The following is a 56,989-nucleotide window of genomic DNA, read 5'->3' as shown; positions in this document are numbered from 1 at the left end:
CCGGAGGTGTCGGCGGCGCGGCGCATGGAAGTGTGGTTTCTCGGCTTGTTTCCGATCGAATCGCAGCTTTGATTTCGCTTGCCCGCGACAGACGCGGGCGGCGTGTGCCGATGGTCGTCGTCGATCGGGACGCGTTGCGCTCATTGCCGCGAACACGGTTCCGGGCGCGCAAAACGACCCGCACCCGGAACCGCACGGCTCATCGCACGATCAGCGCGCGAAATCCGACGTGCCCTGGATGAACGCGTTCAGCTTCGAGATGTTCACGCTGCCGAAGCCCGTCGTCGCGTCCCAGCCGGCCTTCGCCTTGTAGCCGTATGTACCGCTGCCGTTGTTGCCGGACGTCACGTCGTGCAGCAGCGCCGCATTGCTCGGGAAGTACTTGTAGATGCTCGACGCCGGGAAGCCGAGCGCGTTGTTGTTCGCCGATTGCAGCCGCGCCCAGATGCCGGTGAAGATCGGCGCGGCGAGGCTCGTGCCGCCTTCGTTGTTCAGGTAGCCCGAACCCCACAGCGTGTCGGACGTCTGGCCGTTCACCACGAGGATCGCACCGGTGCGCAGGTCAGCGTCGAAGCCGACGTCCGGCAGCGCGCGCTTGGTCGACCCGGTGAGGCTCGACGATTGCCACGCCGGCGCGGCTTCGTACTTGCTGTAGCCGCCGCCCGTCGACCACACGGTGCCCGGTTGCCAGCCCGGATCGTTCCATACGATTTCGCTGTTGTACGCATTGGTCGACGTGTTGGTGAACAGCGTTGTGCCGCCCACCGCGATCACGTACGGCGACGTCGCGGGCTCGCTCACGGTGTAGGTCGAGCGCGACGGCGTGCCGCTCGCGCATTCGTACGCGCCGTGGTCGCCGGCCGATACGGAGAAGGTCTGCCCCTGCGCGACGGCCTGCTTGAAGATCGTGTCGTCGGTCGCTTGCGAGCCGGTGCTGTACGAGGACGATTCGCATACGCCGAGCGACACGTTGATGACTTTCGCGACGTTGTCGCTTACCGCCTTGTTGTACGCGGCGGTGATCGCCGTGAGCGTCATCGACGGCGCCACGTAGAACACGACCTGCTTCACGCTGCCGCCGGCGGCGCCGACGATCGACTGGCTGTCGAGGTTCCATTCGACGGTGCCGGATGTATCGGTGTACGAACTGCCTGACGGACCCGTCTGCACGACGCTGCTGCTGATCGTGCCGAGACCGTTGTTCGCGGCGAACGTGTTGAGGTCGCTGACGGTCTGCGACAGATCGCCTTCGGCGATGATGCCGACCGTGGTCTGCGAGGCCGTCGGCGTGCCGTCGCCGCCGTAGAGCGGCGAGAATTCCGTCGGGTTGTGCGGTACCGCGGACGCGCCCGCGGGGATCGTCAGGTTGCTGGTGTTGCCTTGCGGCTTGCTGCCCGCGCCGGTGTGCATGAGCTCGACGTTCTGCAGGCCCAGCACCGCGCCGACGATGCCGCCGATCGCGTTCGGCACCTGCGCGGCATCGGTGTTCGCGTAGACGCTGCGGCCGTTGCGCGTGAAGCGCTTGAGCGTCGTGCGGAACGCCGACTTGACCGTTGCCGCGGAGCCGGAGGCGGACACGAGCAGGCGGTTCGGCGCGACCATGATGTTGACGAAGCCGGCCTGGCGCAGGTGCGCGACGACGGAGGCGACCTGCCGGTCGGTCGGCGCGTACTGCGCGGCGAACTGCGCCGGCGTGAGGAACTGCTTGTAGTGCGGCGAGCCGGGCGTATGCAGGTCGTGCAGGTACTGGTCGAGTTGCGCTTCGTTGCGCAGGTTCAGCCCGAGCACGATGTCGACCGATTCGCCGGGCGCCATCTCGGTGGCAGCCGCGGCAGCGGCGGCGGTGCTGGCCGCCGGCGCGCCGGCGGTACTGCTGCTTTCACCTTGCTGGACGAGCGGCAGGAAGCCCTTGGTGCGCGTTTCCGTCCAGCCGGCGGCGGGTGCGGCATGGACGGTCGCCATGCCGAACGAAGCGGCTGCCGCGGCGGCGAAGGCGAGCTTGACGATGCGGATGTGCTTTTGTTTCTTGTCTGCAACCTGATTCATGTTGAATTACCCCTCCGGTTGAACCTCGAACGGCACGAACAACAACGGTCGACAGCGGCGCGGATCGTGCGCCGCCGATATCCGCCGCGCTCGCGTGGATGGCGCGGACGCGACGGGGCCTTTCGCCCGATCCGCAAGGGTGGTGATCCTCCGGGGGCGAAATGCTGGAATGCTCGGCAATGGAGGCGCTGCGCCGCGATGCAGGGCGGCCGCGCCAGCGGGCTTGATGCAGGCGGGATGACTAGAGCAACAGTTTTGGTGTCCTGCTCATTCGGTTCGATCCTTCGGCCTGCTGCCGGACGGCAGCTGCCCAATGAAATGCATCGGGATGTTGCATGCGCCAACGGAAGAAGAGGCGGTCGGCGGCGAGAACTTCGGTGCGGCGCAAGCGCAATGCGTCGAGCGGAATCGATTGCGTGGTGGGCAATTCGTCAGATTGCTTGAATCGGACGGTATCAAGAACGAAAGTTCGGTGTCAAACTTTTTCTGATTATATGAAACAAAATTAAATTGAATAAGCTGAAATGATTTTGAAAAGTTGCGGGGTATTTTGTAATTTTCAAAGACGCTATCGGATGTAATGGCGGATCGGCGCGCCGGATAATTGACGATTCCATTCGTAATGAGCGAATGGTTGTGGAGGAAACATTCGAGCCGCAGACGCCGGCTGCTCCGGTCACGCGTCGCGCAGGGCGCTCGCCGGCGAATGCGTAACGCAATCCGGTCTGCCATTCGCACGGAAACTTCAACGGCGCTCCCGTCGCCGAAGCTCGAGCTTCGGCGTGTCGTGCCGCTCGACGGCCTGCAGGTCGTCGACGAGCCGGAACAGGCCGTCGACACAGTGCAGCAGGCGTTCGTCCGGCGCGTCGCCGCTTGCCGACGCAAGTGTCTTGATCTCGTCGAGCCGCGCTTCGAGTTCCGCAAGCGGGGCGCGCACGATGCGGTCCGCATCGGCGGGCGAGGTCGTTTCGTAGGCAGTTGCGTGCTTGAGACGAACGGTCATGGCATTGAAGTCCTCGATGAATTGCGACATGGCGCTCGGGCAACCGTCGCGGTAAACCGCGCGCACCGAAAGATCGTCGGCGACGATCCGGCCGGCAGCGTGCGCGGCCGAGTCGAGCGCTTCGAGCGCTTGGCGAATCAGCCGGCACAGGTCGGCGGCCGCCGCCAGCAGCCCGGCCAGCAGCAGCGCCGCGAGCACCGGGTACGTGAATGCGTCGTGGTGCATCGCGTCGCGTGATGGTCCGGCCGGATGGCGCAACGCGTCGCTGATCGACACGGCGGCGCCGGCCGCCAGCACGGCGACGATCGCGAGCAGCACGATCGCCCGCCCGATTTGCCGGCTCGGCGTCGCCGGCCGGTTCACGGCATGCCCCGCAACCGGTAACCGACCCCGCGCATCACGTCGGGCATGCCGCGCGCGCCGGCCTGTTCGAGCTTCCTGCGCAGCCGGCTGAGGTGGCTGTCGATCGTGCGTTCCATCGCGCTCTCGTCGGCCATGCAGGCATCGAGCAGTTCGCCGCGCGTGAACACGCGGCTCGGCGCACGTGCCATGTGCGCAAGCAGCCGGAATTCGGTGAGCGTGAGCGACACCGGCACCTCGACGGATTCCGTGCGCACGCGGACGAGATAGCTGTCGGTGTCGATCTCCAGGTCGCCGACCCGCAGCACGTGCACGGCCGACGGCGTGCGCGCGCGACGCAGGATCGCGCGCAGGCGTGCGACCACCTCGGCCGGGTCGAACGGCTTCACGATGTAGTCGTTAGCGCCGGCGTCCAGCGCCTGCCGCCTGTCGATGTCCCGGTCGAACGCGGTGACGACGACGACCGGTGTCGTACAGCGCCGTCGCAGTTCGGTCAGCACGTCCCAGCCGTTGCGGCCCGGCAGCTTGACGTCGAGCAGGATCAGGTCGGGTACCAGGTGCGGCTGCACGTCGAGCACGGCCTGCCCGTTGCCGACGCGGTAGGTGCGATAGCCGTCGTGCGTCAGGTAGGCGTCGAGGATGTCCGAGATGTCGGGTTCGTCCTCCGCAATCAGGATCAGCGCGCTCATCGTTGCTGCGCCACGTTGGTCGACGGCGCGACGTCGGTATCCGTCAGCCCGCCGCCGAGCGCCTTGTAGAGCGCGACGGCATTGGACAGTTCGCTGCGGCGCAGGTCGAGCAAGGCCTGCCGCGCCGCGTACAGCTGGCGCTGCGAATCGAGCAGCTCCAGCCGCCCCTCGACGCCCGCGCGGTAGCGCAGGTTCGACAGGTCGGTGCGGCGCTCGGCCGATGCGACCACGCGCGTCTGCGCTTCGATCTGCCGGCCGAAGGTCTCGCGTCCGGCGATGCCGTCGGCGACTTCGCGGAACGCGGTCTGGATCGAGCGCTCGTATTCGGCGACGGCGCTGGACTTGCGCACTTCCGCGAGACGCAGTTCCGAGCGCAGCCGGCCGCCCTGAAAAATCGGGACGGTGACCTGCGGCGCAAAGCTCCACACGTTCTGGCCGCCGGCGAACAGGCTGCCCATCGCGGGGCTCAGGAAGCCGATCGACGACGTGAGCGACAGCCGCGGAAAGAACGCGGCGCGCGCCGCGCCGATGTCGGCATTGGCCGCGACGAGGTTCTGCTCGGCCTGCTGGATGTCCGGCCGGCGGAACAGCAACGCCGACGGCAGGCCGGCCGGCAGTTGCGTCATGACCGGCTGCTGTTCGAGCGGCAGCGGGTCCGGCAGGTCCTTCGGCGGCTCGCTGCCGAGCAGCAGGCGCAGCGCGTTGCGCGCCTGCTCGACGGCACGCGTGCGCGCTTCGAGGTCGGCGGTCGCGTTCGCGACCTGGCCTTCGGCCTGCGCGATGTCGACGCCGCTCGCCTGGTGCGCTTCCTTCAGGCGGCGCGCGAGATCGAGCGACTGCTGCCAGTCGCCGAGGGTGCGCTCGGCGAGTGTGCGCTGCTCCTGCGCGAGGCGCTCCGCGAAGTACGCGTCCGCCACGGCGCCGACGAGCGCGATCTGCACCGCGCGGCGGCCGTGATCGGTCGCGAGGTAGCGCGCGAACGCCGCGTCTGACAGCGACTTGACGCGGCCGAACAGGTCGATCTCGAACGCGCTGATGCCGAGGTCGACGCCGTACCGGTTCTGCGTCGATTCGAGCAGCGGCGGATTCGACTGCGGGTCGGCCGCGGTGCGCTGGCGCGTGAAGCTGGCGCCGGCGTCGATCGACGGCAGGCGCGCCGAGCGCTGGATGCCGTACTGCGCTTCGGCGGCCTCGACGTTCAGCGCGGCCAGCCGCAGGTCGCGGTTGTTGCGCAGCGCAACCTCGATCAGGCGCTGCAGGCGCCGATCGCCGAACATCGTGCGCCAGCCGAGATCGGCCACGTTCGCGTGCAGGTCGGCGGCAGCGGCGGCCGTATAGGCGGTCGGCACCGGCAGCGCGGGTTTCACCAGCGCCGGCGTCAGCGAGCAGGCGGACAGCGCGAGGGCGGCGCACACCGCAGCGGAAAGAATAAGCAATCGCATGGCATCAACCTTGTTGTTCGATATGCAGCGCGTCGGGCTTGCGGCGCGCGGCGCGCCATGCTCCGATGCGTTCCTGGATGCTCATCACGAACACGAAGAACACCGGGACGAAGAAAATCGCCAGCACCGTGGCGGTCACCATGCCGCCGAATACGCCGGTGCCGATCGCGTGCTGCGTTTCGGCGCTCGCGCCGGTCGCGATCATCAGCGGCACCACGCCGAGGCCGAACGCGAGCGACGTCATCAGGATCGGGCGCAGGCGCAGCTTCGACGCTTCGACGGCCGCCTCGATCAATCCCTTGCCTTCCTCGCGCAGCTGCTTCGCGAATTCGACGATCAGGATCGCGTTCTTCGCGGACAGGCCGATCACCGTGATCATCCCGACCTTGAAGAACACGTCGTTCGGCAAGCCGCGCAGCAGCACCGCGCCGATCGCGCCGAGCAGGCCGAGCGGCACCACCAGCATCACCGACAGCGGGATCGACCAGCTTTCGTACAGCGCGGCGAGCACCAGGAACACGACGATCATCGACAGCACCATCAGCATCGGCGCCTGCGACGCCGACTGGCGTTCCTGCAGCGACTGGCCGGTCCACTCGACCGCGAAGCCCGGTGGCAGTTGCGCCGCGAGACGTTCCATCTCGGCCATGGCTGCGCCGCTCGACTGGCCCGGGGCGGCAGCGCCCGAGATCCGCGCGGACGGGTAGCCCTTGAAGCGCACCATCTGCAGCGGCGTCTCGGTCCACACGGGGCGAACCACTTCGGACAGCGGCACCATGCCGCCGGCCGCGTTGCGCACGTACAGCTTCATCACGTTGTCGAGCTGCATGCGCGCCGACGCGTCGGCCTGGATGATCACCTGCTGCATGCGTCCCGCGTTCGGGAAGTCGTTCACGTAGGTCGAGCCCATCGCGGTCGACAGCGTGTCGCTGAGCGTCGTGAACGACACGCCGAGCGCCTCCGCTTTCGCGCGGTCGATCTCGAGCCGGACACTCGTGCCGGCCGGCAGACTGTCCGGGTACACGCCGGTCACGATCTTGCTTTGCGCGGCAAGTTCGAGCAGCTTGACTTCAGCCGCCTTGAGCGCCGCGGCGCCCTGATTGGCGCGGTCTTCCAGGCGCATCGAGAAGCCCGAGCTGTTGCCGAGTTCGTCGATCGCCGGCGGCAGCAGGCTCATCACCGTGCCTTCGGTCACACCGGCCATCGCTTGCTGCGCGAGCATGCCTTCCTCCACGGTCGACGAGCCGCCGCCGTACTTCCAGTCCTTCATCACGGACCAGTTGATCGCCGCGTTCGGACCTTGCCCCGAGAAGCCGTAGCCGATCACGGAAATGCTCGACTGGATTGCCGGACGCGCAGCAAGATGCTTCTCCAGCGTCTTGACCACGTCATGCGTACGCTCGGCGGTAGCGTCTGCGGGCAGCAGAAAGCTGGTGATGAAGTAGCCCTGGTCCTCGTCCGGCAGGAACGACGACGGCAGGCTGCGGAAGCCGAGCACCAGTGCGCCCGAGATCGCGATGAACACCAGCATCACGCGGCCCGTGCGGCCGACCAGGCGGCCGACGCGCGTCTCGTACCAGTTCGTCAGGTGTTCGAAGCGGCGGTTGAACCAGCCGAAGAAGCCGCGCTTCTCGTGGTGACCCGGTTCGAGCGGCTTGAGCATGGTCGCGCACAGGGCTGGCGTGAGCGTCAGCGCGAGCAGCGCGGAGAACAGGATCGACACGGCCATCGACAGCGTGAACTGCTGGTAGATCACGCCGACCGAACCGCTCGCCATCGCCATTGGCAGGAACACGGCGGTCAGCACCAGCGTGATGCCGATGATCGCGCCGGTGATTTCCTTCATGGCCTTCGACGTCGCGTCCTTCGGCGACAGCCCTTCTTCGGCCATCAGGCGCTCGACGTTCTCGACGACGACGATCGCATCGTCGACGATGATGCCGATCGCGAGCACCATGCCGAACATCGTCAGCACGTTGATCGAGAAGCCCGTCAGCAGCATGACCGCGAACGTGCCGAGCATCGCGACCGGCGCGACGATGGCCGGGATCAGCGTATAGCGCACGTTCTGCAGGAACAGGTACATCACGAGGAACACGAGCACCATCGCCTCGAGCAGCGTCGCCAGCACCTTCTCGATCGAGATCTTCACGAACGGCGACGTGTCGAGCGGGATCGAGTAGGACATGCCGGACGGCATCGACTTGCTCAGTTCGGCCATGCGCGCACGGATCGCCTCGGCGGTCTTCACGGCATTGGCGCCCGGTGCGAGCTGTATGCCGGCGAGGGTGGCCGGCTGGTTGTTCTCGCGGCTCACGAACAGGTAGTTCTGCGAGCCGAGCTCGACGCGCGCGACGTCGCCGAGCACGACCTTCGAGCCGTCCGCGTTCGCGCGCAGTACGACCTTCGCGAACGCTTCCGGCGTCGTGAGCTGGCCTTGCGCGGTGAGCGGCACGGTCACGCGCTGGCCCGGCAGCGCGGGCAGCGCGCCGAGGCTGCCCGGCGCGATCTGCACGTTCTGCTGGCCGATCGCGCTCGTCAGGTCGCTCATCGACAGGCCGAAGTTGATCAGCTTCTGCGGATCGACCCAGACGCGCATCGCGCGTTCGGAGCCGAACTGCAGGACGCGCCCGACGCCGTCGACTCGCCGCAGCTCCTCGGAAACGCTGCGCGTCATGTAGTCGGCGAGCGCACCTTCGTCGACGCGGCCGTTGTCGGAGCGCAGGCCGATCAGCATCAGGAAGCCGGACGACGCGGATTCGACGATCAGCCCGTTCTGGCGCACGGCCGCGGGCAGGCGCGGTTCGATCGACTTGATCTTGTTCTGCACGTCGACCTGCGCCAGTTCCGGATCGGTGCCGGGCTTGAACGTCACGGTGATCTGCGCGGCGCCGGACGTATCGGCCGACGATTCGAAGTACAGCAGGTTCTTGACGCCGGACAGCTCGCGCTCGATGAGGCTCAGCACGCCGTCGTTCATCGTCTGCGGCGTGGCGCCCGGGTAGTTCGCGGTGATCGTGACGGACGGCGGCGCGACCGACGGGTAGCGCGCGACCGGCAGCTGGGGGATCGCGATCAGCCCCATCAGGATGATGAAGAGGGCGATCACCCACGCAAAGACCGGGCGGCGGATAAAGAATTCAGCCATGACTCGTGACTCCTCCCGACTCAGCGCGCGGACGCGGTGACGGCCGCGTCAGGCGACTTCCAGTCGGCCGCGGCGACAGGCGCGCCGTCGACCAGGCGCTCCATCCCTTCGACGACGATCTTCTGGCCGGCCTGCAGGCCCGACTTGATGCGATAGCTGCGGTTCGTCAGCTCGCCGACTTCGACGGCCTTCAGATGCGCGGCGCCCTTCGCGTCGAGCACCCACACCTGCGGCTTGCCGCCGGCGCGCACGACGGCCTGCTGCGGCACCGTCACCGCGTCCGCGTAGTGCGCGCGCGGAATGCGGGCGCGCACGTACATGCCCGGCAGCAACTGGCGCTTCGGGTTGTCGACCAGCACGCGCAGCAGCACGTCACCGGTGCCGGGGTCGACGTTGACGCCGGAGAACAGCATGCGGCCCCGCGCGTCGTAGCGCGTGTCGTCGTCGCGCAGCACGTCGACCGGCAGGCCGTTGCTGTCCGCCGCCCGCGGCTGTGCCGCGAGCGCGCCGCGTAGCGCGTCGAGCGACGCGGCCGGCTGGCGCACGTCCACGTAGACCTGGTCGATCTGCTGGATGAGCGCCATCGGCTGGCTATCGCCGCTCGACACCAGCGCGCCTTCGGTCACGAGCGCCTGGTCGATGCGGCCGGCGATCGGCGCTTCCACGGTCGCGAATTTCAGGTCGAGCTGGCGGCGCGCAAGCGTCGCGCGGGCCTGCGCGACGTCGGCGGCGGCCTGGTCGCGTTGCGACACGGCGTCGTCGTACACCTGGCGGCTGATCGCGTCGCCCTCGACGAGCGGCTTGAAGCGCGCCGTCTGCACCTTCGCGCGTTCCAGCGCGGCCTGCGCGCGTTGCAGCGACGCGGCGGCCGTGTCCATGTCGGCCTTGAACGGCGCGGGATTGATCTGGAACAGCGACTGGCCGGCGCGCACTTCGGTGCCTTGCTCGAACAGCCGGCGTTGCACGATGCCGCTGACCTGCGGCCGGATTTCGGCGACCCGCACGGCCGCGACGCGGCCCGGCAGATCCTCGGTCACGTCGAGGCGTGCGGCGGCCAGCGTCATCGCCGCGACCGGCGTGGCCGGCGCGGCTGCCTGCTGCTCTGCGGGTCCGCAACCCGCCAGCAGGGCCACCGTCAGCGCACTGGCGGCGCCGTAGCGGCATCGTTGTTGATTCTTCATAGCGACTCCAGGAAGCGCAGGCAGCCCACTGCCTGCTTTGACGGGCTGGAGTGTGCGGCGCTTGGTTGGCGTCTTTTATGCGGGAAGATGGAGATTCGATGGAGACGGCGAAAGAACCGGCAAGGCGGGGGAATGGGGCAGGGCGGCGCGAGGTGACTTCGTCGGACGAATCGATGCGGCTGCACGCGCTGTCGCGTCCGGTTCGTCGTTCGACACCTTGCGAGGCGGCCCGTCCACGCGATATCGGAGCGGGTTGTCAGCCCGTTATGCGCAGGGCGGTGCAGCGGGCGGCGAGCGGGATGCCGGCGCGAAGCCGGCCACGCCGGCGAACGCAGCGAAGCGCGTTCGGCGCGCGAAGAAAACCGCCGCACGTTGAGCGCGGCTATCCGTCGTTCGATGGCGCCCGCACGGCGCGACCCGCGGTGGTCGCGCCAGCGGCATCCGTACGATCAGTCCGGCTTGCGCTCCGGCGCAACGGGCGGCGGCGGTTCGGCGGCCGGCGTGCCTGCGGCGTGGTCGCTGTTCTCATCGTTCTCGGGCGCGACGGGCCGTGAGCCTTCGTCATACGCGACGAGGCTGCGCTGCGGATTCGCGATCCGGATTCCGCGTTCGCGGAACAGCACCGCGATCCGCCGATTGAATTCGCGCTGCACGCCCCAGCGTGACGAGTCCTTGCACTGGATCTGTCCTGTCAGCGCGATCGTCGCGCCGTCGACCTGGTCGATGCCCCAGTAGCTGAAGTCCGACAGGATGCCGTCCTTGTAATCCGGATCGTCGCGCAACGCGGCGCCGATCTCCTTCAGCGTCGCGATCGCGCGATCGATGTCCTGGCCATAGGCGATGCTGACCTTGACGGCCGCATTGCCGAGCCCGCGATTCGTATTGTTGACGGTCGTCACCGAGCTGAACGGGATCGTGTACAGCGATCCGTCGCCCGCGCGCAGCCGCACGGTGCGGATCGACAGATATTCGACCGTGCCCGATACGCCGGCGAGCGTGACCCAGTCGCCCACCTGCATCGCGTTCTCCATCAGCAGGAAGATCCCGGTGATGAAGTCCTGCACGAGCTTCTGCGAGCCGAAGCCGAGCGCGACGCCGAAGATGCTGGCGCCGGCGAGCAGCGGACCGATGTTCACGCCGATTTCGCTGAGGCCGGTCAGCACGACGACGAGCGCGATCATGATGAACAGCAGCGAACGCAGCATCGGCAGCAGCGTGCGCAACCGCGCCGCGCGCACGAGGTTGCCTTCGCGTGTCCATTGCTGCAGGCGGCGCTCGATCGCGATGTTCGCGGCTTCCCAGACGATCAGCGCGACGACGGCTGCAATCGCGATCGTGATCAGCGCCGACGCGAGCCGATGGCCGATCGTGCCGGTCGCGAACGCGTGGAAGATCGGCACGCCCCAGGTCTGCAGCAGCAGCACGACGGTCACGACGGCGATCGCCGCCGACACGACCTGGCGCACCAGCGGGTAGTAGCGGTACGCGTGCAGGTGGACGAGCGTGCGGTCGTCGTCGCGGCGCTGGAACACCCGCGCGAGCGCGCCGAACACGACGATCGATACGATCCGCATGCCGATCATCACGGCGATCGAGCGGCCGCCGAGCGTGATCAGCACGCGGTAGCCGTTGTGGACGTCGAGCGCCCACACGAACCACAACGCCATCACGACGAACACGGACACGGGCGCCCACGCGTCGGCGAGCGCGTTGCCGACCATCGCGAAGGCCGGCCGGTCTTCGCCGGCCGCGCGGATACGCGCGGCGACCGGCTGGCGGCACCGGAGGATCAGCGCCGAGATCATCAAGTGGCCGACGAGCGCGACCGCCTTCAGCAGCGCGACGTGACCGGCGTCGCTGAGGCCGAAGCTCGCGGCGATCTCGACCGCGGCCGTGCTGGCGCCGACGACCATCACGATCCGCGCGATCGAGCGCTGCGCGAACGCGGCCCATGCGTCGCTGATGTGCAGCAGCCGCAGCTGCCGCGCGTCGGGCTGGAAGAACAGCCGGCTGACGATCGTCACGAGGCGGCAGATCACGTAGATGTCGATCAGCGATTCGAGCGCTGTTTGGGTCGGCGTGCCGGCGCCGTCGAGGACCGACATCGTCAGGCTCGCGATGCCGACGAATACCAGCAGCGGTACCACCCGCAGTGCGAGGCTGACCAGCGCGCGCGGCATCCGGCGCAGCAGCGTGGTGTGGCGCCGCGCGTGGCCGCGGCCTTGCGACGACGTATCGGGCGTGTCGGTGCCGTCGACGCGGGCAGCGGAGGCGGCCGGTTCCGGCGTCGAAGCGGGATCGCCGGGACCGGGCGGTTCGGGTTCAGGTGCATCGGTATCGGCATCGGCATCGGCATCGGTGTCGGCCCGGCCCGCCGATTCGGTGCGGCGCGCGCTCAGCGCGGCCAGCGCGCGCCGCAGCAGCCGCTTCGCGAACCATTCGACGGCGAGCGCGGGCACGAGCACGGCGAGGATGATCAAGATCGCGCGCGTGAGATCGGTACGTTGGTCGGCGCGTACGAGCCGCTCGTGCCACCAGTTGCCGACCGAGCCGACGTCGAGCAGCGAGCGCAGCGATTCGTTCAGCGCGCCGCCGATTTCACCGGCCCAGCGCGATCCCTGCCGGACGAGCATCGACGCGAGCCCGTTCGTCGTGAGTGCGGCCGCAGCGGCGCCAGCCGATGCCGCGCTGGCCGGCGCCGCGGCGCTCGCCGCAAGCGCGGGCGTGCTCAGCACGCCGACGGCCGCGATCGCGCGCAACGTCGTTTCGACCTGCTCGCGCTCGCGCGGGTTTTGCAGGACGGAGAGGGCCTGCTGCGCCTGCTGCGGCGTCAGCGTGGGCACGGCGCCGGAGGCGGCCGATGCGGCGGCCGGGGCAGGGGCGGCCGCGTGGGCGGTCGATACGATGGCGGCGAGCAGCCAGCCGAGCAGGAAATATCGCATGGGTAGGCGTGCGGGCGCGCATCGGAACGTGGCCCGCCGGTCTGGACGATGGACGGAAGTTAACATGATTGCCATCGGAACCGGATAGTTCCATCGACGAATATTCGAATCGGGCATGCGGCAAGCGGTGCGGGCGTTTGCGCGCTGCCGTGCGGTTCCTTCCGCGTGGCGGTGTCTCGGGCCGGCCGTTCACGATCCGTCATGCGGGCAGGTCGTCGGGGTGTTGGCATGCGGTCCCGGCGCAAGCGCAAGATCGGGAACGAAACGTGCTCGCCGGTGAATCGATCCGTTGCCAACCACGGCTTCGGCTATGGGGCCATGGACAAGGAATTCTGGATTCCTTATGAATCAACCCTGATGGTCGTGGAAGACCGGCAATACATGCTCGGCGATTTCCTCGATGACCTCGCGCACGGACCGGTCGGAACCGGGATTCAGCGTGACGTGGTGCGTCCCGGCTGCCCGCATGTCGCGCAGGATGTCGATGAGCGCATTCCGACCGGTCGCGTAGCCGAGCGGCAGCGCGGTGGGCGGAGCATCGCGATTCGCATCGAGATCGAGCCGCATCGATACGCCGAACGCGCGAAAGCCCGGCGGTGCGAGCCGGTCGACGGCCGCGCGCCACATCGAATAACGAGCGCGCTGCGTGTCCGGGTCGCGATGATAGGTCATCCAGCCGATCGCGTTCCGTGCGATCCAGTCGACGCTCTGTCCGCCGGAGCCGACGGCAAGCATCGGCACCGCGTCGTCGCCGTGCGGCAGCAGCGTGAAGTCGGGCGCGTCGGGCGGCGTCTCGTCGGGCAGCACGCGGGACGGCACGCCGAGCGCGGCCGCGACGATGTCCCAATGCCGGCGATACCGGTTGCGCCGCGTTTGCGCGTCGACGCCGAACGCCGCATATTCGGGCGGCCGGTCGCCGGAGCCGAGGCCGAGGATGAAGCGCCCGCCGGACAGCGTCGCGACCGACAGCGCGCCTTTCGCGATGTGCAGCGGATGACGCAGCGGCAGCACGATCGCGCCACTGGCAAGCACGATCCGGCGCGTGCGCGACGCGAGCGCGCCGAGCAGCACCCACGGATCGAGATGTCCGACCGGGTCGGGATAATCGGCGCTGTTCAGCGGCACGTCGCGAACCCACAGTGCGCGAAAGCCGAGCGAATCGGCCAGCGCCGCGAGGTCGAGCTGCTCGTTGAAATCTGCGACGGTATGGCCGCTGCGCAGCAGCGGCAGCGTCAGGCCGATCGACAGCCGCTCGGCCGAGAAGACGCGCCGTGCGACGTCGGCGCGGCCGGAGGCGGGCAGGGTCATGTCCATTCCTTGGAGACGGGGCGAAGCCGGTGCGCGCGCCGCACCGTGTCCGAATGCTAACGTGTTTGCGCGCCGCCTGCGACGCGCGGCGGCATCGGCGGTATCGGCGGTTCCGGCATGATCGGCGCCTTCGGTCATCGGGCAATCAATCGGCATAGACGTACTTCAGCGCGTGGTGGTCGGTCTTGCGGCGAGCAGGGTGCTGTCCGTGGTTGCAGGCCGCGCTCGCAGGTTCGACGAGCGCGTTCGACCATGCGTGCGCGGCCAGGGTCGGGCGACTGTAAGCGGATCGTCGGCATCGAACAGGCGCAAACGCCCCGCCGGCGCACGCGTCACATGCGTGCAACACCGGCGTCGTGTCCGGCGCGATCGATCGCGCGGGCCGTTTCCCATCGTTTCACTTTCGAAACGTTCGCGCCTGTCTGTCGCCGTGCGATTTGCATCGGGGTCATTTCAAGGCCCGCGCGGCCTTGCACAGCGAAGCATGGTGCGCTCCTTGCATGTCTGTATGCGCCGTGAGCGCGATCGCCGGCGCAGTAGGGGCACGGCCATCGCTTCAGTAGGTCGGACACATCGAAGACGGGGACAAGAGAATGAGAACAGACCGAATCGCAACGTGCCATGTTGCAAACATGAATCGCCGACCTGCCCGTGACTTCGCATCGCCGTTGATTACGGCGACATGAGCGCGCGGCTTTTCGTTTCATCCGGACCCATCCGGTTCGTTCCGAACGACGACGTGCAGGCGTGACGCACGAGGCCGACCCGTGCCGGTCGGCCGTCGGGGATGAACCGCCGGTGCGCGCGGATGGGCGACCATGACTTCCGGATCGTCATGCCGACGCGCGAAACGCAGGCGCGCCGCACGCGATGCATGCGTGCGTGTGCCGTGCGCCGTGCCGCGCGGCGATCCTCGCAAACATCAGGGCAATATCAGGAATTCGAAGGTGTAGTCCCGGGGAAGGTCTGCCGGCGGCGCGGCGGCGGATCCGACGACATTGTGCTGTCAGTTGATCCACTACCCCGATGGATCAATTGTTGATGCGCCCATCGCCATGTGGCCGATGGGCGTCTTTTTTTGCGGCGCCGGTGTCGCGCGCGGACCGCCGGCCGGATCGCGCGGCGTTCTGTATCATGTGCTGGCGCGCCGGCCGCACGGCGGCCACCGCGCCCGATCACGCGCCGCCGACATGAACGACATCACCTTGCCCGACCCCTCATCCGCCGCCATCGAACCGGCCGCGCTCGATGCGCTGCACGCGTTCGTCGAGCGCCATCCGCGGCTGCTCGTGCTGACCGGTGCCGGCATCAGCACGGATTCCGGCATTCCCGGCTATCGCGACCGCAATGGTCAATGGATGCGCTCGCCGCCGATCCAGCTCCACGAATTCCTCGGTTCCGACGCTGCGCGCCGGCGCTACTGGGCGCGCAGCATGATCGGCTGGCCCGTGGTGGGCCGTGCGCAGCCGAACCGCTCGCATGTCGCGCTCGCGCGGCTCGGCGGCACCGGCCGGATCGAGCGCCTCGTCACGCAGAACGTCGACGGGCTGCACCAGCGTGCGGGAAGCGGCGATGTGATCGAACTGCATGGCGGCATCAACGGCGTCACGTGCCTCGACTGCGGCGCCCATCACGCGCGCGCGACGATCCAGGCCGTGCTCGAAACGGACAACCCCGAGCTGCTCGGCGCGCAGGCGGAGCCTGCCGCCGACGGCGACGCGCATCTCGAATGGGCCGCGCTCGACACGTTCCGCATTCCGGCCTGCCCGGCCTGTGGCGGGCTGCTGAAGCCGGCGGTGGTGTTCTTCGGCGAGAACGTGCCGCGCGAGCGCGTCGCGCTGGCGTCGCAGGCGCTCGATGCGGCCGATGCGCTGCTCGTCGTCGGCTCGTCGCTGATGGTGTATTCCGGCTACCGGTTCTGCGTGTGGGCCCAGGCGCAGGACAAGCCCGTCGCCGCGCTGAACCTCGGCCATACGCGCGCCGATCCGATGCTGACGCTGAAGGTCGAGGCGCGTTGCGCGCCCGTGCTCGACGCGCTGAACGTGCGGCTGGGCGTCGCCTGCAGCGCGCCGGAGCATGCATCGTGACCGGGCCGACGTCTTCGTCCGATCCGTCCGCGCGGCTGTCGGCACCGGCGGCCGAGCGCAATCGCGGGCCGATCCTCGACGTATTGCGCCGCGTGCTGCCGGCTAGTGGCAACGTGCTCGAGATCGCGAGCGGCACCGGGCAGCATGCGGTCCATTTCGCGCAGGCCTTGCCGGGGCTGCGCTGGCAGCCGAGCGATCCCGACGCGCACGCGCGCCGCTCGATCGCAGCGTGGGTCGCGCATGCCGGCCTCGCGAACCTGGCCGAGCCGCTGGCATTCGACGTGCGCGACGCGTCGTGGCCGGCCGCGGCACTCGACGCGATCGTCTGCATCAACATGATCCACATCTCGCCGTGGGCCTGCACCGACGCGCTGTTCGCCGGCGCGTCGCGCGTGCTGCGTCCGGGCGGCGTGCTGTTCCTGTACGGCCCGTATCGCCGCGAAGGCCGCCACACGGCGCCGTCCAACGAGGCATTCGACCAGCAGTTGCGCAGCCGCGATCCGTCGTGGGGCGTGCGCGATCTCGAGGCGGTCGTCGCGCTCGGCCTCGACCGCGGGCTCGACTGCATCGAGGTCGTCGACATGCCGGCGAACAACCTGAGCGTCGTGTTCCGCCGCCTGCCGCACGCGGAGCAATGACACGCAAGCGCGCATCGCGGCCGGGTTTCCACTATCCTTTCGCCTGTGCGCGCGGCCCGGCTCGGGTCGCGCCCCGTTTTTTCCGGAGAATTGACTAATGGGCAAACAAGCAATCGGTGTGATCGGGCTGGCGGTGATGGGCCGCAATCTCGCACTCAATATCGAGAGCCGCGGTTACGCGGTGTCGGTGTACAACCGCAGCCGCGAGAAAACCGACGAACTGATCGCCGAATTCCCCGGCCGCAATCTGGTGCCGACCTACACGCTCGAGGCGTTCGTCGCGTCGCTCGAGACCCCGCGCCGGATCCTGATGATGGTGAAGGCCGGCGAAGCGACCGATGCGACGATCGCATCGCTCAAGCCGCTGCTCGAGAAGGGCGACGTGCTGATCGATGGCGGCAATACGCACTTCACGGACACGATCCGCCGCAACCAGGAGCTCGCGCAATCTGGCCTGCACTTCATCGGCACCGGCGTGTCGGGCGGCGAAGAGGGCGCGCTGCGCGGCCCGTCGATCATGCCCGGCGGCCAGCGCGACGCGTACGACCTGGTCGAGCCGATCCTGAAGCAGATCGCCGCGAAGGCGCCGTCGGACGGCGAGCCGTGCGTCGCGTACATGGGGCCGGACGGCGCGGGCCACTACGTGAAGATGGTCCACAATGGGATCGAATACGGCGACATGCAGCTGATCGCCGAGAGCTACTCGGTGCTGAAGGACGTCGCGGGCCTGACCAATGACGAACTCGGCGCGGTGTACACCGAGTGGAACCAGGGCGAACTCGACAGCTACCTGATGGAGATCACGTCGAAGATCTTCGGCAAGAAGGACGACGACACCGGCAAGCACCTCGTCGACGTGATCCTCGATCGCGCCGCGCAGAAGGGCACCGGCAAGTGGACGAGCCAGAACGCGCTGGATCTCGGCGTGCCGCTGCCGCTCATCACCGAGTCGGTGTTCGCGCGCGTGCTGTCGTCGCTGAAGACCGAGCGCGTCGCGGCCAGCAAGATCCTGTCGGGCCCGGCCGCCGCGCCGTTCGACGGCGATCGTGCCGCGTTCGTCGAAGCGGTGCGTCGCGCGCTGTACCTGAGCAAGGTGATCTCGTACGCGCAGGGCTTCGCGCAGTTGCGCACGGCGTCCGAAGAGTACGGCTGGAACCTCGATCTCGGGACGATCGCGAAGATCTTCCGCGCGGGCTGCATCATCCGTGCGCGCTTCCTGCAGAAGATCACGGACGCGTACGCGAAGGATCCGGCGCTCGCGAACCTGCTGCTCGACCCGTACTTCAAGGACATCGCCGCGAATTACCAGGCGTCGCTGCGCGACGTGGTTGTGGCCGCGGTGAAGGCAGGCGTGCCGGTGCCGGCGTTCGCGTCGGCGGTCGCGTACTTCGACAGCTACCGTTCCGAGCGGCTGCCGGCGAACCTTGTGCAGGCGCAGCGCGACTTCTTCGGCGCGCACACGTTCGAGCGTACCGACAAGCCGGGCAGCTTCCACGCGAACTGGTCGTAACCGGCAGGCGAGGACGGTATTGTTGCGAAATTCTATTCTTTGAGTAGGGTTTTTCGTTCCCGGATCCCGCAATTGTTGGTTCCGAGGAAACAGTGTTTTCGCTCTTTCATGGTTTTCCCTAGGTGATCTCGGGACTAAACTTTGTTCCATCGCTGCAGACATGGTGTGTGCGGCGGAGCAAAAAAATCCCGGAGGTAATCATGAAATCGCTGATCGCAACGTTCGCTGCAGCTGCCGTCCTCGCCGTTCCCGCCGTCTCGTTCGCCCAACAGAACGCCCCCGTCACCCGTGCGCAGGTGAAGGCCGAACTGGCCCAGCTGCAACAGGCCGGCTACAAGCTGGGCAGCGACCGTACCGACTACCCGGCAAGCATCCAGGCAGCTGAAGCCCGCGTGAACCCGCAACAGAACGTCGCCGCTGCCGATACGAGCGGCTACGGTGCGCAACCGGCCGCCCAGCAAGAATCGGGCGCTCCGGGCGCTGCCAAGACCGGCTGGCAGGTCAAGCGCGTGTCGGACGGTGCACCGGTCTACAAGGGTCGTTGATCGTCATCGATCGCCGGCCGCATGGGCGGCCTGATCTGACCCCCACGCAGTACATGCAGCCCGTCGTTCCGAATCACGGAACGACGGGCTGCTTTCATTGGCGGCGCCCGCCGCGTCAGTGCAGCGGCCGCGGGCCGCGGCCGATGTCCCGGAACAGCGCGTCGGCCGGCTCGAGCGCCTGCAGCCACGCTTCGTCGTAGCCGCTCAGCGTGTCGAGCGCGTCGCGCAGCCGCTCGATCGCGAGTACCGGCAGCTCGACGCTGTGCCGCGTGGCGCCGCTCAGGTGCGCGACGCTCGCCAGCTGGACGAGGGCGTCCGCGGCTTCGGCGACGTCCGTCGCGAACAGCAGGTGCCGGTTGAGCAGTTCGACGAGGCCGCTGGAACCGGCGAAATCCTCGGCGTTGAGCTGCACGGACAGAAACGTCGCATTGTTCATGGTTTTCTCCTCGTTATCGCTGGAACGTGTGGTGCACCTCCGAGTATAGGAGGCGGCCGGCAGCGGGGCGGTCATGGGCGCGATACGGCTGCCCGCCGCGGGACGGCCACCCCGAAGCCCGCGGGACGCCCCGCGCGGCGCGGCCTGCAGCCCGCCGGCACCCGGTCGTGACGCCGCAAGAATGTTGCGGGCTTGGGCGCCTGCCGCGGTCCTGACCGCGACAAATGGTATCTTTGCCGATCGGGACGATGTAAAAAAGACGCGAAAAAGGGGCCGGTGAGCCTGTTCGCGTCGACGTCCCGCTGTGGAAACTGACGGCCGCGAGAGCGGTCGGATACTGGTTGATCCGGCCGTCCGGCCGGACATCGTGCGTCGCACGCCGGAGGGCGGTGGGCGGCGCAACGACGCAAATCCGGGAGGACCCTTGAGAAAAACGATTCCGATCAACGATGCGCTGGCGCGCTGGTTGCCGCAGGCGGCGTTCGTCGCCGCGGCCGCCGCGCTGACGGGCTGTACGATGACGCCGTGGACCGACAGCTGGCAGCCGGTGCGGCCGTCGACGCCGGCGTCGGTCGCCACGCCGGGCGTGATCGCCGGCTATTACCGCGTGAATCCGGGCGACACGCTCGCCGGCATCGCCGCCGCCTATGGGCAGCGCGTGCAGGACCTGGCCGGCTGGAACCGCATGTCGCCGAATGATGCCGTGTATCCCGGCCAGGTGCTGCGCGTCGCGCCGCCGCCTGCCGCGACGTCGCTCGGGCAGCCGTCCGCGGCGGCCGCGCAACCCGGCTCGCTGGCATGGCCGGCCACGGGCATCGTCGCTGCGCCGTTCTCGGCCGGCAAGACGCGCGGCATCGTGATCGCTGCGTCGGGGCCCGACCGTTCGGTGCGGGCCGCGGCCAACGGGCGGGTGGTGTACGCCGGATCCGGCGTCAAGGCGTATGGCCCGCTCGTGATCCTGAAGCACGACAACGGGCTCATCACGGCCTACGGGCACAACGGCAGGCTGCTCGTCAACGAAGGCGACGCGGTGCGCGCGGGCCAGCCGGTCGCCGAGATGGGCACCGACGCGAGCGGCCGCGCGACGTTCGAGTTCGAAGTCCGGCAGAACGGCAAGGTCGTCGACCCGATGAACTTCCTGCCGCGCAACGGCGGCTGACGCGCCGCTTCACGACGTGTGCGCCGTGCGGCGCACACGCTCCCGCCTTCACCCTTCCTCGAGCGCCGCGGCGCCGGACTGCCTCGCATGATTGCCGAGCCAGCGGATGCCCAGCGCGAGCCCTGCCGCGCCGAGCGCGATCAGCGAGCACTGGATCGCGACCGGCAGGTAGCCGTGCGGCCGCGGATCGACGAACGGATAGGGATACCAGTTCTCCAGCGCGCCGCGCACGAGCGTATAGCCGAGATAGATGACCGGAAAGCCGAGCCACGCGACCGCGCTGCGCCACGGGATCGGCGAGCGCGGCTCCATGTACAGCCAGTCGCACAGCACCACGAGCGGCACGATCCGGTGCAGGACCCAGTTGTTGAGGGCCGGCGTGACGTGGCGCAGCGCATCGAGCCGTGCGAGCAGCAGTTCGTAGACGATCGCGGTGATCAGCACGTAGAGCACGGCGGCGCCGCGCATCGATTCGTAGCGGGCCGAGCCGCGGCGCGTGATGCGCGACAGCCCCGCGACCAGCATGGCCGCTGCATACAGGCTGCTCAGTTGAGTGAAGTAGCTGAGGTAATTGCCGAGATGGAAGGCCGGCATGCCCCAGTTGCCGGCGACGCTGTGCAGCGTGGTGGACACCGCGAGCAACGCGGCGATCAGCCGGTAGGCCGCAACGAAGATCGCTTTGCTCATGATGCCCGCGCAACGTCGCACCAAAGCTTCATCGTGCCACAGCCGCGCACGCGCGCGATGCGGATTTTCCATATGGCGGCACCGTGGAACGGGGCCGCGCGGATTCGTCGGATATTTGATCCGGTCGCACAACGCCGGCCACGCGCGAGGCTACAATCGGGGCAGCCGCCGGGCACCGGCCAGCCCGGCACGGGCCTCCCCGCATACCACACGAGAAACACGAGACAACGCATGAAAAACATCCTCGCGAAACAGACGCGCTACAGCTCGCCCGCGATTTTCTTCCACTGGGTCATCTTCCTGCTGGTGGCACTGGCCTACCTGGCCATCGAGATTCGCGGACCGAAAGGCAGCGACAGCCGCGTGTTCTGGATGAACGTGCACCTGCTGGCAGGCACGTTCGTGCTCGTGCTGTCGGTGCTGCGCGTGCTGTGGCGGATGATCAGCCGCGTGCCGGACCCGATTCCGCAGGCGACGCTGCTCAAGTGGCTGTCGATGCTCGCCCATGTCGCGCTGTATGTCTTCATCATCGCGCAGCCGCTGCTCGGCATCATGATGGTCAACATGGGCGGCAAGCCTGTGTCGCTCGACTGGATCGGCGTGTCGTTCACGCTGTTCGGCCCCGACAAGGCGCTGCGGCCGACGATCAAGGAAGCGCACGAACTGATCGGCAATGCGTTCTACTTCGTGATCGGCCTGCATGCGCTGGCCGCGCTTTACCACCACTTCATCCGGCGCGACGACGTGCTGCGACGCATGGCGCCGTGATCGCCGCGCGCTGAAGCCGCGCAGCATCCGGGGGCGCATGGTTGTTGACGCAACCATGCGCCCCCGATCCGTTTACCCCGATGCGCGACTGGCCATCGCGGCGAACATTCTGTAACATCTCGGCTGCTTTTACATTCCGCTTACGCATCGTCGCGCATGCTGCACCGACATCGTCACCTGACCGCCTGGCTCGGCGTGTTCGCGATCTGGCTCGCGATCGCGGCGCCGCTGGTGTCGCAGTGGCGCATCGCGCAGGCAGCCACCCCCGACGCGATCGTCTGTAGTGCAGAGCATGGTGCGCACCGCGCGCCCGATGCGGGCCGCGCACACGATCACATGCTGCATCTCGATGCGTGCGGCTATTGCGGCTTCTTCGCGCACAGTCCCGCGATCGGCGGCGCGGCCGCGTCGTTCGCCTTCGTCCCCGCTCATGCCGTTTCCGCCGCCGCGCCGCATGCCGTCGCGGCGCGCGCCGACCGCTATCCGCGCGCGTATCCACGCGCACCGCCCGAGCGCGCCTGACGCGCTGTCTTCCGTTTCTTTCATCGCCGATATCCGTGCGGTCCGTCGAGGCCGCGTGGAGGGCGTCACTCGGGCTTTCGATCATGACCATTCTTTCCTTGCGCGCGCCGAGGGCGTCGCGCCATTCCCGTGTGCGGCGCGTGCCGCGCATGCTGAAACTCACCGTTCCCGCGCTCGCCGTCGGCGCGATGACCGCGGCGGCGGCCGCGACCGAATCCGCACGTGCGGCCGGTGCGCCGACGGACGACGCGGCCACGCTGCTGCCGCCCGTCGAAGTCGTTGCGTCGCCGCTGACGACGCCGCTCGTCGTCGTCACGGATCCGAAGACGCCGCGCCAGCCGCTGCCGGCGAGCGACGGCGCGGACTACCTGAAGACGATTCCCGGCTTCACGTCGATCCGCAGCGGCGGGACGAACGGCGACCCCGTGCTGCGCGGGATGTTCGGTTCGCGGCTGAACATGCTCGCGAACGGCATGCCGACGCTCGGCGCCTGCCCGAACCGGATGGACGCGCCGACCTCGTATATCGCGCCGGAAAGCTATGACAAAGTCACGGTCGTGAAGGGCCCGCAGACCGTGCTGTACGGCCCCGGCGCCTCGGCCGGCACCGTGCTGTTCGAACGCGTGACGCCGCGTTTCGAGCGTCCCGGCATGTGGTTCGACGGCAGCGTGGTCGGCGGATCCTTCGGCCGCAACGACCAGAACGTCGACGTGACGGCCGGCACGCCGGACGTCTACGGCCGCGTGACCGCGAACCACGCGCATGCGCAGGACTACGAGGACGGCAACGGCAATACCGTTCCGTCGCAATGGGACAAGTGGAACGCCGACGCGGCGCTCGGCTGGACACCCGACGATCACACGCGCGTCGAACTGACGGCGGGCACCGGCGACGGCTATGCGCGCTACGCCGGGCGCGGGATGGACGGCGCGCATTTCCGCCGCGAGACGTTCGGCCTGTCGTTCGACAAGCGGCATCTCGGCGACGTGCTCGACCGGATCGAGGCGCGTGTGTATTACAACGAAGCCGACCACGTGATGGACAACTATACGTTGCGGCAGCCCGACCCGACCAGCAGCATGCCGATGCGGATGGCGTCCGAGGTGCGGCGCCGCACGCTCGGCGCGCGGGCGGCGGCGACCTTCCGTTTCGGTGACGACTTCAAGCTCGTGACCGGCATCGACGCGCAGTCGAACCGGCTCGACGCGCGCTCGGCGATGGGGCGGCAGAACTACGGCGACCAGCCGTGGGATGCGCAGGCGACGATGTGGAACGCCGGTGCGTTCGGCGAGCTGACGTGGTATGCGAGCGATGCGTCGCGCGTGATCGGCGGCGCGCGGGTCGACTACGCGAGCGCGCGCGACAAGCGTGCGACGACGAGCGGGATGATGGCGAGCAAGCCGAATCCGACTTTCGACGACGATCGCGCGCGCGTGCTGCCGAGCGGATTCGTGCGCTACGAGCGCGATCTCGCGTCGCTGCCGGTCACATGGTATGCGGGGATCGGCCATGCGGAACGCTATCCCGACTACTGGGAGCTGTTCTCCGCGAAGCGCGGGCCCGCCGGCTCGATCAACGCGTTCTCGGCGGTGCAGCCGGAGAAGACCACGCAGCTCGACATCGGCGCGCAGTACAAGAGCGACCGGTTCGATGCGTGGGTGTCGGCCTACGCGGGATATGTACAGGACTACATCCTGTTCGACTACGCGGCCGGGATGATGGGCCCGACCACGCAGGCAACCAACGTCAACGCGCAGATCATGGGCGGCGAAGCCGGCGTGTCGTGGCGGCCGGTTGCGCCGCTGCGCGTCGAGACGTCGCTCGCGTATGCGTGGGGGCGCAACGCGACGAGCGGCGATCCGCTGCCGCAGATGCCGCCGCTCGAGGCGCGCTTCGGGCTCGAGTACACGCGCGGCGCATGGTCGGCCGGCGGGCTGTGGCGGGTCGTTGCGCCGCAGCATCGCTATGCGATGAACGAAGGCAACGTGGTCGGCAAGGACTTCGGTCCGAGCGCCGGCTTCGGCGTGCTGTCGCTGCATGCGCAGTACAACGTCAGCAAGAAGGTGCAGATCTCGATCGGCGTCGACAACGTGCTGGACAAGGCCTACACCGAACACCTCAACCTCGCCGGCAACGCGGGCTTCGGCTATCCGGCGAACGCGCCGGTAATGGAGCCGGGGCGCACGGCATGGGTGCGCGTGAGTGCGAAGCTGTGACGGGCGGCGCGCGTGTGCGATGCAGCATGCGCGCGCGTGAATGCAGCCCCCGCCCGAACGGGCGGGGCACGTCAACCGATTAGAGAACCGTGTCTAGTCAGGGCGCAAACGTTCGCGACGTGTGATTCACTCCCGCATTCGATGCACACGGTACCCGCGACCGTTCGCGACTTGCCGTGCGCGTCGATCCGATCTCATTCGCACCGGCAGCACAATAATCAGGAGAACATGCATGGCCAGATCGATGCGTTCCAGGATGGTGGCAGGGGCAGTGGCATGCGCGATGAGCGTCGCGCCGTTCGCGGGGACGACCGCGGTGATGACGCTCGCGACGACGCACACGGCGATGGCGGCAACCGCGCCGGCGGACAACTACGCGGCGACGCGTTACCCGATCATCCTCGTGCACGGGCTCACCGGCACCGACAAGTACGCGGGCGTGCTCGAGTACTGGTACGGCATCCAGGAGGACCTGCAGCAGCACGGCGCGACCGTCTACGTCGCGAACCTGTCGGGGTTCCAGAGCGACGACGGGCCGAACGGGCGCGGCGAACAGCTGCTCGCTTACGTGAAGACGGTGCTTGCTGCGACCGGCGCGACCAAGGTGAACCTGGTCGGTCACAGCCAGGGCGGCCTCACGTCGCGCTATGTCGCGGCCGTCGCGCCCGATCTCGTCGCGTCGGTCACGACGATCGGCACGCCGCATCGCGGCTCGGAGTTCGCCGATTTCGTGCAGGGCGTGCTCGCCTACGATCCGACCGGGTTGTCGTCGTCCGTGATCGCCGCGTTCGTCAATGTGTTCGGCGTCCTGACGAGCAGCAGCAACAACACGAACCAGGACGCGCTCGCCGCACTGAAGACGCTGACGACCGCCCAGGCCGCAACGTACAACCAGAATTACCCGAGTGCCGGCCTCGGCGCGCCGGGCAGTTGCCAGACGGGCGCGCCGACGGAAACCGTCGGCGGCAATACGCACCTGCTGTATTCGTGGGCCGGCACGGCGATCCAGCCGACCGTTTCCGCATTCGGCGTCACCGGCGCGACGGATACCAGCACGATCCCGGTGATCGATCCGGCGAATGCGCTCGACCTGTCGACACTCGCATTGTTCGGCACGGGCACGGTAATGATCAATCGCGGCTCAGGCCAGAACGACGGACTCGTGTCGAAGTGCAGCGCGCTGTACGGGAAGGTGCTGGGCACGAGCTACAAGTGGAACCATCTCGACGAGATCAACCAGTTGCTCGGCGTGCGCGGCGCGTATGCGGAAGATCCGGTCGCGGTGATCCGCACGCACGCGAACCGGCTGCAGCTCGCGGGCGTGTGATCGATGACGACACGTGAAGGACGCGCGCCGCTCGCGCGGCGCGTTGTGGTCTACGGCGCGGTGGGGCTGGCGGCGATCGCCGGCGTCGCGATCCGGGGCGGTACGGCATCGCATCGCGGTGCCGACGCGACGCATGCGTCGGCGGATGCCGCAGCCGTCGGCGGCGCGAACGCCGCGCCGTCGCAGCCCGCATTGCCGGCGAGTGCGGGCCTGCCGCCGCCGCTCGCCGGTTCCAGTGCGCCGCGGCTGCCGCTCGACACCGGCGGCCACCTCGCGAAGTCGCGCGCGGTGCGCGATTTCTTCGACTACTGCCTGACCGCGCGGAGCGACTTGAGCGCGTCCGCGCTCGATGCGCTCGTCGTGCGCGAGATCGCCGCCCAGCTCGACGGCACGGTCGCGCAACCCGAGGCGCTCGACGTCTGGCATCGATACCGCGCGTATCTCGACGCGCTCGCGAAGCTGCCGGAGGCAGGTGCGGTCGACAAGTCCGATCTTGGCGCTCTCCAGCTCGCGCTCGACCAGCGCGCGTCGATCGCGTATCGGACTCTCGGCGACTGGAGCCAGCCGTTCTTCGGCACCGAGCAGTGGCGGCAGCGCTACGATCTCGCGCGGCTGATGATTACGCAGGACCCTGCGTTGACGGAGGCGCAAAAGGCGGAGCGGCTCGCGGCGCTCGCGCAGCAGATGCCGGCCGACGAACGCGCGGCACGGCAGAAGGCCGACCGGCAGCAGGCCGCGATCGACCAGATCGCGCAGTTACGGAGGAGCGCGGCGACGCCCGATGCGATGCGCGCGCAACTGACGCAGACACTCGGCCCCGAAGCCGCCGCGCGCGTCGCGCAGATGCAGCAGGAGGACGCGTCGTGGCAGAGCCGCTACGCCGACTATGCGGCGCAGCGTGCGCAGATCGGCGCGGCCGGATTGTCGCCGCAGGATCGCGACGCGCAGATCGCCGCGCTGCGGCAGCGCGTGTTCACGAAGCCCGGCGAAGCGCTGCGCGCGGCGTCGCTCGACCGCGGCGCGGCTGCCGCGCAGTAATGCGCGCAATCATGCACGCGCTCATGCCGCGCGCGTGAAGCGCCGCGGCAGATGCTGTTCGATGGTGGCCGCGAGCGTGTCGAACGCGGGGCCGATGCCTTCGTGCGCGACGCACGCGTAGCCGAGCAGCAGCCCGCGCCGCGCGGTGTCCAGGCTGCTGTAATAGCTGGTCAGCGGACGCACGATCACGCCCGCGTCGAATGCGCTTTGCGTGACCGCGCGATCGTCGCACGTGTCGGGCAGGCCGAGCACCAGATGGAGTCCCGCCTCGTCGCCCATCACGGGCAACGCGTCGCCGAAGCGCGCATGGATCGCATCGATCAGCAACTGCCGGCGCTCGCCGTACAGCGTGCGCATCCGCCTGACGTGCGAAGTCAGGTGCCCGTCCATGATGAATTCCGCGAGCACGGCCTGCTGCATCAGCTGGCCCTCGCGATACAGCTCCGACAGCCCGGTGCGGAACGTGTCGACCAGATGCTCCGGCACGACCATGTAGCCCATCCGCAGGCCCGGGAACAGCATCTTGCCGAGGCTGCCGACGTAAATCACGCGGCCGCCGTCGTCGAGCCCCTGCAGCGACGCGAGCGGGCGGCTGCCGTAGCGGAATTCGCTGTCGTAGTCGTCCTCGATGATCCAGCAGCGGTGCTGGCGTGCGTACTCGAGCAGCATCCGGCGGCGCGCGAGGCTCATCACCATCCCGAGCGGATACTGATGCGACGGCGTGACGAGCACGAGCCGCGGCGGATGCTGCATGTCGCCCGCGCTCGGATCGAGGCCTTCCTGGTCGACCGGCACCGGCGTGAGCGCGAGACCGGTCGCCTGCAGCACGCTGCGCACGCCCCAATAGCACGGCTCCTCGACCCACGCGCGATCGCCGATGTCGGACAGCAGCCGCACCGCGAGGTCGATCGACTGGTGGATGCCGGTCGTGATGATCACCTGGTCCGGCGTGCATTTGACCGAGCGCGCGACGCGCAGGTAGTCGGCGAGCGCGCGGCGCAGCGGCCGGTAGCCGCCGCCCGGCGCATAGGTCAGCAACTCGGGATTCGCTTCCTTCCACAGGCGCGCCTGCAGGCGGCTCCAGGTGCGGCTCGGGAATTCCGACACGTCCGGCACGCCCGGCATGAACGCACCCCACTGGCGTCGCGACACGCCCGCGTGCTCGATCAACTGCCGGCCGCGCATCGACAGGCCGCCTTGTGCGTCCTGCTGCAGCGCCGCATTGGCATCGGACGGCGGCGGCGCGGCGCCCGGCACGCGGATCGCGGCCGCGTCCGGCCGTGTGTCGGCCACGTAGGTGCCGCTGCCGGTCGTCGTCAGCACGTAGCCTTCGGCCGTCAGCTGGTCGTACACGTGCAGCACGGTATTGCGCGCGATCGACAGGTCTGCCGCGAGCGTGCGCGAACTCGGCAGCTTTGTGCCTGGCCCTAATTCCCCGCTGAGAATGGCCTGCTGCATCCACTGCAGCAGTTGCCGGTACATCGGCTCGGACGAGCCGCGGTCGAGACGGGCGGAGAGCCAGTCGGCCAGGATCACGGTATCCAAAGTGGTCCTACTAGGAATATTGAAATGGTTCCCTAGTATAGAACCGTGGGCGCCGTATAGTAGGTCCATCTCAAAAACGTTTGTCGCGCAGCAAGGGGACAGCCACGATGAAGTCCGATGATGTGATCGTCAGCTTTCGCGGCGTGCGGAAGACCTACGACGGCGAGACGCTGGTCGTCAAATCGCTCGACCTCGATATCCACCGAGGGGAATTCCTGACGCTGCTCGGGCCGTCCGGCTCGGGCAAGACCACCTGCCTGATGATGCTGGCGGGCTTCGAGTTCCCGACGGGCGGCGAGATCCGTCTCGACGGGGAACTGCTGAACTCCGTGCCGCCGCACAAGCGCAATATCGGCATGGTGTTCCAGAACTACGCGCTGTTTCCGCACCTGACGGTCGAGCAGAACGTCGCGTATCCGCTGACGGTGCGCAAGCTCGCGGCCGCCGAGCGCGCGGAGCGCGTCGCGCATGCGCTGAAGATGGTGCAGATGGAGCGTTTCGCGAAGCGCTATCCGGCGCAGTTGTCGGGCGGCCAGCAGCAGCGCATCGCGCTCGCGCGTGCCCTCGTGTTCGAGCCGAAGCTCGTGCTGATGGACGAGCCGCTCGGCGCGCTCGACAAGCAGTTGCGCGAACACATGCAGTACGAACTGAAGGCGCTGCACGAGAAGCTCGGCGTGACCTTCGTGTACGTGACGCACGACCAGGGCGAGGCGCTGACGATGTCCGATCGCGTCGCCGTGTTCGACAAGGGCATCGTGCAGCAGCTCGACACCGTCGACCGCCTGTACGAATCGCCGTGCAACGAATTCGTCGCGAACTTCATCGGCGACAGCAACCGACTGCGCGGCACCATCGCGCGCGTCGACGGCGAATTCTGCGAATTCCGGCTGGACGACGGCACGCAGCTCGTCGGGCGCCGCATCGGCGACGCGGCCGAAGGCGCGCCGGCCGTCGCGTGCATCCGCCCCGAACGCATGAGCCTCGCGAACGGGCACATGAACGGCAGCACCGCCAACCGCGTGACCGGCGAGGCGCGCAGCCTCATCTATTTCGGCGATCACGTGCGCATGCGCTGCGCGCTGCCGGGCCAGGACGAATGCTTCGTGAAGGTGCCGCTCGGCACGGGCGCGCTCGACGCGTTCTCGCCCGGCGCGCCGGTATCGCTCGCATTCGCGCCCGAGCACCTGCGCGTGTTCGCCTGACACAGGGTTTTCCCGCTTTATCGCAGCACGTCGTCAACAACAACTGCCCACTTCCACCACGAGAGGAGAGGAACCATCATGAACGGAGCAAGCACTACCGCGCGTCGCACCGCGCTCGCACTGGCGCTCGCCGTCGTCGGCGCATCGGCCACGGCGGCCGAACTCACGGTCGTCAACTTCGGCGGCGCGAACGGCGACGCACAGAAGGCCGCATTCAACCAGCCGTTCGAGAAGGCGACCGGCAACAAGGTCACGGCCGTCGAGTACAACGGCGAGCAGGCGAAAGTGAAGGCGATGGTCGAGGCGAAGCACGTCAACTGGGACGTGGTCGAAGTCGAATCGGGCGACCTGAACCGCGGCTGCGACGAAGGGCTGTACGAGAAGCTCGACTGGTCGAAGATCGCGAAGAAGTCCGACCTGATTCCGGAATCGCCGCAGGTGTGCGGCGTCGGTTTCTTCGTGTGGTCGACCGCGCTGTCGTACAACGCCGACAAGGTGAAGACCGCGCCGACCGGCTGGGCCGATTTCTGGAACGTGAAGAAATTCCCCGGCAAGCGCGGGATGCGCAAGGGTGCGCGCTACAACCTCGAGTTCGCGCTGATGGCCGACGGCGTCCCGACGAAGGACGTGTACAAGGTGCTCGGCACGAAGGCCGGCCAGGACCGCGCGTTCAAGAAGCTCGACGAACTGAAGCCGTACATCCAGTGGTGGGAAGCGGGCGCGCAGCCGCCGCAGTTCCTCGTGGCCGGCGACGTCGTGATGTCGACCGCGTACAACGGCCGCATCGACGCCGCGCAGAAGGAAGGCAAGAACCTGAAGGTCGTGTGGAACGGCAGCATCTACGACCTCGACTACTGGGCGATTCCGAAGGGCTCCCCGAACAAGGCGCTGGCCGAACAGTACATCGCGTACACGCTGACGCCGAAGCCGCAGCAAGGGTATGCGCAGCACATCGCGTACGGCCCCGCGAACATCGCGGCGATCAAGTCGCTCGACGCGAAGACGCTCGCGAACCTGCCGAACTCGCCGGCCAACGGCAAGAACGCGGTGCTGGAGGACATCGGCTTCTGGACCGACCACAGCGACGAGCTCGAGCAGCGCTTCGCCGCGTGGGCGACGAAGTAACCGCTACTCAGGTGTCCTGATGCAACCTGCCGCGCGGCGCGCCGAACGCGTCGCGCGGCATTCCGCCGGATCGAGCCCGGCTGGAGAGAACCGTTGAACACGATGACGATCGCTCCTTCCTCGCCGTCGACAGCCGCGCTCAAGCGCGAACTGAAGGCCGCCGAGGCCCGCAAGCGCACGATGGCGTTGCTGCTGATCGCGCCGCTCGCGATCTTCCTGCTGCTCATCTTCGTCGTGCCGATCGGCACGCTGCTCACGCGCGCGGTGCAGAACCCGGAGATCGCGACCGCGCTGCCGAACACGGTGGCCGCGCTGTCGGGCTGGGACCGCAAGACACCGCCGGCCGATACCGCGTATGCCGCACTCGCGGCCGACATGACGAAGGTCGCCGACAGCGAGGCGATGGGTGCGCTCGCGCGGCGCCTGAACACCGAAATTCCCGGCTATCGCTCGCTCGTCGCGAAGACGGCGCGCGCGATGCCGCTGAAGGGTGACAACGACGCGGTGCTGACTCCCGCGCAGACCCGCGCGAAGTTCATCGACCTCGATTCGCGCTGGGGCGAGCCCGCGTACTGGCAGGCGATCGCGAAGAACGGCAGCCAGCTGTCGCCGTTCTACCTGCTCGCCGCGCTTGACCACAAGCAGGACGGCTTCGGCCAGATCGTGCAGGCCGATCCCGACCAGTCGATCTACGTGGCGATCTTCGGCCGCACGTTCGTGATCGGCGTCGCGGTCACGCTGTTCGCGCTGCTGCTCGGCTATCCGCTCGCGTACTGGATCTCGACGCTGTCGGAGCGCCGCGCGAACCTCGTGATGATCCTCGTGCTGATTCCGTTCTGGACCTCGGTGCTGGTGCGCGTCGCCGCGTGGATCGTGCTGCTGCAGAGCGAAGGGCTCATCAATACGGCGCTGATCGGCAGCGGGCTGATCTCGCACCCGCTGACGCTGCTGTTCAATCGCATCGGCGTGTACATCTCGATGACGCACATCCTGCTGCCGTTCATGATCCTGCCGCTGTACAGCGTGATGAAGTCGATCCCGCCGACCTACCAGCGGGCGGCCGTGTCGCTCGGCAGCCATCCGTTCGCCGCGTTCTGGCGCGTGTACGTGCCGCAGACCTATCCGGGCGTCGGCGCGGGCGCGCTGCTCGTGTTCATCCTCGCGATCGGCTACTACATCACGCCCGCGCTGCTCGGCGGGCCGAACGACCAGATGGTCAGCTACTACGTCGCGTACTTCACGAACGTGACGATCAACTGGGGCATGGCGTGTGCGCTCGGCGGGCTGCTGCTCGCGGCGACGCTGGTGCTGTATGCGGTGTACGGGCGCTTCACGCGCACCAACGTGAGCCTCGGCTGAGCGCCGGGGACAGGAAAACGGGAAGGGGAAGCCGACCATGAAACTCGCCAGGCCGCTGTTCGCGCCGCACATGTCGTTCGTCGAGCGCGCGTGGTACGTCGCGTTGCGCGTGCTCGTCGTGCTGACGCTGCTGTACCTGATCCTGCCGGTGCTCGCGATCGTGCCGCTGTCGTTTTCGTCGAGCACGTTCCTCGTCTATCCGATTCCGGGCTTCTCGACGCGCTGGTACGAGAACCTGATCGCGTCGGACGAGTGGCGGATGGCCGCGAAGAACAGCTTCATCGTCGCGCCGTCGGCGACCGTCGTCGCGACCGTGCTCGGCACGCTCGCCGCGATCGGCCTCACGAAGGCGGACTTCCGCGGCAAGGGGCTGCTGATGGCCGTGCTGCTGTCGCCGATGATCGTGCCGGTCGTCGTGGTCGGCGTCGGCATGTACCTGTTCTTCGCGCCGCTCGGTCTCGCGAACACCTACACGGGCCTGATCGCCGCGCATGCGGCGCTCGGCGTGCCGTTCGTCGTGACGACCGTGGCCGCGACGCTGCAGGGCTTCAACCAGAACCTGGTGCGCGCGAGCCTGTCGCTCGGCGCGAACCCCGTCACGACGTTCTTCCGCGTGACGCTGCCGGTGATCGCGCCGGGCGTGATGTCGGGCGCGCTGTTCGCGTTCGCGACGTCGTTCGACGAAGTCGTCGTCACGCTGTTCCTCGCGGGCGCCGATCAGACGACGCTGCCGCGCCAGATGTTCACCGGCATTCGCGAAAACATCAGCCCGACGATCGCCGCGCTCGCGACGATCCTGATCATCTTCTCGACGAGCCTGCTGCTGGCGCTCGAATGGCTGCGCGGCCGCAACGCGCGGCGCGCGGTGTCGTAACGGCGGGTGGATGCGTGACGTTGCGCCGGCTGCCGGGCCGGCAATCGTTGCGCACTCAACGAAGCCGCGCGCCTGACCCGGCGCGCCGAAGCTTTCGTTTCGCTGACTGACGAAGCAGCTGCCTGCACGTTCGATGCGGCTCTGCAACAATACGGCTCGTGGTGCCGCGCGTTCCGTTGCCGTCGCACGCTCGGAGCGCCCGTTGCCGCGCCGCTCAATCCGCGACGCCGCGCGTCGCTCGTCAGTCAGCCGAGCCTCATCTTGTCCGAATTCGCATCCCCCGCCGGCGCCCGGGAGCCGGCCGTCAACTGGCGCGCGATGTCCGCCGTGCTGCTGGCCGTCGCGCTCGCGACGCTCGACACCGCGATCGCGAACACCGCGCTGCCCGCGATCGCCGCCGACCTGCACGCGTCGCCGGCCGCGTCGGTGTGGATCATCAACGCGTACCAGCTCGCGATGGTCGCGACGCTGCTGCCGTTCGCGTCACTCGGCGACATCGTCGGCCACAAGCGCGTGTATGTCGGGGGCCTCGCGGTGTTCACGTTCGCGTCGCTCGGCTGCTCGCTCGCGGCGACGCTGCCGCAGTTGACGGCGGCGCGGATCGTGCAGGGCTTCGGCGCGAGCGCGATCATGAGCGTGAACGTCGCGCTGATCCGCAACCTGTTTCCCGCGCACCGGCTCGGGCGCGGCGTCGGCTTCAACGCGCTCGTCGTCGGCGTGTCGTTCGCGGTCGGACCGACGATCGCGTCGCTGATCCTGTCGGTGGCCGCGTGGCCGTGGCTGTTCGCGGTGAACGTGCCGCTCGGCGTGCTCGCGCTTGCCGTGGCGATTCCGTCGCTGCCGCAGACGGCGCGCGGCAAGCACGCGTTCGATCCGCTCGCCGCGCTGTTCAACGTGATCACGTTCGCGTCGCTGATCTTCGCGCTCGGTGAATTCGCGCAGCGCGGGCCGCTGTCCGTCGTGTTCGCGGCCGCCGCGGTCGCGCTCGCGTTCGGCTGGCTGTTGATCCGCCGCCAGGCCGGGCATCCGGCGCCGATGCTGCCGGTCGACCTGTTCCGTCGGCCCGTATTCACGCTGTCCGCGCTGACGGCCGTGTGCGCGTTTGCCGCGCAGGGGCTCGCGTTCGTGTCGCTGCCGTTCTACTTCGAAACCGTCCTGCATCGCGACGCGGTCGAGACCGGTTTCCTGATGACGCCGTGGTCGGCGATCGTCGCGCTCGCCGCGCCGATCGCGGGCCGCTTGTCCGATCGTTACCCGCCCGGATTGCTCGGTGCGATCGGGCTCGCGTTGCTGAGCGCGGGGATGGTGTCGCTCGCGGCATTGCCGGCGGCGCCGAGCGTCGTCGACATCGGCTGGCGGATGATGCTGTGCGGCGCGGGCTTCGGCTTCTTCCAGTCGCCGAACCTGAAGGCGCTGATGTCGAGCGCGCCGCCCGAGCGCAGCGGCGGCGCGAGCGGGATCATCGCGACCGCGCGGCTGATCGGGCAGGCGACCGGCGCGGCGCTCGTCGCGCTGTCGTTCGGGATCGCGGGGCGTCACGGGCCGACGCTCGCGCTGATGCTCGGGGCGGGTTTTGCCGGGGCGGCGAGCGTGGCGAGCGGGCTGCGGCTCTTCGCGCCGTCGCATCGGGCCGGCGCGCCGGTTGCATCGGTCGCGTCGGTCGCGACGACAGCGACGACAGCGACGACAGCGACGAACGAGCGTGCGACGGAGTAGGGCTCCGCGCCCGCCCGCTGTCCGAGTCTTTCCCGGCCGGTGCGCAGCGAACGACCGCCGCGCGCCGGCCTTCGCGTCAGGCTCAGAAGCCGCCCGTCTGGATCAGCTTGTTGAGGTTCGCGATGTTCAGGCTGCCGAAGCCGGTCGTCAGATCCCAGCCGGTGCCTGCTCTGTAGCCATACCCCTGATAGCCGTTGTTCCCTGACACGACGTCATAGCGCACGAGCGACGGGTTCGACGGAATGTCCGCATAGAACTTGCCGGCCGGGAAACCGAGGCCCGTGCCGTTCGCCGCGAGCAGACGCGCCCAGAAGCCGGTGAAGATCGGCGCGGCGAGGCTCGTGCCGCCGATCTGCTGCAACTGGCCGTAGTTGTAGATGTACGCGCCCGTGCTTTGCGCGGCATCGAACGATACGTCGGGCAACTGACGATTGCTGCCCGACTGCCACGCCGGTGCCGGCAGCACCGTGCTGACGCCGCCGCCCGTCGCCCACAGCTTGCCGTTGCCGTCGAGGCCTTCGTTCCACACCGTTTCGTTCGAAAACGCACCCGCCGACGTGGTGTACAGCGTCGTGCCGCCGATCGCGAGCACGTGCGGCGACGCGGCCGGCCACGACACCGTGTAGTTCGCGCCGTCCGGATAGCCGCGGTTGTTGCACTCGTACACGCCTTCGTCGCCCGACGACACCGAGAACGTCTGACCCTGCGCGGCAGCCGTCGTGAAGATCTGCTCTTCGGCGTCGATCGTTCCGTCCGCGTTCGCGTCGGTCTCGCACCAGCCGAGCGACACGTTGATCACCTTCGCGGTGTTGTCCGACACCGCGCGGTTGAACGCCTGCGTGAGCCCCGTGTTGCCGGCGGCGTTCAGGTCCGCCATGTAGAACACGAGCTTGCCGACCTGGCCGCCGGCCGAGCCGACGATCGACTGGCTGTCGAGATCCCATTCGCCCTGGCCGTCCTGGTCGTCGCTGTAGCTGCCGGTCGTGCCGGTGCCGTTGGTCTTCACGGTCTGGGTCGTGACCGTGCCGTAGCCGTTGCTCGACGTGAACTGCTTCAGGTCCTGCAGCGTCTGCGATATGCCGCCGATCGTGACGATGCCTACGCTCACGCCGGCCGCGGTCGGCACGCCGGTCGCGTTGTAGAGGCCCGGGAATTCCTTCGGATAGTGGCCGGTGGCCGTCCCGGTCGCGAGCGCCTGAGGCTTCGCGACGTTGCCGATACGCAGCATCGGCCGTGCGCGCGCGACGTTCTGCAGCCCGAGCACCGAGCCGACGACGTCGCCGAGCGCGCGCGGCACCTGTGCGGTCGACGCGTTCGCGAAGCCCGAGCGGCCCGCGTACTGGAAGTGCACGAGCGACGTGTTGAACGCGGTCTTCACCGTGCCGGCCGTGCCGCGCGCGGACACCAGCAGCCGGTTCGGCGCGACCTCGATGTTCACGAAGCCGCTCTTGCGCAGATAGTCGACGACCGATTTCACTTGCGCGTCGGTCGGCGCGTAGCCGGCGAGGAACTGTTCGTGCGTCAGGTACTGGCGGTAATGCGCGTTGCCGGGCCGGTTCACGTCGTGCGCGAGCTGCTTGAGCTGCGCCGCGTTGCGCAGCTTCAGGCTGACGACGACGTCGGTCGTTTCGCCGGCCGCGAGTTCGAGCGACGGTGCGGCGCTGCGCGCCATCAATTGCGGGCCGGTCAGAAAGGCCTTCGTGTGAGTGTCGACCCAGTCCGTCGTCGCATGTGCCGCGCCGGCGGCGAGCACGAGCGGCCACGCGCACGCGAGGCGGCGGGGCGACGGAAGGGGAAGGGCAAACCAGGCGTTCCTTTTCATCGGGAGTCCTTTTTAGGAGAGACGACGTTGCTGGAAGCCCCGGCCCTTGTGGGGCCGCGAGCGGTGACGAGCGTAGGGCGTCGGTGCCGTTCAGGTAGCTGCCAGTTTCCATAGCTGTCAGTTCTGACATCGGCGTGCTCGCGCGCATGCACCGCGGCGTTGGTACATGCGGCTTCGGCTTCGGCAAAGGGAACCGGTTCGCAGCGCGATCGCGCGGCGGTCCACGACGTTTGCACGCACGACGTGTTCGTTGCGGTATCGGAATGCGCGCGATGGCGGAGCGAGTCACCGCGTGAGCGCGTCGCGGGCAATCGGGCGTGGACGCGTCGCGCGTCGCACTATGTGGTCAGGCGCTGTCGCGGCGCCGGTGCGACGGCGTCCGGATGCGCGGATTGACAAAAACGGGGCCAGTCGATCGCGCGCGTTTCCCGAACTGTGGAACGACGTATTGGCGAGTCTTGCAGCGTGCTTTCGGTTGGAGCGTCCGGTGAGCAGATTAGAGGAAATGCTCGAATCGGACGGTGACGCTGCCTCGACGCGCGCGTGATGTTCTTCGCAAGTCGATTCGCCGCCATTCCGTCCGTTCCGGCGAACGCCCCCGCTGCAGGATCGCCTGATGCTTCCTGCGAAATTGCTCCTTGACGTGCGTCGATCCCGCGATATTCTTGAATTCATAACTATCGGGTTATGGATTAAGCCATGCAAGACGTTCCCGACATGCTGTTCAGGACGCTCGCCGATCCGACACGCCGCGCGCTCTTCGAGCGGCTGTGCGAGGAGGGCGAGTTGACGGTTGCGGCGCTGACGGCGCACGCAGGCGTGTCGCAGCCGGCGGTATCGAAACATCTGGGAGTACTGAAGCAGGCCGGGCTCGTGAGCGACCGTCACGAAGGCCGGCAGACGCACTACAGCGCGCAGCCGCAAGCGCTGACTCCGTTGATCGACTGGACCAGCCAGATGGCAGGCTTCTGGCAGAACCGGTTCGACGCGCTCGAAGATCTGCTCAAGAGGATGGATCAGTCATGAACCAAGCCACCACTGAAACACGCACCGTCGTCGTCGAACGGGAACTGTCGCATCCGCCGGAGAAGGTCTGGCGTGCGCTCACGCAACCGCATCTGATCGAGGCATGGCTGATGCAGAGCGATTTCGAGCCCGTCGCGGGCCGCGCGTTCAGCTTCCGCGCGGACTGGGGTTCCGTCGACTGCACGTTGCTGACGATCGAGCCGCAGCGCGTGCTGTCCTATACGTGGGCCGCGTACGGCCTGGAAAGCGTCGTCACCTGGACGCTCACGCCGACGCCGGTCGGCACGCTGTTGCGGATGGAGCAGGCCGGTTTCCGCGCGGATCAGGAGCAGGCGTACCGCGGTGCGCAGCACGGCTGGACGCAGTTCTTCGCGTCGCTCGAGCAGGTGCTCGCGCGCCCCGATGACGACGAGGAGGGCCGTGCATGAGCGCCTCCGACCTGGAACCGTCGGCCCGCATCGACGCGCTGATCGCAGGCATCGCCGACTGGCGCGGCAAGACGTTCGCGGAGCTGCGCGAGACGATCCTTGCCGTCGACGACGACATCGTCGAGGAGTGGAAATGGATGGGCAGCCCGGTGTGGTCGTGCGACGGGATGATCGCGGTCGCGAACGCGCACAAGGGCAAGGTGAAGCTCACGTTCATGCACGGTGCGCACCTGCCCGATCCCGACGGGCTGTTCAACGCGGGCCTTGAAGGCAACGCGCGCCGCGCGATCGATTTCCTCGAAGGCGACAAGCTCGACAAGCGGGCGCTGAAGCGTCTCGTTCGCGCGGCGATCGACTACAACCGCGCGCATCTGAAGAAGAACGCGCGGCCGGCCGCAGGCGGCAGGACGCGCGCCGACAAGGCCGCATGACGTACCGGCGCGCCGGCACACCGCCCCGCAGGCAAAAAAAAGCCCGACACGAGGTCGGGCATCCAAATCGGCCGCAACCGCCGCGAGGCGGCTGCGGCACCTGCAAAAGCCGCGCGCTTACGCTGCGAGCAGCGAGCGCAGCACGAACGGCAGGATACCGCCGTGCTTGTAGTAGTCGACTTCGATCGGCGTATCGATACGCAGCAGCACCGGCACGCGTTGCGTTTCGCCGTTCTTGCGGTGGATCACGAGCGTGACGTCCTGCTGCGGCCTGAAGTCGTCGCCGAGGCCTTCGATGTCGTAGGTTTCTTCGCCGGTGATGCCGAGCGACTGGATGCTGTCCGCGCCCTTGAACTGCAGCGGCAGCACGCCCATGCCGACCAGGTTCGAGCGGTGGATCCGCTCGAAGCTGCGTGCGATCACGGCCTTCACGCCGAGCAGCTGCGTGCCCTTCGCGGCCCAGTCGCGCGACGAGCCCGTGCCGTACTCTTCGCCCGCGAACACGACGGTCGGCGTATCGGCGCCGACGTACTGCATCGCCGCGTCGTAGATCGACTGCTGTTCGCCGCTCGGCTGGTGGATCGTCAGGCCGCCTTCGACACGCGTGCCGTCTGCCTTCGCCGGGATCATCAGGTTCTTGATCCGGACGTTCGCGAACGTGCCGCGCATCATCACGTCGTGGTTGCCGCGGCGCGAGCCGTAGCTGTTGAAGTCGGCCTTCTGCACGCCGTTCTCCTTCAGCCACTTGCCTGCCGGCGAGTCTTCCTTGATCGAGCCTGCCGGGCTGATGTGGTCGGTCGTGACCGAGTCACCGAAGATGCCCAGTGCGCGCGCGCCCTTGACCGTCGGGATCGATGCAGCCGGTTCCATCGAGAAGTCGTTGCCGAAGAACGGCGGCTCGGCGATGTAGGTCGACTTCGGCCAGTCGTAGACCTGGCCCGATTCGCCCTCGATCTTGCTCCAGAGGTCGCCCTTCTTGGTCAGCTTCGAGTAGTTGTCCTCGAACTTCTTCGGATCGAGCGCGAACTTGAGCAGCGCGTGGATTTCGTCGCTCGTCGGCCAGATGTCGCCGAGGTAGATGTCGCGGCCGCCCTTGCCCTTGCCGACCGGTTCCGTCATCAGGTCGCGCGTGATGTTGCCGGCGATCGCGTACGCGACGACCAGCGGCGGCGACGCGAGGAAGTTCGCGCGGATGTTCGGGTGGATACGCGCTTCGAAGTTGCGGTTGCCCGACAGCACGGCTGCCGCGACGATGTCGTTCTTCGTGATTGCTTCGTTCAGTTCCGGCGTGAGGTCGCCCGCGTTGCCGATACAGGTCGTGCAGCCGTACGCCGCGACTTCGAAGCCGAGCTTCGACAGGTAGGGCAGCAGGCCCGTCTTCGTCAGGTACTCGGTGACGATGCGCGATCCCGGCGCGAGCGAGGTCTTGATCTTCGGATCGACCGTGAGGCCGGCTTCGACGGCCTTCTTCGCGAGCAGGCCGGCGGCCAGCAGCACGCTCGGGTTCGACGTGTTCGTGCACGACGTGATCGCGGCGATCAGGATGTCGCCGTTCTTCACGTCGACGCCGTTGGACGTCGTGTACTGCGCGCCCAGGTCATCCGCCTTCTTCGCGAAGCCGTTTTCCGCGACCGGCTTCGAGAACAGCTCGGTGAACGTCGACTTGACGTGGCCGATCTCGATGCGGTCCTGCGGGCGCTTCGGGCCGGCCAGCGACGGGGCGACCGTTGCAAGATCCAGCGTGACCGTCTTCGTGTAGTCGATGTCGCCGGCCTTCGGAATGCCGAACAGCTTCTGCGCCTTGAAGTAGTTCTCGAACGCGGCGATTTCCGCCTTCGTGCGGCCCGTGCCTTCGAAGTATTCGATGGTCTTTTCGTCGACCGGGAAGAAGCCCATCGTCGCGCCGTATTCCGGCGCCATGTTGCCGATCGTCGCGCGGTCCGGCAGCGACAGCGACTTCGTGCCTGCGCCGAAGAACTCGACGAACTTGCCGACGACCTTCTCCTTGCGCAGCATTTCGGTGATCGTCAGCACCAGGTCGGTGGCCGTCACGCCTTCGCGCAGCTTGCCCTTCAGCTCGACGCCGACGACGTCCGGCGTCAGGAAGTACACCGGCTGGCCGAGCATGCCGGCTTCAGCCTCGATGCCGCCCACGCCCCAGCCGACCACGCCGATGCCGTTGATCATCGTCGTGTGGCTGTCCGTGCCGACGAGGGTATCCGGGTAGTACACGGTGTCGCCGCCGTCCGTCTTCTTGTGGACGCCGCGCGCGAGATATTCGAGGTTCACCTGGTGGACGATGCCGACGCCCGGCGGCACGACCTTGAACGTGTCGAACGCCTGCATGCCCCACTTCATGAACTGGTAGCGCTCGTTGTTGCGCTGGAATTCCAGCTTCATGTTCAGGTCGAGCGCGTCCTTCTGGCGGAAGTAGTCGATCTGCACCGAGTGGTCGACGACGAGATCGACCGGGACCAGCGGCTCGATCTTCTTCGGGTTCTTGCCCGAACGCTCCGCGACGCCGCGCATGGCCGCGATGTCGGCGAGCAGCGGCACGCCCGTGAAGTCCTGCAGCACGACGCGCGACACCACGAACGGAATCTCGTCGACGCGCTTCGCGGTCGGCTGCCAGTTCGCGAGCTGCTCGATGTGTTCTTCGGTGATCTTCTTGCCGTCGTAGTTGCGCAGCACGGACTCGAGCACGATACGGATCGACACCGGGAGGCGCTCGATCTTCGTCTTCAGTTCCTTGCCGAGCTGCGGCAGCGAGTAGAACTTGCCTTTGCCGGAACCGCTGTCGAATTCCTTGAGGGTCTTGTGGAGATTGTGGGCCATGGTGATTTTCCTGGGTTTAAGGCTAGGAAACAAAGAGTCCTGTAGATGACGGCTATATCACATACAAGTCGACGTACTCATCGACCGGCATCGCTTCGAGCTTTGCCTGGTCCAGCGACACGTCGAGAATCGCTTGTTGCTGCTTTGCCGGGAAACGGCGGGCGAGGTTGGTCCTGAACTTCTCGACCAGGAGCGGGATGCCGTCCGCACGGCGTCGCTGATGGCCGATCGGGTATTCGACCGCTACTTCGGCAAGCGTCGACCCGTCCGCGAATTCGATCGTCAGCGCGTTCGCGATCGACCGCTTGGCCGGGTCATGGTAATCCTTCGTGAACTGCGGATCCTCGACGCACACGGTTTTCGCGCGCAGCGCGTCGATGCGCGGATCGGCGGCGACCGCGTCTTCGTAATCGGCCGCGGTCAGCCGGCCGAACAGCAGCGGCACGGCGACCATGTACTGGATGCAGTGGTCGCGGTCGGCCGGATTGGCGAGCGGGCCCTGCTTGTCGATGATGCGGATCGCGGCCGCGTGCGTGCGGATCGTGATCCGGCTGATCTCGTCGGTCGTGCGGCCCGCCGCGGCGAGCTGCGCGTGCAGCTGCAGCGCGGCCTCGGCGGCCGTCTGCGCATGGAATTCGGCGGGGAACGCGATCTTGAACAGCACGTTCTCCATCACGTACGTGCCGTACGGGCGCTGGAAGCGGAACGGCTGCCCGCCGAACAGCACGTCGTAGAAGCCCCAGGTTTTCGCGGTGAGCGCCGACGGGTAGCCCATTTCACCCGTTTTCGCGATCAGCGCGAGGCGCACCGCGCGGGACGTCGCGTCGCCGGCCGCCCACGACTTGCGCGAACCGGTGTTCGGCGCGTGGCGGTAGGTGCGCAGCGCGTGGCCGTCGACGAATGCGTTCGACACCGCGTTGATCAGCTCGTCGCGCGTGAGCCCGAGCAGGCGGCCGACGACGGCCGTCGACGCCACTTTCACGAGCAGCACGTGGTCGAGCCCGACCGCGTTGAATGAATTCTCGAGTGCGAGGCAGCCCTGGATCTCGTGGGCCTGGATCATCGCGACGAGCACGTCGCGCATGGCAAGCGGCTTCCTGCCGGCCGCGACGGCCGTGCGGGACAGCCAGTCGGCCGTCGCCAGGATTCCGCCGAGGTTGTCGGACGGATGACCCCATTCGGCGGCGAGCCAGGTGTCGTTGAAGTCCAGCCAGCGGATCATCGCGCCGAGGTCGAAAGCGGCCTGGACGGGATCGAGCTGGAAGGACGTGCCGGGCACCTTCGCGCCGTTCGGCACGATCGTGCCGGGCACGACGGGGCCGAGCAGCTTGGTGCAGGCCGGGTAGGACAGCGCCTCGAGTCCGCATCCGAGCGTGTCGATCAGGCAATGACGCGCCGTCTCCAGCGCGAGCGCGCTGTCGATGCCGGTGTTCAGCACGTAGTCGACGATATCGACGAGTACCGTATCCGGAGCGGGGCGGACGTTGGAGACCGAGGCGGACATCGAGGAGCTCGGGAGAACGCGCTTAGTTCGTTGCCGGCTTCAGCTCGTTCGATTGCGTCGGAGCCGGCGTGCCTTGCGCCATTTCCGGCGTCATGCATTCGTCGGCGAGACGCTCGCCGCCGTTCGCGTCGCTGAACAGCATCGCCTTGCTCGGGATCACGACCAGCTTGAAGCCCGCGGCCGGATCGTAGAACGTGTCGGCGCCCGTCGTCGTGGCCTGACGCGGCAGCTTGTAGTTCTTCTTTGCCCAGTGAACCGTGACGACCTGGTCACGCTTCATGTCGCCGGCGAGGTCGAACGACAGGCCGTCCTTGCACGACCACTTGGCCGCGCCGTCCGGTACCGGATCGACCTTGGCTGCGGCACGCGCCTGCGCCTTCTTGCTGCGCGGAACGATGCGCTTGGCCGGCGCCGGGCGCTTGGCCGTCTTCTTCGCAGTCGTCGCCGTATCCTGGGCGAACGCGCTCGGAGCCGACACCAGCATCGTGGCGGACAACGCGCCGATGGCGGTAGCGATCAGGAGTTTCTTCATGGAGTCAGAACCTTTCGATAATCAGTTGACAAGGGCCGGCAGCTGACACTGCCGGCCGGTTTGAAACTGCACGCGCCCCGGAAGCGCGCAGCGGCCGCTATTTTCACCTATTTGGCCGCGCTCATATCAGGTTTTCGGGCTCCGTTACGTTTTTTGTCGTTTCGCAAAACCCGTCTCGGGTTCGCGCCCCGGTGATTCGATGAAATCCGTGTGTCGGCGCGCGCTCACCGCGCGTCTCCGGCGGCCGGGCCGAACAGCGGCGCGGCCTCGGCCGGCACCGGCTGGCCGGTCGCACGCGCGCGGCGCAGCACCGACCAGTAATAGCGGTAGCTCGCGCGATCGTGCAGTGTATCGCCGTGGCGCGTCGGGCCCCAGTCGGCGGCCTGCGCCGCCAGCAGGATCTCGGCGGCCAGTGCGACTTCATCGGTGCGCGGCGCGAACGCGTCGACGATCGGGCGGATCTGCGCGGGATGGATGCTCCACATCCGCGTGAACGCGAACTCGTCGCGCGCGCGGCGCGCGTCGCCGGCGACGACGGCCATGTCGCGCACTTCCGTCGTCACGTTGTGCGACGGCGTCTTGCCGTGCGCATGGCAGGCGGCGGCGATTTCCAGCTTCGCGCGGCGCACGAGCGGGTGGTCGAACTGGCCAGGCGAGCGCATCGCCGCATCGGGAATCGCGCCGTGATGCGCGGACACGAAGTCCATCAGCCCGAAGCTCAGCGTGCCGACCAGCGGCAGTGCGGCGAGGGCGGCCGCCTGTGCGAGCGCGCCGTGCGTCTCGATCAGCACGTCCACCGGAATCGGCTGCGCGAGGCCGAGCTCGCGGCGCGTGCCTTCGATGAACGCGACCATCTCGGCCGCGTCGGCGGCGCTCGCGATCTTCGGCAGCGTGACGTAGGCCGGCGCGCGCGCGGCGCGCAGCACGATGCGCACGTCGTCGCGCCAGTGGGGATGGGAAAAGTCGTGGATGCGGACGCCGACCCGCCCGAAGCGGTTCTCGGCGCCGCCGAGGAATTCGGCGACGAGCTGCGCGTGCGCGGCTTCCTGGCCGACGGCCGCGCCGTCCTCGCAGTCGAGCGTGATGTCGAACACGGGGCCGAGTTCGGCCTGGAGCGCGAGCGACTTGCGCATCAGCTTCTCGCTGCCCGCGTAGTGATCGCAGCAGGGCAGGATCGCGGGCGGGGACGCCCCGTCGTACAGCACTTGTGCAGGAGTGAGCGCGGACATCTCTTCTACGTCAAGGAAGCGGGCAACGTGGAGAAAATCGGATTCGGGCACGTTCTGGGCCGGCGCGCGGGGCGCCTGGAGCGGCAAAACGTGCCCGGATCGGATCGGGCGGCGGGGCCGGCTGCAGCGCCGCCGCCCGTGCCGTGGCCGGGCCGCCCGGAGGCGGCCCGGCCACGCAGCCTGCTTAGTTCTTCAGCAGGTGGGCGACGCCGTCGCGCTCTTCGAGCAGCTCGGCCAGCGTGCCGTCCATCTTCTCGCGCGAGAACGCGTCGATTTCGAGGCCTTCGACACGCTTGTACTCGCCGTTTTCGCACGTGACGGGCACACCGTAGATGATGTCTTCGGGGATGCCGTACGAGCCGTCCGACGGGATGCCCATCGTGACCCACTTACCGTTCGTGCCGAGGACCCAGTCACGCACGTGGTCGATCGCCGCGTTGGCTGCCGACGCCGCCGACGACAGGCCGCGCGCTTCGATGATCGCCGCGCCGCGCTTGCCGACGGTCGGGATGAACGTGTCGCGGTTCCACACGTCGTCGTTGATCAGCTTCAGCAGCGACTCGCCTTCGACGGTCGCGAAGCGGAAGTCGGGGTACATCGTCGGCGAGTGGTTGCCCCACACGGCGAGCTTCTCGATCGACGCGACCGGCTTGCCCGACTTGGCGGCGAGCTGCGACAGCGCGCGGTTGTGGTCGAGGCGCAGCATCGCCGTGAAGTTCTTCTTCGGCAGATCCGGTGCCGACTTCATCGCGATGTACGCGTTGGTGTTCGCCGGGTTGCCGACGACCAGCACCTTCACGTCGCGGCTCGCGACTTCGTTCAGCGCGGCGCCCTGGACCGTGAAGATCTCGGCGTTCGCCGACAGCAGGTCCTTGCGCTCCATGCCCTTCGAGCGCGGACGCGCACCGACCAGCAGCGCGACGTCTGCATCCTTGAATGCAACCTTCGGATCGTCGGTGATCACGACGCCTGCGAGCAGCGGGAACGCGCAATCGTCGAGTTCCATCACGACGCCTTTGACGGCGGCTTGGGCTTGCGGGAGGTCGAGCAGTTGCAGGATGACCGGCTGGTCCTTGCCGAGCAGGTCGCCGTTCGCGATGCGGAACAGCAGCGAGTAAGCGATTTGACCTGCGGCGCCGGTGACGGCAACGCGCTTTGCGGGCTTAGCCATTGAAATTCTCCAGGACGGGTGAAGCGGTGGACGCTAGGCAAAACGCCATTCTATGCGCGTTACGCGTAGCGTTGCATTGAAGCAGGGCGGAGGATTCGCGAAAGGCAGACGCGGTGAACCTGGAGACGGCCGTGGCACGTAGCCGGGGACGCATTTTGCACCCGCGAACCCTTGCTCGCCCCGGAGTGTAGGAGCCGATGGACCCAAAGTCAAACGGTATCATATGTCTTATATAAGACAGATGTTTTGCGGAATTTGAGTGGACGGAAAAGCGCGGTTTGTGATGAAATGCGCGCCATGACATCGAACCAGGCGAACAACGCGAATCCGACCGGCGCAGGCGGCCCAGGGCAGCCGGGCGCGGGCGATTCCGCGCCGGCGCCTGCCCCTGCCGCTTCGCCGTCGCCGACCTTCAGTCCGTTATACCAGCAGATCAAGTCATTGATCACGCAAAGTCTCGAATCCGGTGAATGGAAGCCGGGCGAGATCATCCCGAGCGAGGTGGAGCTGGCTGCCCGTTACAAGGTCAGCCAGGGCACCGTTCGCAAGGCGATCGACGAACTGGCCGCGGAAAACCTCGTGGTCCGGCGGCAAGGCAAGGGTACTTTTGTTGCGACGCACAATGAAGATCGCGCGCAGTTCCGCTTCCTGCGGCTGCTGGCCGACGACGGTGCCGAGCATCCGCACGTAAGCCGCCTGCTCGAATGCCGGCGCCTGCGCGCGCCGGCCGAGATCGCGCGGCAGCTCGACCTGAAGCCGGCCGATCCGGTCGTGCAGGTGCGCCGCCTGCTGGAGTTCGAGAACGAAGTGACGGTGCTCGACGAGATCTGGCTGCCGGGCGCGATGTTCCGCGGGCTCACGTTCGAGCGGCTGAGCGAGTACAAGGGCCCGCTCTACGCGATGTTCGAGACGGAATTCGGCACGCGGATGATCCGCGCGACGGAGAAGATCCGCGCGGTGGCGGCGGAGCCGGCGGTGGCCGACCTGCTGCATGTGCCTGCGGGTTTTCCGTTGCTGTCGGTCGAGCGCGTGTCCTATACATACGGAGACCGGCCGGTGGAAGTGCGGCGCGGCTGGTATGTCACAACCGGGTATTACTATCAGAATGACTTGAGCTGACGACGGGTCGGCACAAGCAGCGTGCACGCGGGTTGCCCATTTTCGTGTAGCACGTTTCGGGCCGCCTTTATTCCCGTTCGCGTAATGATCCAGAGCGGACTTTCGCTGCAGCGCGATATAAAAAGGCGCTAAAATCGCGGATTAGTGTGACAACATAGTAGGGGTCTAGCATGACTGACGCAGTAAGAAAGCCGAGGCCGGAATACCGGAACATCGGGATCGGCGACATCACGTTGAAATATCGCATGCCGCTGGCGGCGACATTGTCGATTCTCCATCGAGTCAGCGGCGCGCTGCTGTTCCTGTTCCTGCCGTTCCTGCTGTTCCTCTTCGACCAGAGCCTCACCTCCGAGCTCAGCTTCGAAGGCTTCAAGCTCTTCCTCTCCAACATCGTCGTCAAGCTGATCGTCCTCGCGTTGTCCTGGGCGTTCCTCCACCATTTCTGCGCCGGCATTCGCCACCTGCTGATGGACGTCAACCACGACGCCGTCTCGAAGGAAGGCGGCAAGCGGACGGCCGTCGTCGTCTTTGTCGTCTCGATCGCGCTGACGATCGCCATGGCACTCAAACTGTTCGGAGCATTCTAAGAAAATGGCAGCCAATAACCGAATCGGCTCGAAGCGCCTCGTCGTCGGCGCTCACTACGGCCTGCGCGACTGGCTCGCGCAGCGCGTCACCGCCACGATCATGGCGGTCTACACGGTCATTCTGCTCGTCCTGTTCTTCGGCGCGCATGACTTCTCGTACGAAGGCTGGGCATCGATCTTCGCCGCGCAATGGATGAAGCTCGCGACCTTCGTGACGCTGCTTTCCCTCTTCTACCACGCATGGGTCGGCGTGCGCGACATCTGGATGGACTACGTGAAGCCCGTCGGTGTGCGCCTGCTGCTGCAATCGCTGACCATCGTCTGGCTGCTCGCATGTGCGGGCTACGCCGCGCAGATTCTCTGGAGAGTGTAAAGAATGGCTGCAATCAAAACTTCCCTGCCGCGCCGCAAGTTCGACGTGGTGATCGTCGGCGCGGGCGGCTCGGGCTTGCGCGCAGCGCTGCAACTGTCGCGCGCGGGCCTGTCGGTCGGCGTGCTGTCGAAGGTGTTCCCGACCCGTTCGCACACGGTGGCCGCACAGGGCGGCATCGGCGCGTCGCTCGGCAACATGAGCGAAGACAACTGGCACTTCCACTTCTACGACACGATCAAGGGTTCCGACTGGCTCGGCGACCAGGACGCGATCGAGTTCATGTGCCGCGAAGCACCGAACGTCGTGTACGAACTGGAACACTTCGGCATGCCGTTCGACCGTAACGCGGACGGCACGATCTACCAGCGTCCGTTCGGCGGCCACACCGCGAACTACGGCGAGAAGCCGGTCCAGCGCGCTTGCGCGGCCGCCGACCGTACCGGTCACGCGCTGCTGCACACGCTGTACCAGCAGAACGTCGAAGCGAAGACGCAGTTCTTCGTCGAATGGATGGCGCTCGACCTGATCCGCGACGCGGAAGGCGACGTGCTCGGCGTGACGGCCCTCGAGATGGAGACGGGCGACGTCTACATCATGGAAGGCAAGACGACGCTGTTCGCGACGGGCGGCGCAGGCCGGATCTTCGCGGCATCGACCAACGCGTTCATCAACACCGGCGACGGCCTCGGCATGGCTGCCCGCTCGGGCATCGCGCTGCAGGACATGGAGTTCTGGCAGTTCCACCCGACCGGCGTGGCCGGCGCGGGCGTGCTGATCACCGAAGGCGTGCGCGGCGAAGGCGGTATCCTGCGCAACGCGAACGGCGAGCGCTTCATGGAACGCTACGCACCGACGCTGAAGGATCTGGCGCCGCGTGACTTCGTGTCGCGTTCGATGGACCAGGAAATCAAGGAAGGCCGCGGCGTGGGTCCGAACAAGGATCACGTGCTGCTCGACCTGTCGCACATCGGCGCCGAGACGATCATGAAGCGTCTGCCGTCGATCCGCGAAATCGCGCTGAAGTTCGCGAACGTCGATGCGATCAAGGAACCGATCCCGGTCGTCCCGACGATCCACTACCAGATGGGCGGCATCCCGACCAACATCCACGGTCAGGTCGTCGGCACGTCGCGCGGCCACAAGGATCCGGTCAACGGCTTCTACGCAGTGGGCGAGTGCTCGTGCGTGTCCGTGCACGGCGCGAATCGCCTCGGCACGAACTCGCTGCTGGACCTCGTGGTGTTCGGCCGTGCGGCCGGCAACCACATCGTCGAGCACGTGAAGAACCAGAAGGAACACAAGCCGCTGCCGGCCGACGCAGGCGAATTCTCGCTGGCGCGCCTGGCGAAGCTCGAGAAGTCGAGCTCGGGCGAGTACACGCAGGACGTCGCGAACGACATCCGCGCGACGATGCAGAAGCACGCAGGCGTGTTCCGCACGTCGAAACTGCTGAAGGAAGGCGTCGACGAGATGGCCGGCCTGAAGGCCCGCGTGGAAAACATCCACCTGAAGGACAAGTCGAAGGTGTTCAACACCGCGCGCGTCGAAGCGCTCGAGCTGGAGAACCTGATCGAAGTGGCTCGCGCGACGATGGTGTCGGCGGAAGCGCGCAAGGAAAGCCGCGGCGCGCACGCACACAGCGATTACGAACACCGCGACGACGACAACTGGCTGCGCCACACGCTGTGGTACAGCGAAGGCGATCGCCTCGACTACAAGCCGGTTCAAATGAAGCCGCTGACGGTCGACTCCGTGCCGCCGAAGCCGCGCACGTTCTAAGCCGAGTCAAAGGAATCCGAAATGGCAAAACGCATTTTTGAAGTCTACCGCTACGATCCGGACAAGGACGCGGCACCGCGCATGCAGACGTACGAGCTCGAGATCCAGCATGAGCGCATGCTGCTCGACGCACTGGTCAAGCTGAAGGCCGTCGACGAGACGCTGTCGTTCCGTCGTTCGTGCCGCGAAGGCGTGTGCGGTTCGGACGCGATGAACATCAACGGCAAGAACGGTCTCGCGTGCCTGACGAACCTGAACGACCTGCCGCAGAAGATCGTGCTGCGCCCGCTGCCGGGCCTGCCCGTCGTGCGCGACCTGATCGTCGACATGACGCACTTCTTCAACCAGTATCACTCGATCAAGCCGTACCTGATCAACGACGCGCCGCCGCCGGAGAAGGAACGCCTCCAGTCGCCGGAAGAACGCGACGAGCTCGACGGCGTGTACGAGTGCATTCTGTGCGCGAGCTGCTCGACGTCGTGCCCGAGCTTCTGGTGGAACCCGGACAAGTTCGTCGGCCCGGCCGGCCTGCTGCAGGCTTACCGCTTCATCGCGGATAGCCGCGACACCGCCACCGGCGAGCGTCTCGACAACCTGGAAGACCCGTACCGTCTGTTCCGTTGCCACACGATCATGAACTGCGTCGACGTTTGCCCGAAGGGCCTGAACCCGACGAAGGCGATCGGCAAGATCAAGGAACTGATGGTTCGCCGCGCGGTTTAAAGTTTGATGAGCGACGAATCGCATCAATCCGACCCGCACCGTCGCGCGCGCCTCCGCTGGCGCGCGCGGCGGGGTCTGCTGGAAAACGACATCATTTTCGAGCGTTTCTTCAGCAGATACGAGCATGACCTCACCGATGCAGACGTAGGCGCGTTGTCGCGCCTGCTCGATCTGAGCGACAACGACCTGATGGACTTGCTCCTCGCGCGCAAGGAACCAGAGGGCGACCTAGACAGCCAGGACATTCACCGGCTGTTGGAGATGCTGCGCAACGTGTAACGCCAAGGTGTAACGCGCTGTGCCCGTTATCGAATCCCGTTTCTATTTTCGATTGAGGATGTGCCATGACTCCGTCTGATGTTAAAGCCACGCTATCGTTCAGCGACAACTCGCCGAGCGTCGAACTGCCGATCTACAAGGGCACGATGGGCCCGGACGTGATCGACATCCGCAAGCTGTACGGCCAGACCGGCAAGTTCACGTATGACCCGGGCTTCATGTCGACGGCAGCTTGTAATTCGGCGATCACGTACATCGACGGCGACAAGGGCGAACTGCTGTACCGCGGCTACCCGATCGACAACCTCGCGCAGAACGCCGACTTCCTCGAGTCCTGCTACCTGCTGCTGAAGGGCGAGCTGCCGAACGCGGCGCAAAAGAAGGAATTCGTCGACACCGTCACGAAGCACACGATGGTGCACGAGCAGATGCACTTCTTCTTCCGTGGCTTCCGCCGCGACGCGCACCCGATGGCGATCCTGGTCGCGGCAGTCGGCGCGCTGTCCGCGTTCTACCACGACTCGCTCGACATCAACGACCCGCGTCACCGCGAAGTGTCGGCGATCCGCATGATCGCGAAGCTGCCGACGCTCGTCGCGATGGCGTACAAGTACAGCATCGGCCAGCCGTTCGTGTATCCGAAGAACTCGCTGTCGTACAGCGCGAACTTCATGCACATGATGTTCTCGAACCCGTGCGAAGAGTACAAGGTCAACGACGTGCTCGTCCGCGCACTCGACCGCATCCTGATCCTGCACGCCGATCACGAGCAGAACGCATCGACGTCGACGGTCCGCCTGGCCGGCTCGTCGGGCGCGAACCCGTTCGCGTGTATCGCAGCCGGTATCGCCTGTCTGTGGGGCCCGGCACACGGTGGTGCGAACGAAGCCGCGCTGAACATGCTCGAGCAGATCGGTTCGCCGGACAACATCCCCGAATTCATCAAGCAGGTGAAGGACAAGAATTCGGGCGTGAAGCTGATGGGCTTCGGTCACCGCGTGTACAAGAACTACGACCCGCGTGCGAAGCTGATGCGCGAAACGTGCTACGAAGTGCTGAACGAACTCGGCCTGCACGACGACCCGCTGTTCAAGCTCGCGATGCAGCTCGAGAAGATCGCGCTGGAAGACGAATACTTCGTGTCGCGCAAGCTGTACCCGAACGTCGACTTCTACTCGGGTATCGTCCAGCGCGCGCTGGGCATCCCGACGTCGATGTTCACGTGTATCTTCGCGATGGCACGTACGGTCGGCTGGATCGCACAGTGGAACGAAATGATTGCGGATCCGGAACAGAAGATCGGCCGTCCGCGCCAGCTGTTCATCGGCGACACGCCGCGCGAAGCGAAGCCGATCAACGCACGTTAAGTCGTGCGCGGCGCGAACGGCCGCAAGGCCGCTCGCGTCCGGCAACCGCAACGCCCCGACACCCCGGTGGGTCATCCTGCCGGGGTGTTTTCATTTGCGCGGCCGGGATTCGCCCGATCCGGTACGCCGTTCCAGCGACGGCGGCCGCGTGTCGAGCTGTAGTGGCGGGTCGGCGCCGGGGGCGTGGCCGTGCCGGGTAAAGAACTGCCGGTATGCGCCGGGCGTCATCCCGCGCGCGGCGAGGAACTGGCGGTTGAAGTTCGCGGCGTTCGGAATGCCGCAGCGCGTGGCGACCGTCGCGATCGGCCAGTCGGTGCCGACCAGATGGCGGCACGCATGCGCGAGCCGCAGCCGCTGCACGTAGCGGCCGACACTTTCGCCGAGGTGCCGTACGAACAGCCGCTGCAGCGTGCGTTCGGACATGTGCGCGACGGCCGCGAGCGCATCGATGCGCAGCGGCTCGTGGAACTGCCGATCGATCGCGTCGAGCACGCGGTCGAGGCGCTCGGCTTCGGGCGCGGCGGCGTTCGCGGACGGCGTCGCTGCATCGGGCTGATCGTAGGCCTGCGCGGTGGCGAGCGGCTCGCCGCCGGCTTCCGCGAGATCGGCGAGCGTGTCGAGTGCGGCCGCGAGGCGGACGCGCGGCGAAGGGTCGAGCAACCGCGGCAGCCGCGCGCGCATCGTACGGGCCGTGTCGGCGTCGAAAGCGAGGCCGGGCGCCGCGCGCCGCAGCAGCGAGCGCAGCGGCGCGTACTCGGGGCAGCAGTCGGCCACGCGTCGTGCCCAGTCACCGTCGAACCAGACGACGAGCGCGACTTCCGGCGCCTCGCGATCGATGCGCGCGTTCGACGACCACGTGTGCGGCAGGTTGGGCGGCACGAGCACCAGGTCGTCGTCCGCATAGCGGGCGACGTGATCGCCGATGAAGCGCTGGCCGCGGCTGTTCAGCGTCAGCGTCAGTTCGTACTCGGGATGACGGTGCCATTCGAACGGAATGCGCGCGAGCTGGCGGTGGTACACGCGGATCGAACAGCCGGGGGCGAACGTCACGTGCTCGTACTGCGGTTTCATCGCGGCCTCCGGGCGAGGGCGGGCAGCGCGCCGTGGCATGATCGTGATCGATCGTCACGACGGAGCGATGCCATGTTTTCACATGTTTGCGTGGGCGTCAGCGATACCGCGCGCGCGTACGACTTCTACGCGCCGCTGTTCGCGGAACTCGGGCTGCGGCTGAAGTTCAGCGAGCCGGACGGCTGGTCGGGCTGGATGCCGGCCGACACCGACCGGCCGTTGTTCTTCTTCGGCCGGCCGCTCGACGGCCGCGCGCCCGAACCCGGCAACGGCCATACGATCGCATTCGCCGCGCCGACGCGCGCGCAGGTCGACCGCTGCCACGCGCTCGCGCTGCAGCAGGGCGGCACCTGCGAAGGGCCGCCGGGCCTGCGGCCGCACTATCACCCCGACTACTACGGCACGTATTTCCGCGACCCGGACGGCAACAAGCTGTGCGTGGTCTGCCATCGTCCCGAGTAGCGAGCGGTTGTCAGGATTGTATCGATAGTTGGCTGGATAGTGTCGATGGCGACGATGCGTCCGCCGTACGCTGAATGCTCATCACCACACGATTCAGCGAGGAGACGACGATGCACCTGACGATTGACGATCTGCCGGTTGCGATCCGCACGGCCAAAAGGGCGCTGCGCGCGGATCTGCCCGGTTACGCGGCCACGTTCCGCGAACTGGAGGGCGATATCGCACGGCAGGTCGACGCGATCCGCCGCGCGCACGCGCACGGCCGCGACGTGATTCCGGTGTTGCGATGCGCGGATATCGCGAACGGCACCGTCGATCCGCAGGCGATCGCCGCGATCCGCACGCACGGCGCCGCGGTGATCCGCGGCGTGTTCGACGTGCAGCAGGCGCGCGACTGGAACGACGAGATCGGCGCCTATCTGGAGGCGAACCGCTTCGCCGAGCGGCTGCATGCGCGCGCCGAGGACCGCTACTTCGGCAATCTCGCATCGGGCAAGCCGCAGATCTACGGCGTCTACTGGTCGAAGCCGCAGGTGGTCGCGCGGCAGTTGCCGGCCCTCACGCAGGCACGCGTGTTCCTGAACCGCCTGTGGCGTCATGCGGACGGCGCGCGCAGGCATTTCGACCCGGACCAGGTGCCGGCCTACGCCGACCGCATCCGCCGCCGGCCGCCGGGCTCGACGTCGCTCGGGCTGTCGCCGCATGTCGACGGCGGCTCCGTCGAGCGCTGGCTCGGCGCGAATTTCCGGCAGGTCTATCGTCACGTGCTGGCCGGCCGCTGGCGCGATTACGATCCGTTCGACGCGGCGTTCCGCCCCGACGTCGAGGAGATCCCATCGCCGGCCGTGTGCTCGATGTTCCGTACGTTCCAGGGCTGGACCGCGCTGACGCCGCAAGGGCCCGGCGACGGCACCCTGCAGCTGATTCCGGTTGCGAACGCGATGGCGTATGTCGTGCTGCGCGCGCTGCAGGACGACGTCGCCGACGACGACCTGTGCGGCGCGCGTCCGGGCCGCGCGCTGTCGATCCTGCCCGAATGGCATGCGCTGCTGCTCGACGCGCTGGTGCCGATCCCGCATATGGAGCCGGGCGACGCGGTGTTCTGGCACGGCGACGTCGTGCATGCGGTCGAGGATGCGCATCGCGGCAGCGGTGACAGCAACGTGATGTATATCGCGGCCGCGCCCGGGTGCGCGAAGAATGACGCGTACCTGCAGCGCCAGCGGCTCGCGTTCCTGCGCGGCGACAGCCCGCCGGATTTCCCGGCCGATCATTTCGAGGTCGACTTCGACGGACGGGGCGGCGAGGGCGATCTCACGCCGCTGGGCCGTGCGCAAATGGGGTTCGAGCCGGTCGCCGCCTGACGGACGCGCCGCATGCATCGGCCGCATCCGCACCGCACGGAACGGCCGCTCGCGCGGCGCCCGCCGGCCCGTCTGCCGAATCCGCTGCATCCCGCCTGCAATTCGACGCGATCGGCTGCGGGAACGCCCGAATTCGACGCGAATTGCGCAATTTGGCTTCCGATAATGGTCCGGACACAACGCAGCTGCCCCGTGCGCCGCACGGGGCAGCGTGACCATGGAGGAGTCGATGCAATTCACGCAAGCGATCGTTCGCCGTCCCGCGCCGTCCTGCGGCGCGGGTCTCACCACCGCCGCGCTCGGCGCGCCCGACTACGACAAGACGCTCACGCAGTTCCACGCGTACTGCGACGCGCTGCGCGGGCTCGGCGTCGAGCTGACCGAGTTGCCGCCGCTGGACGCGTTTCCCGATTCGCACTTCGTCGAGGACGTCGCCGTCGTCACGCCCGAATTCGCGGTGATCACGCGGCCGGGCGCGCCCGCGCGGCGCGGCGAAACGGCGCATATCGAAGCGGCGCTCGGCGCGCACCGCGACCTGCTGCCGATGCAGGAAGGCCGTCTCGACGGCGGCGACGTGATGCAGGTCGGCAAGCGCTTCTACATCGGCCTGACGGGCCGCACCGACGCCGAGGGCATCGCCGCGTTCGAGTCGCTGGTGGCGCGCTACGGCTATTCGGTCGTCGCGGTGCCGGTCGGCGCGGGGCTGCATCTGAAATCGGTCGTCAACGCGCTCGGCGACGACACACTGCTCGTGACCGAGGCGCTGGCCGCGCATCCGGCGTTCGCCGACTATCGCCGCATCGCGATTTCGGCCGCCGACGAATACGCCGGCAACACGCTGCGCGTGAACGGCACGCTGATCACGCCGGCCGGCTATCCGCGCGTGCACGACGCGATTCAGTCGCTCGGGATGCCGCTGCACGTGATCGACACGAGCGAGTTCCGCAAGATGGACGGCGGCTTGACCTGCCTGTCGCTGCGGTTCTAGCCGATTGGCGCGCGGCCGCTTCGGCCGGATAATGTGGCCCCCGCGCGGAACCGGAGGAGACGCTCCGCGCACCAGCCACGACCCGACCGGAGCGAACGCGGATGACCGACAAGAAGATGCAGCTCGACAAGATCGATCTCCGGATCCTCGACATCCTGCGTACCGACGGGCGGATTTCCTACCGGAAGCTGTCGGAGCTCGTGAACCTCACGCCGCGGCCATGCCAGGCGCGCGTGGAGCGGCTCGAGGCGCTCGGCGTGATCGAAGGCTACCGCGCGGTGATCAAGGCGCCGCGCGCGACCAAGCCGATCGTCGTGATCGCGCAGATCGTGCTGGCCGACCACGGACGTTCGCAGGCGCCGTTCGAGGACGAGATGCGGAACAACCCGGCCGTGCTCGATTGCTGGCTCGTCAGCGGCACGTTCGATTTTCTCGTGCGGCTCGCGTGCGAGGATCTCGACGAATACCGGCGGATCGCGAACGCATGGCTGGAAAGCCCGCGGTTCCGGATCGAGAAGATCGTGACGACGGCCGAGCTTCAGGCGATCAAGCGCAGCGTCGTCTGACGCGGCCGTGCGCGTCCGGGCCGCCGGCATCGGACGCGCGACCCGGCTGGCAGGGCCGGTTTTCGATGCGAATAACCGGGCCGATCGATTGGTATTCCGAATCAATTCGAGCGGCCCGAATCCAACAGGGTGAACACTATGGATGCTTTGCAAGCGGCAGCGGAGACGGCCGCACCGTCCGGAACGGCGCTGAAGCGCCGGCTGCAGAGCCGCCACATCGCGATGATCGCGATCGGCGGCTCGATCGGCACGGGGCTGTTCGTCGCGTCGGGCGCGTCGGTCGCGCAGGCGGGGCCGGGCGGCGCGATCGCCGCGTATATCGCGATCGGGCTGATGGTCTACTTCGTCGTCACCGGGCTCGGCGAGATGGCCGCGCTGATGCCGGTGTCGGGCTCGTTCGCGATCTACGGCGAAAAGTACGTCGACGAAGGCTTCGGCGTCGCGCTCGGCTGGACCTACT

50 protein-coding genes (2 of these 50 only partly in view) are annotated in these 56,989 nt (G+C 67.5%); 31 read left to right on the top strand and 19 right to left on the bottom strand.

Features of this window, described 5'->3' with window-relative positions:
* Positions 1-72, top strand: partial view of a phospholipase D family protein gene (locus U4Y91_RS27065; RefSeq protein ID WP_321807745.1) — the 3' portion only. 1,479 nt of this gene lie to the left of the window's left edge; the window shows 72 of its 1,551 coding nt (coding positions 1,480-1,551); its start codon lies beyond the left edge, outside the window; the stop codon is at positions 70-72.
* A 138-nt stretch (positions 73-210) separates the two neighbouring features.
* On the opposite strand, the gene U4Y91_RS27060 is transcribed toward U4Y91_RS27065, so the two are convergent.
* The 9 genes from U4Y91_RS27060 to U4Y91_RS27020 all read right to left on the bottom strand — a co-directional run bounded on the left by U4Y91_RS27060 (position 211) and on the right by U4Y91_RS27020 (position 14,119).
* The gene (locus U4Y91_RS27060) at positions 211-2,046 is read right to left on the bottom strand and encodes a S53 family peptidase (protein WP_321807666.1); all 1,836 of its coding nucleotides are present in this window, start codon (positions 2,044-2,046) and stop codon (positions 211-213) included.
* 241 nt (positions 2,047-2,287) lie between these two features.
* Positions 2,288-2,473 carry a hypothetical protein gene (locus tag U4Y91_RS27055; protein ID WP_321807665.1) on the bottom strand — a complete coding sequence of 62 codons (186 nt, stop codon included), beginning with the start codon at positions 2,471-2,473 and terminating at the stop codon, positions 2,288-2,290.
* A gap of 318 nt (positions 2,474-2,791) precedes the next feature.
* Positions 2,792-3,412, bottom strand: coding sequence for a histidine kinase (locus U4Y91_RS27050; RefSeq protein ID WP_321807664.1), 621 nt, complete (start codon positions 3,410-3,412; stop codon positions 2,792-2,794).
* A complete protein-coding gene (locus U4Y91_RS27045; RefSeq protein ID WP_321807663.1) occupies positions 3,409-4,098 on the bottom strand; it encodes a response regulator in 690 nt (229 codons plus the stop codon). Before U4Y91_RS27045 ends, U4Y91_RS27050 begins: the two co-directional genes overlap by 4 nt.
* Entirely contained in the window at positions 4,095-5,540 is a 1,446-nt protein-coding gene (locus tag U4Y91_RS27040; protein WP_321807662.1) for an efflux transporter outer membrane subunit, read from the bottom strand. The genes U4Y91_RS27045 and U4Y91_RS27040 overlap by 4 nt, the downstream gene beginning before the upstream one ends.
* A gap of 4 nt (positions 5,541-5,544) precedes the next feature.
* The gene (locus tag U4Y91_RS27035) at positions 5,545-8,688 is read right to left on the bottom strand and encodes a multidrug efflux RND transporter permease subunit (RefSeq protein ID WP_321807661.1); all 3,144 of its coding nucleotides are present in this window, start codon (positions 8,686-8,688) and stop codon (positions 5,545-5,547) included.
* 20 nt (positions 8,689-8,708) lie between these two features.
* Complete coding sequence (locus U4Y91_RS27030) at positions 8,709-9,869, bottom strand: efflux RND transporter periplasmic adaptor subunit (RefSeq protein WP_321807660.1); 1,161 nt, start codon at positions 9,867-9,869, stop codon at positions 8,709-8,711.
* Positions 9,870-10,318: 449 nt separating this feature from the next.
* The gene (locus U4Y91_RS27025; protein ID WP_321807659.1) at positions 10,319-12,811 is read right to left on the bottom strand and encodes a mechanosensitive ion channel domain-containing protein; all 2,493 of its coding nucleotides are present in this window, start codon (positions 12,809-12,811) and stop codon (positions 10,319-10,321) included.
* 348 nt (positions 12,812-13,159) lie between these two features.
* Positions 13,160-14,119, bottom strand: a complete 960-nt coding sequence (locus U4Y91_RS27020) for an LLM class oxidoreductase (RefSeq protein ID WP_321807658.1) — start codon at positions 14,117-14,119, stop codon at positions 13,160-13,162.
* Positions 14,120-15,309: 1,190 nt separating this feature from the next.
* Here U4Y91_RS27020 and U4Y91_RS27015 point away from each other — a divergent pair.
* The 4 genes from U4Y91_RS27015 (at position 15,310) to U4Y91_RS27000 (ending at position 18,899) form a co-directional block, all read left to right on the top strand.
* Complete coding sequence (locus tag U4Y91_RS27015) at positions 15,310-16,206, top strand: NAD-dependent protein deacetylase (RefSeq protein WP_321807657.1); 897 nt, start codon at positions 15,310-15,312, stop codon at positions 16,204-16,206.
* Entirely contained in the window at positions 16,203-16,844 is a 642-nt protein-coding gene (locus tag U4Y91_RS27010) for a DUF938 domain-containing protein (RefSeq protein ID WP_321807656.1), read from the top strand. Before U4Y91_RS27015 ends, U4Y91_RS27010 begins: the two co-directional genes overlap by 4 nt.
* Before the next feature lie 97 nt (positions 16,845-16,941).
* Positions 16,942-18,354: an NADP-dependent phosphogluconate dehydrogenase gene (gene gndA, locus U4Y91_RS27005; RefSeq protein ID WP_321807655.1), complete on the top strand. Its 1,413-nt coding sequence runs from the start codon at positions 16,942-16,944 to the stop codon at positions 18,352-18,354.
* Positions 18,355-18,554: 200 nt separating this feature from the next.
* A complete protein-coding gene (locus tag U4Y91_RS27000) occupies positions 18,555-18,899 on the top strand; it encodes a DUF4148 domain-containing protein (RefSeq protein WP_321807654.1) in 345 nt (114 codons plus the stop codon).
* A gap of 115 nt (positions 18,900-19,014) precedes the next feature.
* On the opposite strand, the gene U4Y91_RS26995 is transcribed toward U4Y91_RS27000, so the two are convergent.
* Positions 19,015-19,335 (bottom strand): hypothetical protein, encoded by a 321-nt coding sequence (locus U4Y91_RS26995; protein ID WP_006760526.1) that lies wholly within the window; start codon positions 19,333-19,335, stop codon positions 19,015-19,017.
* Positions 19,336-19,759: 424 nt separating this feature from the next.
* Here U4Y91_RS26995 and U4Y91_RS26990 point away from each other — a divergent pair, with 424 nt between their 5' ends.
* Positions 19,760-20,494, top strand: coding sequence for a peptidoglycan DD-metalloendopeptidase family protein (locus U4Y91_RS26990; RefSeq protein ID WP_321807653.1), 735 nt, complete (start codon positions 19,760-19,762; stop codon positions 20,492-20,494).
* A gap of 48 nt (positions 20,495-20,542) precedes the next feature.
* Here the strand turns inward: U4Y91_RS26990 and U4Y91_RS26985 are convergent, their stop codons facing one another.
* The gene (locus U4Y91_RS26985; RefSeq protein WP_321807652.1) at positions 20,543-21,181 is read right to left on the bottom strand and encodes a Pr6Pr family membrane protein; all 639 of its coding nucleotides are present in this window, start codon (positions 21,179-21,181) and stop codon (positions 20,543-20,545) included.
* A 231-nt stretch (positions 21,182-21,412) separates the two neighbouring features.
* On the opposite strand from U4Y91_RS26985, the gene U4Y91_RS26980 reads away from it, so the two are divergent.
* The 5 genes from U4Y91_RS26980 to U4Y91_RS26960 all read left to right on the top strand — a co-directional run bounded on the left by U4Y91_RS26980 (position 21,413) and on the right by U4Y91_RS26960 (position 27,052).
* Positions 21,413-21,949: a cytochrome b gene (locus U4Y91_RS26980; protein WP_321807651.1), complete on the top strand. Its 537-nt coding sequence runs from the start codon at positions 21,413-21,415 to the stop codon at positions 21,947-21,949.
* Positions 21,950-22,105: 156 nt separating this feature from the next.
* Positions 22,106-22,471 carry a DUF2946 domain-containing protein gene (locus U4Y91_RS26975; RefSeq protein WP_321807650.1) on the top strand — a complete coding sequence of 122 codons (366 nt, stop codon included), beginning with the start codon at positions 22,106-22,108 and terminating at the stop codon, positions 22,469-22,471.
* Positions 22,472-22,554: 83 nt separating this feature from the next.
* Positions 22,555-24,687 (top strand): TonB-dependent copper receptor, encoded by a 2,133-nt coding sequence (locus U4Y91_RS26970; protein WP_321807649.1) that lies wholly within the window; start codon positions 22,555-22,557, stop codon positions 24,685-24,687.
* Positions 24,688-24,919: 232 nt separating this feature from the next.
* Positions 24,920-26,014, top strand: coding sequence for a triacylglycerol lipase (locus U4Y91_RS26965; protein WP_321807648.1), 1,095 nt, complete (start codon positions 24,920-24,922; stop codon positions 26,012-26,014).
* 3 nt (positions 26,015-26,017) lie between these two features.
* Positions 26,018-27,052, top strand: coding sequence for a lipase secretion chaperone (locus U4Y91_RS26960; RefSeq protein WP_321807647.1), 1,035 nt, complete (start codon positions 26,018-26,020; stop codon positions 27,050-27,052).
* 21 nt (positions 27,053-27,073) lie between these two features.
* Here the strand turns inward: U4Y91_RS26960 and U4Y91_RS26955 are convergent, their stop codons facing one another.
* Positions 27,074-28,597, bottom strand: a complete 1,524-nt coding sequence (locus U4Y91_RS26955) for a PLP-dependent aminotransferase family protein (RefSeq protein WP_321807646.1) — start codon at positions 28,595-28,597, stop codon at positions 27,074-27,076.
* A 107-nt stretch (positions 28,598-28,704) separates the two neighbouring features.
* Between U4Y91_RS26955 and U4Y91_RS26950 the strand changes: the two genes are divergently transcribed.
* The 5 genes from U4Y91_RS26950 (at position 28,705) to U4Y91_RS26930 (ending at position 34,873) form a co-directional block, all read left to right on the top strand.
* Positions 28,705-29,799 carry an ABC transporter ATP-binding protein gene (locus U4Y91_RS26950; RefSeq protein WP_321807645.1) on the top strand — a complete coding sequence of 365 codons (1,095 nt, stop codon included), beginning with the start codon at positions 28,705-28,707 and terminating at the stop codon, positions 29,797-29,799.
* A gap of 78 nt (positions 29,800-29,877) precedes the next feature.
* Positions 29,878-30,924, top strand: coding sequence for an ABC transporter substrate-binding protein (locus U4Y91_RS26945; RefSeq protein WP_321807644.1), 1,047 nt, complete (start codon positions 29,878-29,880; stop codon positions 30,922-30,924).
* A gap of 102 nt (positions 30,925-31,026) precedes the next feature.
* Positions 31,027-32,283, top strand: coding sequence for an ABC transporter permease (locus tag U4Y91_RS26940; RefSeq protein ID WP_321807744.1), 1,257 nt, complete (start codon positions 31,027-31,029; stop codon positions 32,281-32,283).
* 37 nt (positions 32,284-32,320) lie between these two features.
* Positions 32,321-33,157: an ABC transporter permease gene (locus U4Y91_RS26935; RefSeq protein WP_040141016.1), complete on the top strand. Its 837-nt coding sequence runs from the start codon at positions 32,321-32,323 to the stop codon at positions 33,155-33,157.
* Positions 33,158-33,418: 261 nt separating this feature from the next.
* Entirely contained in the window at positions 33,419-34,873 is a 1,455-nt protein-coding gene (locus tag U4Y91_RS26930; RefSeq protein ID WP_321807643.1) for an MFS transporter, read from the top strand.
* Positions 34,874-34,955: 82 nt separating this feature from the next.
* On the opposite strand, the gene U4Y91_RS26925 is transcribed toward U4Y91_RS26930, so the two are convergent.
* A complete protein-coding gene (locus U4Y91_RS26925) occupies positions 34,956-36,695 on the bottom strand; it encodes a S53 family serine peptidase (protein ID WP_321807642.1) in 1,740 nt (579 codons plus the stop codon).
* A 699-nt stretch (positions 36,696-37,394) separates the two neighbouring features.
* On the opposite strand from U4Y91_RS26925, the gene U4Y91_RS26920 reads away from it, so the two are divergent.
* From U4Y91_RS26920 to U4Y91_RS26910, 3 genes are read left to right on the top strand one after another with little or no spacing between them, the layout of a single operon-like run.
* A complete protein-coding gene (locus tag U4Y91_RS26920; RefSeq protein ID WP_321807641.1) occupies positions 37,395-37,721 on the top strand; it encodes a metalloregulator ArsR/SmtB family transcription factor in 327 nt (108 codons plus the stop codon).
* On the top strand, positions 37,718-38,149 hold the full coding sequence (locus tag U4Y91_RS26915) for an SRPBCC family protein (protein WP_124892012.1): 432 nt from the start codon (positions 37,718-37,720) through the stop codon (positions 38,147-38,149). Before U4Y91_RS26920 ends, U4Y91_RS26915 begins: the two co-directional genes overlap by 4 nt.
* Entirely contained in the window at positions 38,146-38,580 is a 435-nt protein-coding gene (locus U4Y91_RS26910; RefSeq protein ID WP_321807640.1) for a DUF1801 domain-containing protein, read from the top strand. The genes U4Y91_RS26915 and U4Y91_RS26910 overlap by 4 nt, the downstream gene beginning before the upstream one ends.
* A 117-nt stretch (positions 38,581-38,697) precedes the next feature.
* Here the strand turns inward: U4Y91_RS26910 and acnA are convergent, their stop codons facing one another.
* From acnA to U4Y91_RS26885, 5 genes are all read right to left on the bottom strand, one after another.
* The gene (acnA, locus tag U4Y91_RS26905) at positions 38,698-41,415 is read right to left on the bottom strand and encodes an aconitate hydratase AcnA (protein ID WP_321807639.1); all 2,718 of its coding nucleotides are present in this window, start codon (positions 41,413-41,415) and stop codon (positions 38,698-38,700) included.
* Between the two features lie 52 nt (positions 41,416-41,467).
* Positions 41,468-42,919, bottom strand: a complete 1,452-nt coding sequence (locus U4Y91_RS26900; protein ID WP_321807638.1) for a bifunctional 2-methylcitrate dehydratase/aconitate hydratase — start codon at positions 42,917-42,919, stop codon at positions 41,468-41,470.
* Between the two features lie 22 nt (positions 42,920-42,941).
* Positions 42,942-43,451: a hypothetical protein gene (locus U4Y91_RS26895; RefSeq protein WP_321807637.1), complete on the bottom strand. Its 510-nt coding sequence runs from the start codon at positions 43,449-43,451 to the stop codon at positions 42,942-42,944.
* Positions 43,452-43,675: 224 nt separating this feature from the next.
* Positions 43,676-44,680, bottom strand: coding sequence for an HpcH/HpaI aldolase/citrate lyase family protein (locus U4Y91_RS26890; protein WP_321807636.1), 1,005 nt, complete (start codon positions 44,678-44,680; stop codon positions 43,676-43,678).
* A 184-nt stretch (positions 44,681-44,864) separates the two neighbouring features.
* Entirely contained in the window at positions 44,865-45,851 is a 987-nt protein-coding gene (locus U4Y91_RS26885) for a malate dehydrogenase (RefSeq protein WP_044843799.1), read from the bottom strand.
* A gap of 288 nt (positions 45,852-46,139) precedes the next feature.
* Here U4Y91_RS26885 and U4Y91_RS26880 point away from each other — a divergent pair, with 288 nt between their 5' ends.
* The 7 genes from U4Y91_RS26880 to gltA all read left to right on the top strand — a co-directional run bounded on the left by U4Y91_RS26880 (position 46,140) and on the right by gltA (position 52,078).
* A complete protein-coding gene (locus U4Y91_RS26880; protein WP_321807743.1) occupies positions 46,140-46,970 on the top strand; it encodes a GntR family transcriptional regulator in 831 nt (276 codons plus the stop codon).
* 170 nt (positions 46,971-47,140) lie between these two features.
* Positions 47,141-47,557 (top strand): succinate dehydrogenase, cytochrome b556 subunit, encoded by a 417-nt coding sequence (gene sdhC, locus U4Y91_RS26875; protein WP_257774889.1) that lies wholly within the window; start codon positions 47,141-47,143, stop codon positions 47,555-47,557.
* Positions 47,558-47,561: 4 nt separating this feature from the next.
* Positions 47,562-47,930 (top strand): succinate dehydrogenase, hydrophobic membrane anchor protein, encoded by a 369-nt coding sequence (gene sdhD / locus U4Y91_RS26870; protein ID WP_124495478.1) that lies wholly within the window; start codon positions 47,562-47,564, stop codon positions 47,928-47,930.
* A gap of 3 nt (positions 47,931-47,933) precedes the next feature.
* Positions 47,934-49,709 carry a succinate dehydrogenase flavoprotein subunit gene (sdhA, locus tag U4Y91_RS26865; protein WP_321807635.1) on the top strand — a complete coding sequence of 592 codons (1,776 nt, stop codon included), beginning with the start codon at positions 47,934-47,936 and terminating at the stop codon, positions 49,707-49,709.
* Between the two features lie 21 nt (positions 49,710-49,730).
* Entirely contained in the window at positions 49,731-50,432 is a 702-nt protein-coding gene (locus tag U4Y91_RS26860; protein ID WP_011658352.1) for a succinate dehydrogenase iron-sulfur subunit, read from the top strand.
* Positions 50,433-50,438: 6 nt separating this feature from the next.
* Positions 50,439-50,711 carry a succinate dehydrogenase assembly factor 2 gene (locus U4Y91_RS26855; protein ID WP_321807634.1) on the top strand — a complete coding sequence of 91 codons (273 nt, stop codon included), beginning with the start codon at positions 50,439-50,441 and terminating at the stop codon, positions 50,709-50,711.
* A 65-nt stretch (positions 50,712-50,776) separates the two neighbouring features.
* The gene (gltA, locus tag U4Y91_RS26850; protein ID WP_014899964.1) at positions 50,777-52,078 is read left to right on the top strand and encodes a citrate synthase; all 1,302 of its coding nucleotides are present in this window, start codon (positions 50,777-50,779) and stop codon (positions 52,076-52,078) included.
* A gap of 90 nt (positions 52,079-52,168) precedes the next feature.
* Here gltA and U4Y91_RS26845 read toward each other — a convergent pair whose 3' ends face one another.
* Entirely contained in the window at positions 52,169-53,149 is a 981-nt protein-coding gene (locus U4Y91_RS26845) for an AraC family transcriptional regulator (RefSeq protein WP_321807633.1), read from the bottom strand.
* Positions 53,150-53,221: 72 nt separating this feature from the next.
* On the opposite strand from U4Y91_RS26845, the gene U4Y91_RS26840 reads away from it, so the two are divergent.
* From U4Y91_RS26840 to U4Y91_RS26820, 5 genes are all read left to right on the top strand, one after another.
* Positions 53,222-53,611, top strand: a complete 390-nt coding sequence (locus tag U4Y91_RS26840) for a VOC family protein (protein ID WP_321807632.1) — start codon at positions 53,222-53,224, stop codon at positions 53,609-53,611.
* Positions 53,612-53,721: 110 nt separating this feature from the next.
* Positions 53,722-54,975, top strand: a complete 1,254-nt coding sequence (locus U4Y91_RS26835; protein ID WP_321807631.1) for a DUF1479 domain-containing protein — start codon at positions 53,722-53,724, stop codon at positions 54,973-54,975.
* A 229-nt stretch (positions 54,976-55,204) separates the two neighbouring features.
* Positions 55,205-55,963, top strand: coding sequence for an amidinotransferase (locus U4Y91_RS26830; protein ID WP_321807630.1), 759 nt, complete (start codon positions 55,205-55,207; stop codon positions 55,961-55,963).
* Positions 55,964-56,064: 101 nt separating this feature from the next.
* Positions 56,065-56,529, top strand: coding sequence for an Lrp/AsnC family transcriptional regulator (locus U4Y91_RS26825; RefSeq protein ID WP_321807629.1), 465 nt, complete (start codon positions 56,065-56,067; stop codon positions 56,527-56,529).
* Between the two features lie 138 nt (positions 56,530-56,667).
* On the top strand, positions 56,668-56,989 hold the 5' end (the start) of the coding sequence (locus U4Y91_RS26820) for an amino acid permease (RefSeq protein ID WP_321807628.1). It continues 1,211 nt past the right edge of the window; the window shows 322 of its 1,533 coding nt (coding positions 1-322); the start codon lies at positions 56,668-56,670; its stop codon lies off the right edge, out of view.

The organism is Burkholderia sp. BCC1993, from assembly GCF_905339865.1.
Lineage (GTDB): Bacteria > Pseudomonadota > Gammaproteobacteria > Burkholderiales > Burkholderiaceae > Burkholderia.
Note: the sequence above shows the minus strand (reverse complement) of the source record. Positions and strands in the feature narration are given on the sequence as shown.

What these genes read in the sequence shown, in the direction of transcription:
- sdhD (WP_124495478.1), top strand. Translation starts at nt 47,562, where the DNA reads ATGGCAGCCAATAACCGAATCGGCTCGAAGCGCCTCGTCGTCGGCGCT.
- U4Y91_RS26945 (WP_321807644.1), top strand. Translation starts at nt 29,878, where the DNA reads ATGAACGGAGCAAGCACTACCGCGCGTCGCACCGCGCTCGCACTGGCG.
- U4Y91_RS26940 (WP_321807744.1), top strand. Translation starts at nt 31,027, where the DNA reads ATGACGATCGCTCCTTCCTCGCCGTCGACAGCCGCGCTCAAGCGCGAA.
- U4Y91_RS26935 (WP_040141016.1), top strand. Translation starts at nt 32,321, where the DNA reads ATGAAACTCGCCAGGCCGCTGTTCGCGCCGCACATGTCGTTCGTCGAG.
- U4Y91_RS26890 (WP_321807636.1), bottom strand. Translation starts at nt 44,680, where the DNA reads ATGTCCGCGCTCACTCCTGCACAAGTGCTGTACGACGGGGCGTCCCCG.
- U4Y91_RS26925 (WP_321807642.1), bottom strand. Translation starts at nt 36,695, where the DNA reads ATGAAAAGGAACGCCTGGTTTGCCCTTCCCCTTCCGTCGCCCCGCCGC.
- U4Y91_RS27045 (WP_321807663.1), bottom strand. Translation starts at nt 4,098, where the DNA reads ATGAGCGCGCTGATCCTGATTGCGGAGGACGAACCCGACATCTCGGAC.
- U4Y91_RS27035 (WP_321807661.1), bottom strand. Translation starts at nt 8,688, where the DNA reads ATGGCTGAATTCTTTATCCGCCGCCCGGTCTTTGCGTGGGTGATCGCC.
- U4Y91_RS26920 (WP_321807641.1), top strand. Translation starts at nt 37,395, where the DNA reads ATGCAAGACGTTCCCGACATGCTGTTCAGGACGCTCGCCGATCCGACA.
- gndA (WP_321807655.1), top strand. Translation starts at nt 16,942, where the DNA reads ATGGGCAAACAAGCAATCGGTGTGATCGGGCTGGCGGTGATGGGCCGC.
- U4Y91_RS26995 (WP_006760526.1), bottom strand. Translation starts at nt 19,335, where the DNA reads ATGAACAATGCGACGTTTCTGTCCGTGCAGCTCAACGCCGAGGATTTC.
- U4Y91_RS26985 (WP_321807652.1), bottom strand. Translation starts at nt 21,181, where the DNA reads ATGAGCAAAGCGATCTTCGTTGCGGCCTACCGGCTGATCGCCGCGTTG.
- U4Y91_RS26885 (WP_044843799.1), bottom strand. Translation starts at nt 45,851, where the DNA reads ATGGCTAAGCCCGCAAAGCGCGTTGCCGTCACCGGCGCCGCAGGTCAA.
- U4Y91_RS26880 (WP_321807743.1), top strand. Translation starts at nt 46,140, where the DNA reads ATGCGCGCCATGACATCGAACCAGGCGAACAACGCGAATCCGACCGGC.
- U4Y91_RS27000 (WP_321807654.1), top strand. Translation starts at nt 18,555, where the DNA reads ATGAAATCGCTGATCGCAACGTTCGCTGCAGCTGCCGTCCTCGCCGTT.
- U4Y91_RS26965 (WP_321807648.1), top strand. Translation starts at nt 24,920, where the DNA reads ATGGCCAGATCGATGCGTTCCAGGATGGTGGCAGGGGCAGTGGCATGC.
- U4Y91_RS26895 (WP_321807637.1), bottom strand. Translation starts at nt 43,451, where the DNA reads ATGAAGAAACTCCTGATCGCTACCGCCATCGGCGCGTTGTCCGCCACG.
- U4Y91_RS27060 (WP_321807666.1), bottom strand. Translation starts at nt 2,046, where the DNA reads ATGAATCAGGTTGCAGACAAGAAACAAAAGCACATCCGCATCGTCAAG.
- U4Y91_RS26830 (WP_321807630.1), top strand. Translation starts at nt 55,205, where the DNA reads ATGCAATTCACGCAAGCGATCGTTCGCCGTCCCGCGCCGTCCTGCGGC.
- U4Y91_RS27030 (WP_321807660.1), bottom strand. Translation starts at nt 9,869, where the DNA reads ATGAAGAATCAACAACGATGCCGCTACGGCGCCGCCAGTGCGCTGACG.
- sdhA (WP_321807635.1), top strand. Translation starts at nt 47,934, where the DNA reads ATGGCTGCAATCAAAACTTCCCTGCCGCGCCGCAAGTTCGACGTGGTG.
- U4Y91_RS27020 (WP_321807658.1), bottom strand. Translation starts at nt 14,119, where the DNA reads ATGACCCTGCCCGCCTCCGGCCGCGCCGACGTCGCACGGCGCGTCTTC.
- U4Y91_RS26915 (WP_124892012.1), top strand. Translation starts at nt 37,718, where the DNA reads ATGAACCAAGCCACCACTGAAACACGCACCGTCGTCGTCGAACGGGAA.
- U4Y91_RS27015 (WP_321807657.1), top strand. Translation starts at nt 15,310, where the DNA reads ATGAACGACATCACCTTGCCCGACCCCTCATCCGCCGCCATCGAACCG.
- gltA (WP_014899964.1), top strand. Translation starts at nt 50,777, where the DNA reads ATGACTCCGTCTGATGTTAAAGCCACGCTATCGTTCAGCGACAACTCG.
- U4Y91_RS26825 (WP_321807629.1), top strand. Translation starts at nt 56,065, where the DNA reads ATGACCGACAAGAAGATGCAGCTCGACAAGATCGATCTCCGGATCCTC.
- U4Y91_RS26950 (WP_321807645.1), top strand. Translation starts at nt 28,705, where the DNA reads ATGAAGTCCGATGATGTGATCGTCAGCTTTCGCGGCGTGCGGAAGACC.
- acnA (WP_321807639.1), bottom strand. Translation starts at nt 41,415, where the DNA reads ATGGCCCACAATCTCCACAAGACCCTCAAGGAATTCGACAGCGGTTCC.
- U4Y91_RS26900 (WP_321807638.1), bottom strand. Translation starts at nt 42,919, where the DNA reads ATGTCCGCCTCGGTCTCCAACGTCCGCCCCGCTCCGGATACGGTACTC.
- U4Y91_RS26845 (WP_321807633.1), bottom strand. Translation starts at nt 53,149, where the DNA reads ATGAAACCGCAGTACGAGCACGTGACGTTCGCCCCCGGCTGTTCGATC.
- U4Y91_RS27040 (WP_321807662.1), bottom strand. Translation starts at nt 5,540, where the DNA reads ATGCGATTGCTTATTCTTTCCGCTGCGGTGTGCGCCGCCCTCGCGCTG.
- U4Y91_RS26960 (WP_321807647.1), top strand. Translation starts at nt 26,018, where the DNA reads ATGACGACACGTGAAGGACGCGCGCCGCTCGCGCGGCGCGTTGTGGTC.
- U4Y91_RS26970 (WP_321807649.1), top strand. Translation starts at nt 22,555, where the DNA reads ATGACCATTCTTTCCTTGCGCGCGCCGAGGGCGTCGCGCCATTCCCGT.
- U4Y91_RS27025 (WP_321807659.1), bottom strand. Translation starts at nt 12,811, where the DNA reads ATGCGATATTTCCTGCTCGGCTGGCTGCTCGCCGCCATCGTATCGACC.
- U4Y91_RS26835 (WP_321807631.1), top strand. Translation starts at nt 53,722, where the DNA reads ATGCACCTGACGATTGACGATCTGCCGGTTGCGATCCGCACGGCCAAA.
- U4Y91_RS26860 (WP_011658352.1), top strand. Translation starts at nt 49,731, where the DNA reads ATGGCAAAACGCATTTTTGAAGTCTACCGCTACGATCCGGACAAGGAC.
- U4Y91_RS26980 (WP_321807651.1), top strand. Translation starts at nt 21,413, where the DNA reads ATGAAAAACATCCTCGCGAAACAGACGCGCTACAGCTCGCCCGCGATT.
- U4Y91_RS26910 (WP_321807640.1), top strand. Translation starts at nt 38,146, where the DNA reads ATGAGCGCCTCCGACCTGGAACCGTCGGCCCGCATCGACGCGCTGATC.
- U4Y91_RS26840 (WP_321807632.1), top strand. Translation starts at nt 53,222, where the DNA reads ATGTTTTCACATGTTTGCGTGGGCGTCAGCGATACCGCGCGCGCGTAC.
- U4Y91_RS26975 (WP_321807650.1), top strand. Translation starts at nt 22,106, where the DNA reads ATGCTGCACCGACATCGTCACCTGACCGCCTGGCTCGGCGTGTTCGCG.
- sdhC (WP_257774889.1), top strand. Translation starts at nt 47,141, where the DNA reads ATGACTGACGCAGTAAGAAAGCCGAGGCCGGAATACCGGAACATCGGG.
- U4Y91_RS26855 (WP_321807634.1), top strand. Translation starts at nt 50,439, where the DNA reads ATGAGCGACGAATCGCATCAATCCGACCCGCACCGTCGCGCGCGCCTC.